Source organism: Cohnella nanjingensis (assembly GCF_014212125.1).
GTDB lineage: Bacteria > Bacillota > Bacilli > Paenibacillales > Paenibacillaceae > Cohnella > Cohnella nanjingensis.
In genome coordinates this window covers 1-55,937 of sequence record NZ_JACJVP010000042.1, presented here as the reverse complement: position 1 = coordinate 55,937, position 55,937 = coordinate 1, and the positions used below count along the sequence as shown (strand labels likewise).

At 61.7% G+C, this 55,937-nt stretch carries 56 protein-coding genes and 1 pseudogene (1 of these 57 running past the window's edge); 14 read left to right on the top strand and 43 right to left on the bottom strand.

The genetic code is table 11. From position 1 onward, the window contains the following. Window positions 1-1,442 carry the 3' portion of an oligoendopeptidase F gene (gene pepF / locus H7C19_RS24695; RefSeq protein WP_185671829.1) on the top strand. Its footprint begins 355 nt before the window's first position, so 1,442 of the gene's 1,797 nt are visible here — the last part of the coding sequence; its start codon lies off the left edge, out of view; its stop codon occupies window positions 1,440-1,442. Between the two features lie 190 nt (window positions 1,443-1,632). Beyond that, a complete protein-coding gene (locus H7C19_RS24690; RefSeq protein WP_246469750.1) occupies window positions 1,633-2,748 on the top strand; it encodes an HD domain-containing phosphohydrolase in 1,116 nt (371 codons plus the stop codon). A 229-nt stretch (window positions 2,749-2,977) separates the two neighbouring features. Here H7C19_RS24690 and H7C19_RS24685 read toward each other — a convergent pair whose 3' ends face one another. The 4 genes from H7C19_RS24685 to H7C19_RS24670 all read right to left on the bottom strand — a co-directional run bounded on the left by H7C19_RS24685 (window position 2,978) and on the right by H7C19_RS24670 (window position 6,974). Continuing rightward, entirely contained in the window at window positions 2,978-3,523 is a 546-nt protein-coding gene (locus tag H7C19_RS24685) for a DNA-deoxyinosine glycosylase (protein WP_185671745.1), read from the bottom strand. A gap of 210 nt (window positions 3,524-3,733) precedes the next feature. After that, window positions 3,734-4,564, bottom strand: a complete 831-nt coding sequence (locus tag H7C19_RS24680) for a carbohydrate ABC transporter permease (protein ID WP_185671744.1) — start codon at window positions 4,562-4,564, stop codon at window positions 3,734-3,736. Then, the gene (locus H7C19_RS24675; RefSeq protein ID WP_185671743.1) at window positions 4,564-5,445 is read right to left on the bottom strand and encodes a carbohydrate ABC transporter permease; all 882 of its coding nucleotides are present in this window, start codon (window positions 5,443-5,445) and stop codon (window positions 4,564-4,566) included. The genes H7C19_RS24680 and H7C19_RS24675 overlap by 1 nt, the downstream gene beginning before the upstream one ends. Window positions 5,446-5,534: 89 nt before the next feature. Continuing rightward, the gene (locus tag H7C19_RS24670; protein ID WP_185671742.1) at window positions 5,535-6,974 is read right to left on the bottom strand and encodes an extracellular solute-binding protein; all 1,440 of its coding nucleotides are present in this window, start codon (window positions 6,972-6,974) and stop codon (window positions 5,535-5,537) included. A 204-nt stretch (window positions 6,975-7,178) separates the two neighbouring features. Between H7C19_RS24670 and H7C19_RS24665 the strand changes: the two genes are divergently transcribed. After that, a complete protein-coding gene (locus H7C19_RS24665; protein WP_185671741.1) occupies window positions 7,179-7,928 on the top strand; it encodes an S-layer homology domain-containing protein in 750 nt (249 codons plus the stop codon). Window positions 7,929-8,062: 134 nt separating this feature from the next. Here the strand turns inward: H7C19_RS24665 and H7C19_RS24660 are convergent, their stop codons facing one another. From H7C19_RS24660 to H7C19_RS24630, 7 genes are all read right to left on the bottom strand, one after another. After that, window positions 8,063-8,698 (bottom strand): fumarylacetoacetate hydrolase family protein, encoded by a 636-nt coding sequence (locus H7C19_RS24660; RefSeq protein WP_185671740.1) that lies wholly within the window; start codon window positions 8,696-8,698, stop codon window positions 8,063-8,065. Next, window positions 8,695-9,456 (bottom strand): glycerophosphodiester phosphodiesterase, encoded by a 762-nt coding sequence (locus H7C19_RS24655; RefSeq protein WP_185671739.1) that lies wholly within the window; start codon window positions 9,454-9,456, stop codon window positions 8,695-8,697. Before H7C19_RS24655 ends, H7C19_RS24660 begins: the two co-directional genes overlap by 4 nt. A 40-nt stretch (window positions 9,457-9,496) precedes the next feature. Next, window positions 9,497-10,681 carry a CapA family protein gene (locus tag H7C19_RS24650; RefSeq protein ID WP_246469747.1) on the bottom strand — a complete coding sequence of 395 codons (1,185 nt, stop codon included), beginning with the start codon at window positions 10,679-10,681 and terminating at the stop codon, window positions 9,497-9,499. A 572-nt stretch (window positions 10,682-11,253) separates the two neighbouring features. After that, window positions 11,254-12,843: a beta-N-acetylhexosaminidase gene (gene nagZ / locus H7C19_RS24645; protein WP_185671737.1), complete on the bottom strand. Its 1,590-nt coding sequence runs from the start codon at window positions 12,841-12,843 to the stop codon at window positions 11,254-11,256. Continuing rightward, a complete protein-coding gene (locus H7C19_RS24640) occupies window positions 12,840-14,480 on the bottom strand; it encodes a response regulator (protein WP_185671736.1) in 1,641 nt (546 codons plus the stop codon). The genes nagZ and H7C19_RS24640 overlap by 4 nt, the downstream gene beginning before the upstream one ends. Next, on the bottom strand, window positions 14,452-16,317 hold the full coding sequence (locus H7C19_RS24635) for a cache domain-containing sensor histidine kinase (protein WP_185671735.1): 1,866 nt from the start codon (window positions 16,315-16,317) through the stop codon (window positions 14,452-14,454). The genes H7C19_RS24640 and H7C19_RS24635 overlap by 29 nt, the downstream gene beginning before the upstream one ends. 439 nt (window positions 16,318-16,756) lie before the next feature. Beyond that, entirely contained in the window at window positions 16,757-18,232 is a 1,476-nt protein-coding gene (locus H7C19_RS24630; RefSeq protein ID WP_185671734.1) for an MDR family MFS transporter, read from the bottom strand. Window positions 18,233-18,395: 163 nt separating this feature from the next. Between H7C19_RS24630 and H7C19_RS24625 the strand changes: the two genes are divergently transcribed. Continuing rightward, entirely contained in the window at window positions 18,396-19,085 is a 690-nt protein-coding gene (locus H7C19_RS24625; RefSeq protein ID WP_185671733.1) for a TetR/AcrR family transcriptional regulator, read from the top strand. A 111-nt stretch (window positions 19,086-19,196) separates the two neighbouring features. On the opposite strand, the gene H7C19_RS34445 is transcribed toward H7C19_RS24625, so the two are convergent. The 4 genes from H7C19_RS34445 to hemE form a co-directional block, all read right to left on the bottom strand. After that, window positions 19,197-19,364 carry a hypothetical protein gene (locus tag H7C19_RS34445; protein ID WP_221469461.1) on the bottom strand — a complete coding sequence of 56 codons (168 nt, stop codon included), beginning with the start codon at window positions 19,362-19,364 and terminating at the stop codon, window positions 19,197-19,199. 125 nt (window positions 19,365-19,489) lie between these two features. Then, window positions 19,490-21,115, bottom strand: a complete 1,626-nt coding sequence (gene hemG / locus H7C19_RS34985) for a protoporphyrinogen oxidase (RefSeq protein ID WP_246469745.1) — start codon at window positions 21,113-21,115, stop codon at window positions 19,490-19,492. Then, a complete protein-coding gene (gene hemH / locus H7C19_RS24615; RefSeq protein WP_185671732.1) occupies window positions 21,112-22,080 on the bottom strand; it encodes a ferrochelatase in 969 nt (322 codons plus the stop codon). Before hemH ends, hemG begins: the two co-directional genes overlap by 4 nt. After that, entirely contained in the window at window positions 22,077-23,129 is a 1,053-nt protein-coding gene (hemE, locus tag H7C19_RS24610; protein WP_185671731.1) for a uroporphyrinogen decarboxylase, read from the bottom strand. Before hemE ends, hemH begins: the two co-directional genes overlap by 4 nt. A gap of 223 nt (window positions 23,130-23,352) precedes the next feature. Between hemE and H7C19_RS24605 the strand changes: the two genes are divergently transcribed. Continuing rightward, complete coding sequence (locus H7C19_RS24605) at window positions 23,353-24,567, top strand: MFS transporter (protein ID WP_185671730.1); 1,215 nt, start codon at window positions 23,353-23,355, stop codon at window positions 24,565-24,567. Between the two features lie 104 nt (window positions 24,568-24,671). Here the strand turns inward: H7C19_RS24605 and H7C19_RS24600 are convergent, their stop codons facing one another. After that, window positions 24,672-25,304: an O-methyltransferase gene (locus H7C19_RS24600; protein WP_185671826.1), complete on the bottom strand. Its 633-nt coding sequence runs from the start codon at window positions 25,302-25,304 to the stop codon at window positions 24,672-24,674. A gap of 447 nt (window positions 25,305-25,751) precedes the next feature. Between H7C19_RS24600 and H7C19_RS24595 the strand changes: the two genes are divergently transcribed. Next, window positions 25,752-27,749 (top strand): LTA synthase family protein, encoded by a 1,998-nt coding sequence (locus H7C19_RS24595; protein ID WP_185671729.1) that lies wholly within the window; start codon window positions 25,752-25,754, stop codon window positions 27,747-27,749. Window positions 27,750-27,804: 55 nt separating this feature from the next. Here H7C19_RS24595 and H7C19_RS24590 read toward each other — a convergent pair whose 3' ends face one another. From H7C19_RS24590 to H7C19_RS24560, 7 genes are all read right to left on the bottom strand, one after another. Next, window positions 27,805-28,074 carry a YuzB family protein gene (locus tag H7C19_RS24590; protein ID WP_185671728.1) on the bottom strand — a complete coding sequence of 90 codons (270 nt, stop codon included), beginning with the start codon at window positions 28,072-28,074 and terminating at the stop codon, window positions 27,805-27,807. Further along, complete coding sequence (locus H7C19_RS24585) at window positions 28,061-28,363, bottom strand: iron-sulfur cluster assembly accessory protein (RefSeq protein WP_185671727.1); 303 nt, start codon at window positions 28,361-28,363, stop codon at window positions 28,061-28,063. Before H7C19_RS24585 ends, H7C19_RS24590 begins: the two co-directional genes overlap by 14 nt. Window positions 28,364-28,511: 148 nt before the next feature. Continuing rightward, window positions 28,512-28,760: a hypothetical protein gene (locus H7C19_RS24580; protein ID WP_185671726.1), complete on the bottom strand. Its 249-nt coding sequence runs from the start codon at window positions 28,758-28,760 to the stop codon at window positions 28,512-28,514. Between the two features lie 59 nt (window positions 28,761-28,819). Further along, the gene (locus H7C19_RS24575; RefSeq protein WP_313731998.1) at window positions 28,820-30,031 is read right to left on the bottom strand and encodes a M14 family zinc carboxypeptidase; all 1,212 of its coding nucleotides are present in this window, start codon (window positions 30,029-30,031) and stop codon (window positions 28,820-28,822) included. Window positions 30,032-30,193: 162 nt separating this feature from the next. Next, window positions 30,194-31,006: a glutamate racemase gene (gene racE / locus H7C19_RS24570; RefSeq protein ID WP_185671725.1), complete on the bottom strand. Its 813-nt coding sequence runs from the start codon at window positions 31,004-31,006 to the stop codon at window positions 30,194-30,196. Between the two features lie 558 nt (window positions 31,007-31,564). Continuing rightward, entirely contained in the window at window positions 31,565-31,873 is a 309-nt protein-coding gene (locus H7C19_RS24565; RefSeq protein WP_185671724.1) for a YtxH domain-containing protein, read from the bottom strand. 69 nt (window positions 31,874-31,942) lie between these two features. Next, window positions 31,943-32,440 carry a hypothetical protein gene (locus H7C19_RS24560; protein WP_185671723.1) on the bottom strand — a complete coding sequence of 166 codons (498 nt, stop codon included), beginning with the start codon at window positions 32,438-32,440 and terminating at the stop codon, window positions 31,943-31,945. 860 nt (window positions 32,441-33,300) lie between these two features. Between H7C19_RS24560 and H7C19_RS34440 the strand changes: the two genes are divergently transcribed. Next, the gene (locus H7C19_RS34440) at window positions 33,301-33,468 is read left to right on the top strand and encodes a hypothetical protein (protein WP_221469471.1); all 168 of its coding nucleotides are present in this window, start codon (window positions 33,301-33,303) and stop codon (window positions 33,466-33,468) included. A gap of 64 nt (window positions 33,469-33,532) precedes the next feature. Here the strand turns inward: H7C19_RS34440 and H7C19_RS24555 are convergent, their stop codons facing one another. From H7C19_RS24555 to H7C19_RS24545, 4 genes are all read right to left on the bottom strand, one after another. Continuing rightward, window positions 33,533-34,240 (bottom strand): helix-turn-helix transcriptional regulator, encoded by a 708-nt coding sequence (locus H7C19_RS24555; RefSeq protein ID WP_246469743.1) that lies wholly within the window; start codon window positions 34,238-34,240, stop codon window positions 33,533-33,535. Between the two features lie 77 nt (window positions 34,241-34,317). Next, window positions 34,318-34,758, bottom strand: coding sequence for a DUF86 domain-containing protein (locus tag H7C19_RS24550; RefSeq protein ID WP_185671722.1), 441 nt, complete (start codon window positions 34,756-34,758; stop codon window positions 34,318-34,320). A gap of 4 nt (window positions 34,759-34,762) precedes the next feature. Further along, on the bottom strand, window positions 34,763-34,894 hold the full coding sequence (locus tag H7C19_RS35330; RefSeq protein ID WP_281384949.1) for a hypothetical protein: 132 nt from the start codon (window positions 34,892-34,894) through the stop codon (window positions 34,763-34,765). 13 nt (window positions 34,895-34,907) lie between these two features. After that, window positions 34,908-35,195, bottom strand: coding sequence for a Dabb family protein (locus H7C19_RS24545; protein ID WP_185671721.1), 288 nt, complete (start codon window positions 35,193-35,195; stop codon window positions 34,908-34,910). Between the two features lie 122 nt (window positions 35,196-35,317). Between H7C19_RS24545 and H7C19_RS24540 the strand changes: the two genes are divergently transcribed. After that, a complete protein-coding gene (locus H7C19_RS24540; protein ID WP_185671720.1) occupies window positions 35,318-35,569 on the top strand; it encodes a hypothetical protein in 252 nt (83 codons plus the stop codon). A gap of 216 nt (window positions 35,570-35,785) precedes the next feature. On the opposite strand, the gene H7C19_RS24535 is transcribed toward H7C19_RS24540, so the two are convergent. The 4 genes and pseudogenes from H7C19_RS24535 to H7C19_RS35775 all read right to left on the bottom strand — a co-directional run. Further along, window positions 35,786-36,181: a cupredoxin domain-containing protein gene (locus H7C19_RS24535; RefSeq protein WP_185671719.1), complete on the bottom strand. Its 396-nt coding sequence runs from the start codon at window positions 36,179-36,181 to the stop codon at window positions 35,786-35,788. A 182-nt stretch (window positions 36,182-36,363) separates the two neighbouring features. Continuing rightward, entirely contained in the window at window positions 36,364-36,783 is a 420-nt protein-coding gene (locus tag H7C19_RS24530) for a phage holin family protein (RefSeq protein WP_376775416.1), read from the bottom strand. After that, entirely contained in the window at window positions 36,702-37,184 is a 483-nt protein-coding gene (locus H7C19_RS35780) for a type 1 glutamine amidotransferase (RefSeq protein WP_376775415.1), read from the bottom strand. The genes H7C19_RS24530 and H7C19_RS35780 overlap by 82 nt, the downstream gene beginning before the upstream one ends. A 94-nt stretch (window positions 37,185-37,278) precedes the next feature. Further along, window positions 37,279-37,416 (bottom strand): annotated as a pseudogene (locus H7C19_RS35775) (glutamine amidotransferase-related protein); the annotation flags it as partial. A 184-nt stretch (window positions 37,417-37,600) separates the two neighbouring features. Here H7C19_RS35775 and H7C19_RS24520 point away from each other — a divergent pair. From H7C19_RS24520 to H7C19_RS24510, 3 genes are read left to right on the top strand one after another with little or no spacing between them, the layout of a single operon-like run. Beyond that, on the top strand, window positions 37,601-37,879 hold the full coding sequence (locus H7C19_RS24520; protein ID WP_185671717.1) for a hypothetical protein: 279 nt from the start codon (window positions 37,601-37,603) through the stop codon (window positions 37,877-37,879). Continuing rightward, window positions 37,879-38,856, top strand: a complete 978-nt coding sequence (locus H7C19_RS24515) for an FAD:protein FMN transferase (RefSeq protein ID WP_185671716.1) — start codon at window positions 37,879-37,881, stop codon at window positions 38,854-38,856. Before H7C19_RS24520 ends, H7C19_RS24515 begins: the two co-directional genes overlap by 1 nt. Then, window positions 38,840-39,412: a ferric reductase-like transmembrane domain-containing protein gene (locus H7C19_RS24510; RefSeq protein WP_185671715.1), complete on the top strand. Its 573-nt coding sequence runs from the start codon at window positions 38,840-38,842 to the stop codon at window positions 39,410-39,412. Before H7C19_RS24515 ends, H7C19_RS24510 begins: the two co-directional genes overlap by 17 nt. A 67-nt stretch (window positions 39,413-39,479) precedes the next feature. On the opposite strand, the gene phoU is transcribed toward H7C19_RS24510, so the two are convergent. From phoU to H7C19_RS24480, 6 genes are all read right to left on the bottom strand, one after another. Beyond that, window positions 39,480-40,139, bottom strand: a complete 660-nt coding sequence (phoU, locus tag H7C19_RS24505) for a phosphate signaling complex protein PhoU (protein ID WP_185671714.1) — start codon at window positions 40,137-40,139, stop codon at window positions 39,480-39,482. Between the two features lie 41 nt (window positions 40,140-40,180). Beyond that, on the bottom strand, window positions 40,181-40,936 hold the full coding sequence (gene pstB, locus H7C19_RS24500) for a phosphate ABC transporter ATP-binding protein PstB (RefSeq protein WP_185671713.1): 756 nt from the start codon (window positions 40,934-40,936) through the stop codon (window positions 40,181-40,183). A gap of 45 nt (window positions 40,937-40,981) precedes the next feature. Beyond that, a complete protein-coding gene (gene pstA, locus H7C19_RS24495) occupies window positions 40,982-41,881 on the bottom strand; it encodes a phosphate ABC transporter permease PstA (protein WP_185671712.1) in 900 nt (299 codons plus the stop codon). Next, entirely contained in the window at window positions 41,878-42,840 is a 963-nt protein-coding gene (gene pstC, locus H7C19_RS24490; protein WP_185671711.1) for a phosphate ABC transporter permease subunit PstC, read from the bottom strand. Before pstC ends, pstA begins: the two co-directional genes overlap by 4 nt. A gap of 100 nt (window positions 42,841-42,940) precedes the next feature. After that, window positions 42,941-43,798 (bottom strand): phosphate ABC transporter substrate-binding protein, encoded by an 858-nt coding sequence (locus tag H7C19_RS24485; protein ID WP_185671710.1) that lies wholly within the window; start codon window positions 43,796-43,798, stop codon window positions 42,941-42,943. 83 nt (window positions 43,799-43,881) lie between these two features. Beyond that, a complete protein-coding gene (locus H7C19_RS24480; protein WP_246469739.1) occupies window positions 43,882-45,270 on the bottom strand; it encodes a stalk domain-containing protein in 1,389 nt (462 codons plus the stop codon). 550 nt (window positions 45,271-45,820) lie between these two features. Between H7C19_RS24480 and lepB the strand changes: the two genes are divergently transcribed. Next, window positions 45,821-46,564: a signal peptidase I gene (gene lepB / locus H7C19_RS24475; protein WP_185671709.1), complete on the top strand. Its 744-nt coding sequence runs from the start codon at window positions 45,821-45,823 to the stop codon at window positions 46,562-46,564. Window positions 46,565-46,718: 154 nt separating this feature from the next. Here the strand turns inward: lepB and H7C19_RS24470 are convergent, their stop codons facing one another. The 3 genes from H7C19_RS24470 to H7C19_RS24460 form a co-directional block, all read right to left on the bottom strand. Continuing rightward, window positions 46,719-47,519, bottom strand: coding sequence for an alpha/beta hydrolase (locus H7C19_RS24470; protein WP_185671708.1), 801 nt, complete (start codon window positions 47,517-47,519; stop codon window positions 46,719-46,721). A gap of 26 nt (window positions 47,520-47,545) precedes the next feature. Beyond that, the gene (locus H7C19_RS24465) at window positions 47,546-48,406 is read right to left on the bottom strand and encodes an AraC family transcriptional regulator (RefSeq protein ID WP_185671707.1); all 861 of its coding nucleotides are present in this window, start codon (window positions 48,404-48,406) and stop codon (window positions 47,546-47,548) included. 335 nt (window positions 48,407-48,741) lie between these two features. Continuing rightward, complete coding sequence (locus H7C19_RS24460; protein ID WP_185671706.1) at window positions 48,742-49,569, bottom strand: SDR family NAD(P)-dependent oxidoreductase; 828 nt, start codon at window positions 49,567-49,569, stop codon at window positions 48,742-48,744. A 416-nt stretch (window positions 49,570-49,985) separates the two neighbouring features. Between H7C19_RS24460 and H7C19_RS24455 the strand changes: the two genes are divergently transcribed. Then, complete coding sequence (locus H7C19_RS24455) at window positions 49,986-51,485, top strand: IMP dehydrogenase (RefSeq protein ID WP_185671705.1); 1,500 nt, start codon at window positions 49,986-49,988, stop codon at window positions 51,483-51,485. Window positions 51,486-51,579: 94 nt separating this feature from the next. Continuing rightward, complete coding sequence (locus H7C19_RS24450) at window positions 51,580-52,032, top strand: DUF4871 domain-containing protein (RefSeq protein WP_313731997.1); 453 nt, start codon at window positions 51,580-51,582, stop codon at window positions 52,030-52,032. A gap of 84 nt (window positions 52,033-52,116) precedes the next feature. Here H7C19_RS24450 and H7C19_RS24445 read toward each other — a convergent pair whose 3' ends face one another. The 3 genes from H7C19_RS24445 to H7C19_RS24435 form a co-directional block, all read right to left on the bottom strand. Further along, window positions 52,117-52,836 (bottom strand): glycoside hydrolase family 2 protein, encoded by a 720-nt coding sequence (locus H7C19_RS24445; RefSeq protein ID WP_185671704.1) that lies wholly within the window; start codon window positions 52,834-52,836, stop codon window positions 52,117-52,119. A gap of 3 nt (window positions 52,837-52,839) precedes the next feature. Continuing rightward, the gene (locus H7C19_RS24440) at window positions 52,840-54,558 is read right to left on the bottom strand and encodes a glycoside hydrolase family 2 protein (RefSeq protein ID WP_185671703.1); all 1,719 of its coding nucleotides are present in this window, start codon (window positions 54,556-54,558) and stop codon (window positions 52,840-52,842) included. A 281-nt stretch (window positions 54,559-54,839) separates the two neighbouring features. Further along, on the bottom strand, window positions 54,840-55,649 hold the full coding sequence (locus H7C19_RS24435; RefSeq protein ID WP_185671702.1) for a phytanoyl-CoA dioxygenase family protein: 810 nt from the start codon (window positions 55,647-55,649) through the stop codon (window positions 54,840-54,842). Between the last annotated feature and the right edge of the window lie 288 nt (window positions 55,650-55,937).

The window sequence follows — 55,937 nt, the reverse complement described above, 5'->3', positions numbered from 1 at the left end:
AGGACGAACTGAAGGGCCTCATCCAAGCGCCCTCTCTCAAGCCTACATACAGACGCACCCTGGAAGAGATGCTCCGCCAGAAGCCGCACGTGCTATCCAAGAACGAAGAGTCGCTGCTCGCGCAGGTCGGCAACCTATCCCAGGCGCCGAACACGATCTTCGGCATGCTGAACAACGCCGACATGAAGTTCCCGAAGGTCAAGAACGAAAAAGGCGAGGAAGTCGAGCTGACGCACGGCCGGTATATCCAGTTCCTGGAGAGCCGCAACCGCGACGTTCGCCGGGAAGCGTTCAAGGCCGTCTACGATACTTACGGCAAATGGCGCAACACGCTGGCCGCGACGCTGAACGCCAACGTCACCAAGAACCTGTTCTACGCCAACGCCCGTCATTATCCGTCCGCGCTGGAGATGTCGTTGTTCGGGGACAACATCCCGCAGAGCGTCTACGACAACCTGATCGGCACGATTCACAAGCATCTGCCGCTGATGCACCGCTACATGGCGCTGCGCAAGAAGCTGTTGAAGGTCGACGAGCTGCATATGTACGACTTGTTCGCGCCGCTCGTGGACGAATTCGACATGAACATCACCTATGACGAAGCCAAGAAGATCGTTTTCGACAGCCTGGCGCCGCTCGGCGACGATTATCGCCACGCGCTGCAGGACGGCTTCGACAAGGGCTGGATCGACATCTACGAGAACGAAGGCAAGCGCAGCGGCGCCTATAGCTGGGGCGCGTTCGGCACCCATCCTTACGTGCTGCTGAACCACAAGGACAACCTGAACAGCATGTTCACGCTGGCGCACGAGATGGGCCATGCGCTCCACTCGTACTATTCGGACGACAACAACCCGTACCGCGATGCGCAGTACACGATCTTCCTCGCGGAAGTCGCCTCCACGCTGAACGAGGCGCTGCTGATGGACTATCTGCTCGCCAAGTCGACCGAAGCCAAGGAGAAAATGTACCTGCTGACGTATTACGCCGATCAATTCCGGACGACCGTGTTCCGCCAGACGATGTTCGCCGAGTTCGAGAAGGTCGTTCACGCGAAGGCCGAGGCCGGCGAATCGCTGACGCCGCAGGAGCTGTCCGAGATCTATTACGACTTGAACGTCAAGTATTACGGGGACGGCATGGTGGTCGACAAGGACATCGAGATGGAGTGGGCGCGCATCCCCCATTTCTATACCAGCTTCTATGTCTACAAATACGCAACCGGCTTCTCCGCCGCCACGAGCTTCTCGAAACAGATCCTCGACGAAGGCAAGCCTGCCGTCGACCGCTATCTCGGCTTCCTGAAGAGCGGCGGCAGCGACTACTCGATCAACATTCTGAAGAAAGCCGGCGTCGACATGTCCACGCCGGAGCCGATCGAACAGGCGATGAGCGTGTTCGAGAGTCTCATCGAGCAGATGGAGCAGTTGACGTCCAAGTAAAACCGGCTTTGCCGTCTTCTCGCAGCCCGATCGCTGCAAAGGGCACCGCGTTCTCGCGGTGCCCTTTTCTCATGGCCGCAGAGACGGGGGAATCGGCTGGGCGATTGGAATATTCGTCCTCCTCCGGCAGGATTCGACCTTCCCTAGCGCGAATTAGATCACGTTAAGGTCCCGAAGGAGTGAAGTCCCGTTGAACCGAACCGAACTGACGTCCGAACAATTGCTCTCCGTGATCTTCGATTATATGGCCAAAATCTCGAGCGAGTCGCAGCTGTCGAACGTACTCGTGCTGATGGCGGATATGGGCAGGGAAATGATCGTCGCCGACCGCTGTACGGTATGGCTGATCGACGAGGCGAACGAAGAGCTGTACACGACGGTCGCGCACGGCGTGAAGATGATCAGAATCCCGTACGGGACGGGACTCGTCGGACACGCGATCGCCACCGGCGAAGCGATCGTCATCGAGGACGCGTACGACGATCCTCGCCACCATGCGGAGAACGACCGCAAGACCGGCTACGTCACCAAGTCCGTCGTCACGATCCCTTTCCGCAATCACGAAGGCCGCACCATCGGCGCCTACCAGGCCGTCAACAAGATGACGGAAGCCGGGAAATTCACCTCGAAGGATCTCGAGCTCCTCTCGCTAGCCGCTTCCTACGCGGGAAAGTCGCTGGAGTCCGTCATGCTGCATCAGGAGATCGTCGACACGCAGCGCGAGATCATCTCCGCGATGGGCGAGATCGGCGAGATCCGCTCGAAGGAGATGGCCAACCACGTGCGCCGCGTGGCCGAATACTCGTACGTGCTCGCCCTGCGCCTCGGCCTCTCCCCGCGCGAAGCGGATTTGCTCCGGACCGCGTCTCCGATGCACGACATCGGCAAAGTCGCCATCCCCGACGCCGTCCTGAACAAGCCCGGCAAGCTGACGGAAGAAGAGTACGAGCTCATCAAATCCCATACGCGGGTCGGCCACCAGCTGCTCAAGGGCTCCCGGCGGGAGCTGCTGAGCGCGGCCGCGATCGTCGCCGGGCAGCATCACGAGAAGTGGGATGGAAGCGGCTATCCGCACGGCCTGAGCGGCGCGGATATCCATATCTACGGGCGGATCACGGCCGTCGCCGATGTATTCGACGCGCTCAGCGCGGAGCGCGTATACAAGTCCGCTTGGCCGATCGAACGCATCGAGAAGCTGTTCGAGGAAGAGCGCGGGCGCCACTTCGATCCGGCCGTCGTCGATGCGTTCTTCGCCGAGCTGCCTCGCTTGATCGAGATTCGGGACAGCTTGGCGGACGAATCTTAAGCGTTCCCGCAGCTCTTGCAGGCCGGGGCGGCAGAGATGCGTTCGCTTGCCGTCCCGGAACGATGACGCGCCGCACTTCCCCCGTTCGCTTTGTCCCCTTCGTTCCCTTTACTGGTCCCGTCCCCTTTGCTGGTCCCGTCCCCATTGTTCAACCTGTCTCTCCAATTTCTCCCGTTTCTCCCGTCGCTCCCTTCCCGCCCGCTTCTTCTATCAACTTAGTTGGATCTCTCTAATCGTTTCTTGAATCCTGCCGCGTCGTCAAGTAAGGCTCCAGCATCTCCCGCCAGACGGAGAGCCGGTCTTCCAGCCCGCGGAACTTCGGCGTCGGGATCGGACTCGTCGACGGCAGACGCAGCACGGCTCTGGCCCTCACCTCGGGCGTCCCGCCGAAGTGCCGCAGCAATTCCCCGTGCGACTTGGCGCCGTTGCAGGCGATCACCCGGATGGCCGGATACGCGCGCAGCAATCCGGGAATATCGTTCGGTTGAAGCTCTCGGATGTTGCTGTCGAGACTCCCTTCCCGCACGCAGGAAGCGATCGTATCCCACAAGGCGAAGCCTTGCGCGCGCGCGAACGAAAGCCGATCCTCGTACCGCTCGTCCGGTCCGGGGAGACCGTGGAGCGCGTAGAGGATCGGCCAGAGATAATTGCGGGCGTTGCCGTAATATTGATGTAGCTGAAGCGAGGCGACGCCGGGCATGCTGCCCAGAATGAGGCATTGCGACCGCTCGTCGACGACGGGCGGGAACGAATGCACCCGAATGGCCGAATCCATGGCTGTGAGCCCCTTCCGCGATTTTGGCCCTATTGTCTCATTCGGACGCGCGGAAGGCAAATCGGTTCGGTCGCCGACGGCCGGCGTCGGGAGTCCTTGGCAAACCTTTCGGCCTTCCGGTTCGGATGGGATCGACGACGAGGAAAGGGACGATCGCGAAGCGCGGAAACAACGGCGGCTGTTAGCCTATGCGTGCCTATCGGCCGCTCGTCATCCCTTCACGCTGCCCGCAGTCAAGCCTTCGATGATCTGACGCTGCAGGAACGTGTAGAGGATCAAGACCGGCAGCACGCTGAACACGATGCCGGTACAGATCAGGGCGTAGTTCATCTGGAACGCGTCGCGGAAACCGACCATCCCGGTAGGCAGCGTACGAAGCGAATCTTTGCTGATGAAGAAGTTCGACAGCAGGTACTCGTTCCAGTTGCCCAGGAAGTTGATGATAAAGACGGTGACGAGCGAAGGGATCGACAGCGGCAGGATGATCTTCGTGAACATCCGGATGGCGCCCATGCCGTCGACGGTTCCCGCTTCCTCCAGCTCATGCGGGATCGCCCGCATGAACGCCGCCAACAGCAGGACGCTGAACGGAAGCGCGCCCGCCGTATACGGCAGGAAAAGCGCCCAGTGCGTATCCAGGATGTGCAGATCGCGCACGAGGAAGTATTGGGCGATGAACAGCACGTTGCCCGGAATGAGCATGCCGATCAGGACGAATTGGTAGATCCATTGGCTCGATTTCTCCAGCTTCATCCGCGTGATGGCGAAGGCGGTAGCCGCGGCGAGCAAGACGCCGACGACGGCCGCGCTGAATGCCAGGTACAAGCTGTTGAAGAAGTAGACGCTGATCTTCGCTTTTACCCAAGTCTCCTTGTAGTTATCGAAAGAGAAATGCTTCGGGAAAGCGAACGGATGCTGCGTAATCTCGTTGTTGTCCAGTTTGAACGAAGAGAAGAGAACGAACAGGAACGGAACGAGAATGACGACAACGTAGGCGATCATGAAAAGGTGCGGGATAACTTTTTTGGCGGTTGCCGGCATCAGTACTCAATCCTTTCCTGTCTTCTCGCGATCAGCAGTTGATACAAGGCGGTCAGAATGAGCGCGATGGCGAAGATAATGATCGACAGCGCCGAGCCGTATCCGTAATCCCCGAACTTGATCGCTTTGTTGACCATGTAGGAAGCCATGACGTCCGTGCTGCCCGCGGGACCGCCGCCCGTCATGACCAGGACGATATCGACTACGCGCAAGGCGCCCGCGATCGACAGCATGATGACGACGTTGATGATCGGCTTGATGAGCGGAACGGTGAGGTACCAGGCCCGTTGCACGCCGGTCGCCCCGTCGATCATCGCCGCTTCGTCGATATCCTTCGGAATAGCCAGGATCGCCGCGAGAATCAAGACGATATAGAAGCCCATCCATTGCCAAGCGTTCGTCACGAGAATGGAGAACATCGCCAACTTCGGTTCGGCCAGCCAGTAGATCGTTTCCACGCCGAAGTTTTTCAAGATGCTGTTAAGCAGTCCCACGTCCGGATTGTAGATATACCCCCACAGAATCCCGATGATCGACGTCGAGAGGATAGAAGGCATAAAGACCGTCGTCTTGTAGAAGCCTTGGAACCGCTTGACACTGCTGATGAGGAGCGCGAACACCACGATCAGCGGGACTTGAATGCAGGACGAGAACAGCAAGATGATCAGGTTGTTCCAGATCGAGCTGCGGAACTCCGCGTCCTTGAAGGCGTTGACGAAGTTGTCCAATCCGATGAACGCTTTGTGATTCAGGCCATCCCAGTTCGTGAATCCGTAGACGAAGGACGTAATAGTCGGATAGATGAAGAACATACAATAGAGAATAATCGTGGGCAGAACAAAGAGCAGATAGACATAGGGATTTCTCAGCGTGCTTTTCATAGTTCCTCCCCCGGCTTCGTCAGAATCCAGAAAAAGTCTCCGCCCACGCGGGGCGGGCGGAGACTTCTCTGCGCTTCTGCGAGGCGATCTTACTTCGCCGCGGCGTTCTCGGCGTCTTGTACTTTTTGGATGGCGTCGCCGACTTGTTGTGCCGTAGCTTTGCCAGCGATCAGCTTTTGAAGCTGGGTTTCGGTTTCGGAGTAGACCTTCGATTGCACGATTTGGTCGAAGTGCGGGAACGTCTTGCTGGAATTTTTTAGCGCGTCCAGGACTTCCTTCAGCAGCGGGCTCGTTACTTTGCCCAGCGCTTCGTCGGACAGCTTCATCGAAGGCAGCACGCCGTCTTCGAGCAAGCCGCGAAGCTGCATTTCGTCGGAGAACAGGTTCTTGACGAACGATTTGACGACCGCTTTTTCGTTGTCGTTCAGGTCGGCGGAGAAGCCGTAGCCTTCTGCGTAGTTCGCGTTCATCGCGGTTTGGTCGCCCTTGCCGTTCGGTACGGGCGCCAGCGCGATGTAGGAGACTTTGCCGGCCAGCTTCGCGCCGATTGCCGGTTTGCCGGCGGCGTCCAGTTGATCCGTAAACGCCGAGTTCCGCCAGGAGCCGTCGAACATCATGCCCGCTTTGCCGGCGATGAAGTCGTTCAGCATGTCGTCGTATGTCTTGCCGAGCTCGCCCTTCGTGAAGTATCCTTTCTTCTCGAAGTCGGCGTATTGTTGGTAAGCGGCGACCACGTCGGGAGAGTTCCACTTGGTCTCGCCCGTGATGAAGCCGGCGTTGGCGTTCTCGCCCGCGATGCGGCCGATCAGCGTATTGACGAACATGTTCGGCACCCAGCCCGCTTTCGAGCCGACGGCGATCGGCGCGATGCCGTTCTGCTTGAAGGTGTCGGCGGCTTTGATCAGCGCGTCCCAAGTCGTCGGAGCTTCCAGGTTGTACTTCGCGAACAGCTCTTTGTTATAGAAGACGCCTTCCGTGTTGCCGCCGATCGGCAGGCCGTATACTTTGCCGTCTACGGACCATGGATCGAGCACGTTCAGGAACTTGTCTTTTAGACCCAACTCGTCGATGATCGGCGTCAGGTCGAGCAGACGTCCGGCCTTCGCGTACTTCTGCGCGTCGCCAGCGCCGGCGAAGAGGGAGAAGATCTTCGGAGGGTTGCCGGCCGCCATCTCGGCAGGCAGCTTGGTGAAGCGGTTGACGCTGTCTTCGACGCCGTCGAGCTCGAACGATACTTCCGGCACGTCTTTCTTGACGTTGTCGAGGACGCTGTTCAGGATCGCGAGGCGGAACTTGCGCGGCTCGCCGATCTGAATGTGGCGCACCGTCATGGAGAACGGCTCGACCTTAGGGGCCGCCGATTCGCTCGGAGACGGGGAAGCCGATTCGCTGGCGCTCGGGCTTGGGCTCGCGCTCTCGCTTGCGGATGGAGATGCCGCGTTTTTGCCGTCGTTGCCGCCGCCACAAGCCGCCAGGAACGCGGACATGGCCATCGATACTGCCAATACGGAAGTCAGTTTCTTTTTCACTCTTAAGACCCTCCCAAGGTTTGGTTTGCTTCACACCCTTATTGTAAGGGCTAAACCGGACGAAGTAAGGACGTTAATTCCCTAAAGGAGGGATACAATCGTCTTGTGATTTTATCCCCTACCCCATTGTCGGGGTAGATCCGAAGTCATATACCGGAAGGTGAGTCTATGTACCCGGTTCGGACAAAAAGATCGATAAGACTCTTGCTGACGGCCATCGCTGCGGCTTCGCTGCTGGCGTCGCCGCTATCCGCGCGCGCGGAAGGCGGCGATGGCGCTGCGCCCTATCTCGCGCCGGCGCCGCCCGCTTCCCTGCCGGATGCAGCAGGCGCCGGCGCGGCCGGCGCGGCAGCCGATCCCGAGCAGGCGGTGGCGTCCGCCAGCGCTTGGGCGCAGCCGGAACTGCTGCAAGCGATCCGCGCCGGGATCGCGACCGACGCTTCGCTCGACCTGTTCGCGCAGCCGATCTCCCGGGAGCGCTTCGCCGGCCTCGCCGTCCGTCTCTACGAAGCGCTCGGAGGCGCGCCCTCGGATCCCCCCGCGTCGCCCGAAGCCGGACCGTTCGCGGACACGAACAGCCCGGAGGTGCTGCGCGCCTACCGGCTCGGCATTGTAAGCGGCATTACTACGGACGCCTTCGCCCCGAATGCCGCCATCACCCGGGAGGAGCTGGCCGTCATGCTGCTGCGCGCGGTGAAGGCGGCTCGTCCCGACGCCGCAGTCGGCAACCGGGAGCCGGTACCGGCTTTTGCGGACGAGGACGAGATCGGAGCTTGGGCGAAGGACGCCCTCCGCTTCGCCGTCCGGCTGGGGGTGCTGAAGGGCGTCGGGGACAACCGGTTCGATCCGCAGGGCTTCACGACCCACGAGCAAGCCATCGCGGCGGCTTATCGGACCTTCGCGGCGCTGCGGGACGCGACGGGTGCAGCGGCTTCGGACGAGGCGCCGCATTAGCGCCGGACCGCCTCGCGGCTAGCGGGTCCGGGCTTCAAACAAAGAGGGTTGACGTTCGGCTCCCGCGAGCCGCGCGTCAACCCTCTTTGTCGGTGCAGTCCTGCCGTGCGCCATCAGGCGCGCTGGCCGCTTGCCTAGATCCGGAACGCGCCTGCGCCGACGGCTTGTTCCAGCCAGAAGAGCTCGGCCCGATCTCCATCCCGCAGCGCGCCGACACCGGCCGGCGTGCCCGTGAACAGCAAGTCGCCCGGCCCGATGCCGTAACGTTCGCCGACGTGGTCCGTCAGCTCGCGAAGCCCGAAGACCATGTCACGGACGTTGCCGCGCTGCACTTCCGCTCCGTTCAGCCGAAAGCTGAAGTCGCCCTCCGTCAAGTCCGTTCCGGCTTCGAACGGGAGCCAGCGCCCGATCGGAGCGGCATGGCGGAAGCCCTTGGCGGCAAGCCACGGATAGCCTTTGGCCTTCAAGCCGTCTTGCACGTCGCGCAGCGTCAGATCGAGCCCGACGGCGAAGTGCGCGTACAGCTCGTGCAGGGCGATGCCCGGCTCGTAAGGCCGGTCCGCGAGGAAGACCAACTCCGCTTCGTAGTGGATCGCGCCCTGTCCGGCAGGCAACGCGATCGCCGAGCCGTCCAGCGGCACGGCGGCATGCGAAGGCTTGGAGAAAATCATCGGCGATTCGGGAACCGCGTTCCCGAGCTCCGCGGCGTGCAGCCGGTAGTTGCGTCCGACGCAGAAGAGATTGCGATAGTCCGTCCGGGGTGTCGTCATGGCGTGAAGGATCCTTTCTGAACGGCCGCTAACCAGCGATCCGGGTAGTTGGTACAGATCTGGAACGGCTGCGGCATGGCCGCCAATCGGGCCAGATCGCGGGGATGATTCGGCGTCCAAGCCATCACTTGGATGCGCGCGGCCTCCGTCTCCTTCAGGAGCGAAGGTCCAACGTGGCCGAACGCAATCGAGAGCACGCTCGCTTCGAGCGACTTCAGCGTCGCGATCAGGCTCGTCGGCCGCTTGTCGGTGATGAGTCCCGTGCGGATCTCGGGCGCGTGGCGCTTGACCGCCTTTAAGTATAGAGGCTCGAACGAGGTGATGACCGTGTCGTGCTCGCGGCGGTACGCCCGCAAGAGCGAAGCGACCCGATGGGCAAACCGGTCCGCATCCGGCGTGCCTTCCTTCATCTCGATGTTGAGCCGGCAGCGGCCGGCGGTCAGATAGAGCACCTGCTCCAGCGTAGGCACGGGCTCGCCGGCGTAGACTTGGTGGAACCAACTGCCGGCATCGAGCTTCGCCAGCTCGGCTGCGGTCAAGTCCCGCACCCTGCCCTTCGCGTTCGTCGTCCGGTTCAGCGTGCCGTCATGAATGACGACGGGCACCTCGTCCCGCGAGAGATGGACGTCCAGCTCGATCCAATACACGGCCGGCTCAGTCATCGCCAGCTTGAAGGCCGCGAGCGTGTTCTCCGGCGCTCCGCCGGACCAGCCGCGGTGCGCCACGCACGGATGCAGCTCCGCAGGGGAAGTTGTCATGTCTCGATCCCTCCGTTACCCTTGGCGGGTTTCTCTGTCGTTATCGCAAGGCGGTGATGACGCCGTTCTCGTCTACCTTGGCGCCATAAGACAACTTGGACAGCCGGGCCAGCAGCAGCTGCGCGCTCGTCGGTTCCATCGGTCCCGGCTGCGAATCGGTCGCGTACATCGGATCGAACTTCAGCCCGCACTCGCCTTTGGCGTTGCACTTCGCGGTCAGCACGCCGGTCTCCTGCGTCAGGGACGGCTTGACGGGCGTCGTGAACACGAAGTTGCCCAGGCTGTATGCGATCCATTTCCCTTTGTACGCCTCAAAGCCTTGCAGCACGTGGGGATGGCTCCCGATGACGAGATCGGCCCCCGCGTCGATGAGCGTGTGCCCGACGTTCGTCTGAACGTCGATCGGGCGGTCCATGCGTTCTTTGCCCCAGTGGACCATCACGACGACGAGATCCGCCACTTCCTTCGCGGACCGAATCGCGGCTACCGTACGCGTCGTATCGTAGGTCTCGGCGACGCCCGGATGGTTGCGGTCCGCCTTCCAGGAGATGTCGGGCACGACGTTCGATACGCCGATGTAGGCGACGCGGATCCCGCCACGCTCCAGAATCGCGGGCGTGAATGCCTCCTTGTCGTCGGCGCCGGAGCCCATATGCTGCAGCCCGGCGTCGTCCAGCGCGTCCATCGTGTCCCGGAGTCCTATCCAGCCTTGGTCTAGCGTATGATTGTTTGCGAGGCTTAGCACGTCGAAACCTGCATTTTTCAAGCCGGCAAGATATTCGGGCTTGCCCTTGAACACGAATTGCTTGTTCTCGGCGGGCATACCGCGCTTCGTGATGGGGGCCTCCAGATTGCCCGCCGTGATGTCCGCTCCCTGCAGCGCGTCCTTCGCGAGCGCGAAGGGGTAATCGACGCCCCTCCGCTCGATGAGTTCGCCGACGCGCGACGCGGGCAGAATATCGCCGACGAAGGCCAGCGATACGGTCGTGCCTTCCGGCGCCGGGGTCGCTTCGCCGTTCCCGTCCTCCGAAGGAGACGGATCGGGCGGAGACGACTCGGAGGCGGACGGCGCCGGCTCGGACGGCGAGCCGAGGTCCGACGGCTGCGCGCCGCCGCCCGGGCTGGCCGCGGGCTTCGGTCCGACGCCGTCCGGCTTCAGCGCGTGCACCGCGTACGCCCCGCCCGCGACCAGCACCGCGAGGAACAGAATCAAGTTGACGTACATCCATCTTCGGGCGCGTTTGCGCGTCTTCTGCCGCGACCGAGTGCGGGAATAAGGCATGAATTCGAGTCCCTCCGTATCCACTTCATGCCGGTAATTATACCATAACCGGGGGGATCTAAAAGGTTACTTTTTCCTACAATTGGGTTCCTCCAGCCCAAACAAGGCGGCAGTGAGGTAGATTTTTCTGCACATCGGCGTAATTGCCGAAGATCAGCTGCATGTGAGGTAGTTTTTACTGCACATCGGCGCGTTTGCCGAAGTTCAGCTGTAAGTGAGGTAGATTTTTCTGCACATCGGCTCGTTTGTCGAAGTTCAGCTGCATGTGAGGTAGTTTTTACTGCACATCGGCGCGTTTGCCGAAGTTCAACTGCAGGTGAGGTAGTTTTTACTGCACATCGGCGCGTTTGCCGAAGATCAGCTGCAGGTGAGGTAGTTTTTACTGCACATCGGCGCGTTTGCTCGGGTTGGTTGTCTCCAACCAACCTATAGAACCCCCGCCCCGCGACAGCGTCGTGGGGCGGGGGTTCCCGTGCCCGATCTGGGCCTACTCGCAGGCGTGCTCGAATTTGATATTAGCCTTTGCGGGGAAACTCGCCGATCGTGACGGGCTGCCGGCCTTGCGCCGCCAAGCGTCCGGACAGGACGCCCGCCGCCGCGGTCATCATCGTCGGCTTGTTCTCGTACGTGCATAGGTAGACGGGGACGGCCGTCGTCTCCAGCAGATCGTACGGCGTCCGGGTCGCGACCAGCGCGACCGTCTTGCCTTCGAGGTCGCCCAGCGCGCGGATGAGCTGCACCTGACGCGCGCAGAATGCGGCGTCGTAGGCGGCGAATACGATCGTATCCGCGCTCGCCGCGGCGGCCAGCACGTCGTCAGACTCTTCCGGCGTCGGGTCCAGACCGACGCGCTTCTCGGTCACGGCGTACCCTTCGGCCGCGAGCGCCGCGCCGAGCGTCCAAGCCTGCCGGATGACCTCGATGACCTCCGTGCCGCGGCGCGCTTCCGCCCAGACGACGAGCGTCTGTCCGTCCCGCTTCAGCGGCAGCCGTTCGCCGCCCTTGACGACGGTCACGGCTTTCTCGCTCAGCCCCCGGGACACTTCGCCCGCGCGCTCGCGGTTCGGCGCGACCGGCAGCGCATCCGCGAACAGGCCGCGCTTCTCCTTCAGCTCCCATACCCGGCGCACGGCGTCGTCGATCCGCGATGCCGGGATCTCGCCCGTCAGCACCGCCTCGTAGACCGCTTCGAGCGCGGCGATCTGGCGCTCCAGCCGGTGGCTGACGAGGATCAGGTCCGCGCCTCCCTTGACGGCTTCGACCGCCCCCCGCGCGACCCCGATCGTCTCGGAGACGGCGTTCATCTCCAAGCAATCGGTCACGATGACGCCTTCATAGCCCAGCTGCTCCCGCAGGAGGCCGGTCAGGATGCGGCGCGACAGCGTCGCCGGCACCTTGTCCGGCTCGTAGGCCGGGAAGACGACGTGCGCGGTCATGATCGCATCTACCCCTACGGCGATGGCGGCGCGGAACGGCAGCAGCTCGACCGCGTCCAGCCGGTCCCGCCCGTGCGGCACGACCGGCAGCTCGTAGTGGGAGTCCGACGCCGTGTCGCCATGCCCCGGGAAGTGCTTCGCGACCGCCGCGACGCCGCTCTCCTGGTAGCCGCGAATCTGAGCTTCGCCGAGCACCGCCACGGCCTGCGGATCTTCGCCGTACGAACGGACGCCGATGACCGGATTGCGCGGATTGTTGTTCACGTCGAGGCAGGGCGCGAAGTTCACGTTCACCCCGATCTCGCGCAGCTCCGCGCCCGCCCACTTGGCCCCCTCGTAGGCGAGCTCCGCGTCCGCCGCGGCGCCGACCGCCATGTTGCCGGGCATGACCGTGACGCCTTCTTCCAGCCGGACGACCATGCCCCCTTCCTGGTCGACGGACGTGAAAAGCGGCACCTCGGCACGGGACTGCAGCGAAGCGGACAGCGCCGCCACCTGCCGCGCGTCCTTCAGATTGCGGCGGAAGTAGACGATCCCTCCCAAGCCGTATTCCTCGATCAGCTTCACGATACCCTCGGTCGGCTCATACCCGTCGAATCCGCAGAGAAAGAGCTGTCCGATCTTGCGCTTCAGATCTAATTGCGTCCAGTCCGCCGCTTTGTTCGTCATGTGCGAATCTCCTTCTCCATCCATTCGGTTAATATCGTTTGATCCGTCAGGCTTTGGGCTTGTTCGCGATATTCGGACGGGAGCAGCCCGGTGTACTTGCTGAACACCCGGGTGAAGTACCGCCGCTCGACATAGCCGACCATCTGGCCGATCGCCGTGATGCTCTTGTCGCTGATGGCGAGCAGCGACTTGGCCATCTCCATCCGCTGCTTCGTCACGTACTCTACGAACGTCTCGCTGAAATGCTGCTTGAAGAGCAGGCTGAAATAACTACCGCTGATGCCGAGATAGTCGGCCAGCGTATCGATGCAGAGATCGGAAGACAGATTCCGTTCGATGTAGTCTTTGGCGGACAGCATCAGGACGTCGCTCGTCTTTTTCTTCATGACGCTCTCGATCGAGCGGTCGACGAGCCGGTTGATGACCGCGAGCGTCTCCCGGATGCCCGGATTCCGGTCGAGCTGGCTCCAGAACGCAGCCTCGTCCTCCGGTCCGATCACGTCCATGGCCCGCATCTCGCGCAGCAGATGGAGGCACAGATAGTGCAAGATCGGCTGCACTCGCTCATAAGAAGCGTCCGGCAGCTGGCGGAAGCTCTCGTTCAGCTCCCGCAGCGAGGCCTCGGTCTTGCGGCGGTCGCACCGCTTCAGCCCCGTCACCATCTCCTCGATCCGGTCCCATAGGCGCTGCGAGGCGTCCTGCTGTCCTTTCGCTTTCTCGGGGACGATGATCGCCTCTTCCTGCCCTGCGTTCAGGCTGAGCGAACGCTGCAGGTGCTTGTAGATGCGGGCGAGCCGCTCGAGCGATACCGGGGCCGGATGGAGCGCCACGCGGATATTCAGCTTCAGGAATCGCGCCACCGCTTCCCGGAGCCGGGTTCCCCAGCCCTCGCATTCGTCGCGGTCGAACGATTCGGGCGGAATCCGTTCGATCAGCACGCACCACTCCCCGCTGCGGACCTGCAGCACGGAGTAGGGAATCTCGAGCAGCGCGAGATTCTCCTGTAGGATGTTATGGACGGCGAAATTCCACAGCTTGCGCTCCTTTTCGTCCCAATTACGTTCTTTCTTCGAGTAATCCGCCACGTCGACCAGCATCATGGCGAACGTCAAGTCCTCGCCGGAGAGCTCGTGCAGCTTGAGGAACGGCTTCGCCGAGCTCCCGCCGATGTCGATGAGCAAGTCGTAGAGCACCTTCTCGTAAGCCAGGTGGAACACCTGCCGCCACTCGCGCTGGATCGTCTGCTGCTCCGCCTTGCGCTCGCGGATGCCTTCGGCCAGCCGGCTGATCGTCTGCGCCAGTTCGTCGTAGTCGATCGGCTTCAGGATGTAGTCCCGGACTTCGTAACGGATGACCGAGCGCACGTAGCTGAAGTCCTGATAGCCCGTCATCATGATGACCTCGGCGTCGGAGTGCATGTCGCGCAGCGCGCCCAGGAATTCGATGCCGTCCATGACCGGCATGCGGATGTCGCACAGGATCAGCTCCGGCCGGTGCGTACGGACGGCTTCGATGGCCTGCTCGCCGTTGCGGGCGGCGCCGACGATCTCGACGTCCAGCTCTTCCCAAGGCACGACCGCCTGCAGGTTCTTCAGAATGTTGATCTCGTCATCCACCAATAGCGCCTTTAGCTTCATCTGTCTCACTCCCCGCTGTCATCGGTATGACGCACTTGATCACCGTGCCTTGTCCGGGCGAGCTGCATAGGAACAAGCCGTAACCCGGTCCATAGTGAATGCGCAGCCGGTCGGATACGTTGCCCACGCCGAGTCCGCGCCGCTCGCCCGTCTCCGGGGACTCCTCGTACATCTGCTCGAGAGACGTCACGCCGCTCAAGGCGAACTTCGCGAGCTGCTCCTCCGGAATGCCGATGCCGTTGTCCTCCACGTAGAAGGCGATATCCCCGTCCTCTTCGCGCGCGCTTACCGTGATCCGGCCCAGGTAGTCGATCCCTTCGAAGCCGTGCTGAATGCTGTTCTCCACGAGCGGCTGCAGCGTGAGCTTCAAGATCGGATAGTGCAGCAGATGGGCGGGCACGTCGATCGCGTAGTCGAACAGCTCCTCGAAGCGGAATTTCTGAATCTCCAGGTAGCTGCGCAGATGCTCCAGCTCCTGCTCGATGCGGATCTCTTCCTTCTGCTGGATGCTGATCCGGAAAATGTTGCCGAGCCGCTGCACCATCTTGCTCACCTTGCGCCCCTCGTTCTGCACGGCCAGGATGTTGATCGACTCTAGCGCGTTGAACAGGAAGTGCGGTTTGATCTGCGCCTGCAGCAGCATCATCTCGGCCTTGCGCTTGCGCCGCTGCTCCTTCGTCACGTCGTCGAGGAGTTCGGACACCCGCCCGACGAGGCTGTTGAAGCCTTTGGCGAGGATGACCGTCTCGTCGTTGCCCTCGACCGGCACGCGCGTCGTCAAGTCGCCGCGCTCCACCCGGCGCATCGCATTCGCTACGCGGACGAAGAAGTTCACGGTCCGGCGGATGAACATCAGGTTGAATACGAGCGCGCAAGCGAGACAGGCCGCCGTGATCAGGACGACCCAACGGAGCATCATCGCCATATCGCCGGACAGGTACTTCCAGTTGGTCACGGTGACGAGCGTCCAATCGCCGGTGCCCAGCCGCTTGATATCTCCCAGATTGTGCACGGAAACGAGGCTCTTCTGGCCGTCGATCGACATCGTCCGCGTCTGGAAGTTGCGCTGCAAGTCCAATTTGCCTTCGTGGTCCAATTCGGTGCGGAAAAGCTGGCCCTCCAGCGTCTTCTTGCTGTCATAGACGACCGTGCCTCCCCGGCCGACGATCAGGTAGCGCCGGTCTTCCCGGCCTTCCGTGTTGTAGAATTCGAAGGTGCGGGCCAGTTCGCTCATCTGGAACCGGATAACCAGAATACCTTGCGATTGCAAGGTGTTAATATCGAGCACCACCCGGATCTGCGTGAACAGATTGTTGATGCCCGTCAGCTCCCGGTCTTCGTTCGGCCCGATCCAGACCGGCGCCCCGTTCTTCTTCAGCACCTCTTGGTAGATCGGGTTGGTCTGCAGATCGCGGATCGGAATCGGCTGATCCTGCACGAAGTCCACGCTGACGACCCGGCCGTTGTTGCGGTACATGGTCACGGACTTGATGCCCGGATACGTGAGCAGCACCCGCCGGGTCAGCTTCTGCTTCTCGACCAGTTCGTCATAGTACATATTGTCCCCGCCGGTCGACTTGCCCCTGTCCGGCACGATGGACTGCTTGACGCTCTCCACGCTGTCCTCCGTCGTCACCCAGAAGTCGGAGAAGTAGTTGGCCTCCTTGATCATGTTGTTCAGGTTGCGGCCGATGGCGTTCATGGACAGCTCCATCTGCTCCGTATACTTCTGTTCGGTTATATGTTGGAAGACCAGATAGGAGACGGTGCCGAGCACGAACAGCGGCAGGATGATGAAGACGAAAAAGGCGGTGAACATGCGTTTGCCCAAGCTCATTGGCGTTGCTTCCTTCCTCTCCTTGTGACTGACTGGCACCAACGATTATAACAGGAAGATTGCCCCGCCATATATTTATTATAAAGAAGTCCCCGGGCGCGGATAAGAACTCATTCGCACAGTCAAGGGATAAAAACGTCTAGTACCTCGGAGCGTAACGGGCCGTTAACGTCAGCATGCCCTAGACAAACGAACAAGCCCCGGGAGAACCCGGGGCTTGGGGGAGAAGCGACTGCAGCGAAAGTCGACGAGGGATACCGGTCAAAGCGAGAGCATGCGATGCGGACGACGAGGGAATCCCGCCGATATTCGGCGAACAAGGCGCGTGCGTGCCATGCTGCAGCGGGCATGATGCTATAGGATTGATGAGACAGACGTTGAGCAGCATCCGACGGCCGGCGTCGCGTCGCGCAGGAAGCCGGGCCCTCTCGCGAACCGTTTAGGCGGTCTGCTCCCGTCCGACCTCCTGCATGCGGCCCTGCGGGCGGTCGTCCCGTTTCTTGCGGACCAGGAAGCCGAACGGGATCGCGAGCAAGGCGATGAGCGTAGCCGCCATGAAGACGTCGTTTACGCCCATCGTGTAGGCGAGCAATTGGATCGGCTGCGCTTGCTGGCCCGCGGCGGCCAGATGCGCGGCATGGTCCGTCGCGTGCGACACGAGCAGCGAGGTGAAGAGCGCGATGGCAAACGAGCCGCCGACGTTGCGCACCCAGTTCGTGACGGACGAGGCGTGTCCCGAGAGCGCCGGCTTGATGTCTTCCATGCCGGCCGTGCTGGTCGCCGAAGCCGCGAACGAGACGCCGATGTTGCGTACGGTCATCCAGAGAATAATGTACGCGTGGGATGCGCCTACGCTGAGTTGGGTCAGCGCGTAGCTGCCGATCAGGATCAGCGCGAGGCCGCCGACCGTCGGCCAAAGCGGTCCGAGACGCGCGTACAGCTTGCCCGCGAGCGGCATGGTAAGCGCCATGACGAGCGACGCCGGGAGCATGATGATCCCCGTATCCAGCGGGGTGATGTGCTGCACGTTCTGCAGGAACAACGGAACGAGCAGCGTCCCCGAGTAGAGGCTGATCGTGATGATCGTGCTCGACACGAGCGTAAAAGTGAACCGCCGGCTGCGCAGCACCCGAAGATTAAGCAGCGGTTCCTTCGCGCGCAGTTCCCGGACGACAAACAAGATTAGCGTCAGCAAACCGAGCGCCAACAAACCAAGCGTTTTCCAGGACGTCCAGCCCCATTGGCGGCCTTCGCTTAGCGCGACGAGCAGGGACGCGCTGCTGATCACGACTGCGGCGAGTCCCGATTTGTCCAGCGATTTGCCGCCGGCCCCGACCCGATAGTCGGGAATCATCCACAGGATGAATACGATGGCGATGACGCCGATGGGCAGATTCATATAGAACAGCCATTTCCAACTGAAGTTCTGGATCAGCCAGCCGCTGATCGTCGGACCGAACGCGGGCGCCAGCATGGCCGACAGCATCCAGATGCTGACGGCAAACGCTTGCTTCTCCCGCGGCATGATCTGGAAGATGATCGTCATCGTCGCGGGGAGCACCAGGCCGCTGAACGCGCCTTGCGCGATTCGGAAGGCGATGAGCGACGCGTCGCTCCAAGCGAGCGCGCAGAGCAGCGATGTCGCCGTGAAGCCGATCATCGCGAACAAATAGACTTTCTTATAACCGAAACGATCTCCCAGCCAGCCCGTCAGCGGAGCGACGACGCCGAGAGAGAGCATGAATCCCGTCAGCACCCACTGGATCGTATTCAAGCTCGCATGGAAGTCATCCATGAGCAAAGGCAGGGCGATGTTGATCGTGCTAATGCCAAGTATGCTTAGGAACGAACCGAAGAAGATGGCTGCCATGATCGGCCAGAAGCGCACTTGCCTGTTCTCATTCGTCGTACTCATGATTCTCTCCCTCATCCTTACGGATCTCTATTTGGTGAAACGATCATACAACAGAATTTGAACAATGTAAACTACTTTAGTCAATATCAGTATAGTTCGTACAAATCGTTTACCTTTCCGGTCGATTTGTTTATACTGAAGGGAAGAAGGAGTGTGCGACGTCATGAAAAGCGAAGATCAAGCGAACGCGAGTTGGCGGTATACCGATCCGGCCTGCAAACGCAAGCTCGCAGCCAAGCTGCTTCATCCGATGAAGTCGGTCGGGTTCCAACAACTGCGGATGGACGACTTCGCCAAGCATATGGACATCTCCAAAGCGACTTTATATAAATACTTCAGCTCCAAGGACGAGATCATCGAGATGCTCGTGCAGATGTTCATCGATCTGGTCATCGAGAAGGACCAAGCGGAGCTCCCGGACGACAAGGTGTCCTACGCCGACCGGTTCCAGCAATCGTTCGCCCGCACGCTGCACATCGCCAACTACGGCAACGACCCGTTCATGAACGACCTCCGGGAAGGGTATCCAGCGTTCTATGCGATGTTGAACGCGTCGATCGGCAGCCGGAACGAGCGGCTTCGGACGTTCTACGAGAACGGGATGGACGACGGGGTGTTCAACCGGTTGAACGCGAATCTGATCATTCTGCAGGACGAGATGATGTTCCGCCATCTGATCGATCCGTCCTATCTCATGAAGCACCATCTAACGCTGTCCGCCGCTTTATCGGACTATTATCAGATCAAGAAGCTGCAGCTGTTCCGTCCGGAAGCCTTCGCGCAGGTGAACGACGAGCCGATGAACGAGAAGCTGGCCTATCTGGTGCAGAAGATTACGTACGGCGTGGCTTGAGCGGTTGGGGAACGCGTTCTAGATGGAGAAGTCACTTCGGGTTTGCTTGTGGACGCGCGTAGGTGAAAAAGCTAGATAGTTGTTGTTGGCGGTTGGCCGGATTTTAGACGGTTAAAAGGGCCTATTCGGCGCCATGACGCGTGGTTCGCGGGAATAAGACGGTTTTTCCGGATTATACAGTGCCATGACGTGTGGTTCGCGGAAATAAGTCGGTTTCTCCGGCTTAAACTGCGCCATGACGTCTGGTTCGCGGGAATAAGACGGTTTCTCCGGCTTCATTCGCAGAAACGCGACTGGATCGCGGATGACCGCTTTTGCGGCTCAACACCCGCAATCACAAAAAAAAGGAGCAATGCCTCAAAGGCATTGCTCCTTTTTTTTGAAGCAACGTCACCGGCTGCCGCTCATGCGCGCAGCGCCAGCAGCTGCTCGGCCGCCTCGCGGCCCTGCTCCACGCAGTCCGGCAGGCCGACGCCGCCGAAGGCGTGGCCGGTGGCGAGCACGCCGGGCAAACGCTCGGCCAAACCCGCGCGGAACGCCGCGATCCGGTCGACGTGCCCGACCGGATACTGCGGCATCGAGTGACGGAGGCGCGTAATCTCGACGAACGCGGGCTCGGCGGCAAGCCCCATCAGCTCGCGGAGATCCCGCTTGACCGCGGCTGACATCTCCTCGTCCGTCAGCTCGACGCCCGACTCGTCGCCGGCCCAGCCCACGTAGCAGCGGATGAGCCGCTTGCCTTCGGGCGCCGTGTGCTTCCACTTGGAAGAGGTCCAAGTGCTGGCCGTAATGGTCCGGCCTTCCGAATGCGGCACCAGGAAGCCTGAGCCGTCCAGCTTGTGGTTGAACTTGCGCTCGTCCTCATAGGCGAATACCACGTTCGCGACGGAGACGTAGCGGATCGCCTCCAGCGCGCCAACGTCGCTATGCGGCGCCAGCAGCGGCGCCGTCGCGAAGGCCGGCAGCGCGAACAGCACCGCGTCGGCGTCTAATGTCGCGCCGTCCGCCAAGCGCAGGCGATATGCGCCTTCCGCTCCCCGAACCCCTGCCGGGCCGATCGCTCCCGCCCCGCCGGACAAGCCGGCTGTTCCGGCTTCGCTAGATGTGCCAGTCGTTCGGGATCCGTCAGCCAACCCTGCCGTACCGGTTCCGGATACGGTTTCTACAGGCCTCCTCGCATCCGGCGACGCGACGGCAAGCCGCTCCAGCTCCTTGACCCGCGCACTCAGCCGGATCTCCGTGCCATCGTCGCGAAGGCTGGCCTCCAGCGTCTCGATGAGCGTGGACAGGCCGTTCCGGAACGTCAGGAACGCCGTCGGCGGCACGCTCGCGCCGCCTACCGCCTCGGACCGGGCGGCCGCGGCCTTGGCGCCGGCTGCCGGAGCCGACAGCCGCGCCTCCATCATGCCGCGGATGACGCTGCCGTACCGGCGCTCCATGTCCGCGAATTGCGGGAAGGTCGCCGCCAAACTCAGCGTATAGAGATCGCCGGCATGGATGCCCGCCAGCAGCGGCTCTGCGATCCGCTCGACCATCTCCTTGCCAAGTCGGCGTTCCAGGAACGCGCCGACCGACTCGTCCCCGCCATCCGCGCGGGGCGGAATGCGGAGCTCGTCGAGCGCCCGCAGCTTGCCGCGCGGCGATACGACGCTCGTGCGCGCGAAGGCCCCCAGCTCGTTGGGGATGCCGAGGTTCATGCCCTTCGGCATCGGCACCAGCTTGCCGCCATGGCCGAGATAGGTCTTCACGGCGGCCGGGTTCGTGCCGACCAGCTCGCCGAGCAGCCCGAGATCGCGCGCCAGATGCAGCATCGGCAGCTTCCTGCCGAGGAAAGAGTCCGGTCCGCGCTCGATGACGAAGCCGTCCCGGCGCAGCGTATTCACCTTGCCTCCGAGCCGATCCGACGCTTCGAGCACCGTCACCCGGACGTCACGCCCGAGCTGCCCGCCCAGCCGGTTCAAATAAAAAGCGGCGCTGAGGCCGGTGAGCCCGCCGCCGACAATCGCGACACGCAGCCCGTTCCCGCTCATACGCCGCCCTCCTTTTCGCCCGCTGCGGAACCCGCCATGTCGTTCGCCGCCATGACCGTTTCCGCCAGCGCTTGCATGTACCGTCCGTCGTCGTTCAGCATGTCGATCCGCTCGAGGCGGATGCCCAGCTCCTCCGCCCGGCGCTTCGCCTCCAGATCGATATCGTAGAGCACCTCGAGATGATCCGACACGAAGCCGACGGGCGTCACGAGCACCGCGCGCACGCCTTCTTTGGCGAGCGTCTCCAGCGTCTCGAGAATATCCGGTCCGAGCCAGGGCTGTCCCGTCTGGCCCGCGCTCTGCCAAGTGAACTGCCAGCGCTTCACGCCGGCCGCCTCCGCCACCGCGCGCGACGTCTCCAGCAATTGATCCTGGTAAGGATCGTTCATCTCCAGAATTCGCGCCGGCAGGCTGTGCGCGCTGAACAGCACGAGCGCTTCCTCCCGCTCGCCGCCCAGTTTCGCCAGACCGTCCTTTACCCGCTGCTCCAGCGCCGAGATGAGCGCAGGGTGCAGGTGGTAGCTCTCGATCGCGGCGAACGAGATGCCGCGTTTGTCCGCCTCTTCCTTCGCACGCTTCATGTAGCCGCCAACGCTCATGGAGGAATATTGCGGCGTCAGCACGATGCCGATCGCTTGCGCGATGCCGTCCTCCGCCATCGCCGCGATGCCGTCCTCGATGAACGGTGCGGCATGCTTCAGCCCTTGGTAGCAGACGTACTTGCCTGCGCCCGCCGTCTCGTCCAGCGTCCGCTGCAGGGCGTCCGCTTGACGGTTCGTATTCTCGCGGAGCGGGAAGACGCCGCCCACGATGGCGCGATAGCGCGAAGTCAGATCTTCGAGCTGCTCGGCCGTCGGCGGATGCCCCCGGCGAATATGCGTATAGTAAGCTTCTACGCCGTCCAGACTCTCCGGCGTTCCGTAGGACATGACAAGCACGCCAATAGCGCGATTCGTTCCGCTCACAACGACACCTCCGGGGATGATAGCTTCTGCTGCGAGTATTCGTGCACGTAAGCGGTCAGCTCCCGGAGCTTGTCCAGGGAAGCTTCCGGATACAATCCGTGGCCCAGGTTAAAAATGAAACCGGGCTCCCGCACGCCTTCGTCGATCAGACGGCGCGCACGCTCCTGGATGACATTCGTCGGCGCGGTCAAGACGTACGGGTCAAGGTTGCCCTGTACGGCGAACCGTCCGCCTGTGCGGCGGCGGCCTTCCGCGAGCGGCACGCGCCAGTCGAGGCCGACGACGTCGGCCCGGAGGTCGGATAGCAGCGGCAGCAGCTCGCCGGAGCTGACGCCCGGGAAGTAGATCTTCGGCAGGTCCAGATCCGCGATCCGGGCGAAGATGCTCTCCACGTGAGGCTGCACGAACTCGGCGAAATCATGCGGCGCCAGCGCCCCGACCCAGCTGTCGAACAGCTGGACGGCCTTCGCGCCCGACGCGGCATGCGCTCGCAAGTAAGTCGCGGCCATGTCGGCGAGTTTGCCCATCAGCTTGTGCCAGGTGTCCGGTTCGCCGTACATGAGCGCCTTCGTGTTCATATACGACTTGGAAGGGCGCCCTTCCACGATGTAGCTGGCGAGCGTGAACGGCGCGCCCGCGAAGGTGATCAGCGGCACGTCGAGCTCCCGGTCCAGGATGCGGATCGTCTCCAGCACGTGCCCGAGGTCGCCTTCCGCGTCGATCGGCTTCAACCGGTCGACGTCGGCGGCCGAACGGACGGGATTGTGGATGACGGGACCGATATCTTTGACGATGTCGAAGTCGATGCCGATCGAGGCGACCGGATTCATGATGTCGGAATATAGAATCGCCGCGTCGACGCCCAGCTTCCGCACGGGCATCATCGTCACTTCCGCGGCGAGCTCCGGCTGCCGGCAGATTTCGAGCAGCGAATATTTCTCTTTGATTTTCCGGTAGTCGGGGTCGTACCGTCCTGCCTGGCGCATATACCAGACGGGCACCCGGTCGACGGGCTCGCGGCGGCAAGCGCGCAAGAAGCGGTCGTTCATCGTGCAGCGTCCCCTTTATGTCGTAGATTAACGAGATCCGATACGATCGTTCTGTCTCATTATGCCCTTTTTGGTTGGCACCCACAACCTTCCATGCCCCGCGGAGTATGACAATCCTATGACAAACGGCGCATCCATGGGACCGAAGACGTTCGGGCCTTCGCGCTGCGTATGCTATACTGTTACCGTTTGGGCAATTCTGGAACCAAGGAGGACCACGCGCATGCAACGTTGGAAAGTGAACCTGGCCGTGCTGTGGTTCGGCAACTTCCTGGTCATGGCCGGCATGACGATGATTACGCCGTTCCTATCGCTCTATCTCCAGCAAGATCTCGGCGTCAAGGGCGAACACGAGATCGGCGTCTGGGCGGGCTTCATCTTCGCGGCGAACTTCGTGACCTCCTTTTTCTTTCAACCGTTGTGGGGCAAGCTGTCGGACCGCTACGGCCGGAAAGTGATGCTGCTCCGCTCGGGCTTCGGGATGTCGATCGTCATGGTGCTGATGGGCTTCGCCTCGACGCCGCTGCACCTCTTGCTCCTCCGGATGTTGAACGGCGTCATCTCCGGCTTCTCGCCCGCAGCCGTCTCGCTCGTCTCCGCGACGACGCCGAAGGAGAAGATGGGCTTCGCCATGGGCACGCTCCAATCCGGCGGTACGGCGGGCGCCATCCTCGGACCGCTGATCGGCGGTTTGATGGCCGATACGTTCGGCTACCGGCCGATCTTCTACATTACCGGCACGCTGTTGTTCCTCGCGTCCACCGTCTCCTGGATGCTGGTCAAGGAGAACTTCGACCGCGCCGCCGCGCGGACCGCGCCGAACGTCAGCTTGGCCGCCGGACTGAGAGCCCTCACGAAGATTCCGCAGCTTCCCGCGCTCTTCACGGTGACGTTCCTCATCCAGTTCGCCATGCTGAGCCCGATGACGCTGATCCCGATCTACGTCCATCATCTGCACGGCACGACGGAGAATCTGGCTTTCTGGTCCGGCTTCGTCGGATCCGTGACGGGATTCTCCAACATGGTGTGCGCGCCCATCCTCGGCCGCTTCAGCGACCGGTACGGCGCGCCCAAGATTCTGATCTTCTCCCTGCTGGGAGCGGGGATCATGTTCATCCCGCAAGCGTTCGTCGGCAGCGTCGGCCAACTGCTCGTCAGCCGGTTCTTCCTCGGCTGCTTCGTCGGCGGGCTGATCCCGACGGTGAACGCGCTCATCCGGCGGTACGCGCCGGACAGCAAGGTGAGCATGGCGTTCGGCTTCAACAGCAGCTCGCTCGCGCTCGGCAACATGGTCGGGCCGGTCGTCGGCGGCGCCCTGTCGGGCTTCATCGGCATCCAGGGGTTGTTCCTCGTTTCGGCCGCCGCGCTTCTCGCGACCGCCGCCTGGACGACGCTGACGCTGCAGCGCCGTCCGGCCGGCATGTCGTCCGGCGGATAGTCGCCGCGCTCGAAACGGGGCAGCCGCCCTGCGTACGCGAGACCGGCCCGTCGGCTGCCTGTGCGAACGCTGGCCGTCGCCCGATGCGTGCCCGGAGCTGGCCCCTAGCGCACCATGGCGAGCGCAAGACCGTCGTAGGCGGGCAGATGGGTGCTTAAGAGCCGCGGATCGGTCGCGATGACGCGATTGAATTCGCGGACCGCGAGCACCGCCGGCCCCTGCTTGTCCGGGTTCAGCGTCCGGCCGCGCAGCAGCGTGTTGTCGGCCGCGATGATCGCGCCGGGGTTCGCGAGGCGGATCGACCGCTCCAGGTAGTTCAAGTAGTTCTCCTTGTCCGCGTCGATGAAGAACAGATCGAAGCGGCGCCCCTCTTCCTCCAGCCGCGTCAGACTCTCGAGCGCGGCGCCCACGATCATCTCGGCGCGGTCGCCGTAACCGGCCGCAGTCACGTTCGCGAGCGCGAGCGCCGCGTAGTCCGGCCGCAGCTCCAGCGAAGTGATCCGCCCGTCCGCCGGCAGTCCCCGGGCGAGGCAGATGCCGCTGTAGCCGGCGAGCGCTCCGATCTCCAGCGCCCGCTTCGCGCCGGTCGCGGCCGCCAGCATCGTGAGCAGCCTCCCGTAGCCGGGCGCGACGGAGATCTCCGGCATCCCCCGGGCCCGTATCGCCTCATTCACCCTCGCTAGATCCGGGTCGGGCGGGAATAAGCTTTCAAGATAAGCATCCGGCGTCATATCCATGTTCATCGACAACTCCTTCGTTCCGATCGCTAACGGCCGATCGGATCCATGCTTCCATTTTACCGAATCTCCGGCCAAGTCCCAACCTCCATCCTCCCGCCTTCGCTCGTTTTTTACGCTATCAACCTTTCCTCTATCCGCCCTATGGATGCCGCCGTTTCCGACGCCCATCTTCAACGTTTACGCCCCCAAGCTTCATTTATTACTTAATCTTACGCGATGCTCCGGGACGATAGATAGAGGATGCACCGCCGTACATGGGACTTCAACGGAATTTATCCCTATTTTGGAGGATTCGCCCTCGCCCCTTTTCCATTTCCTTCAATGGTTTGAAAAAAACCGCCCATTCGCGATATACTAAAATTTGTTTTATGTTTTTACATTGCGTTTACCGTTTCCTGCAACTCCCTTAACACCCGAGGAAACGGTGGAAAGGATGCGTTCGCCATGATCACGCAATTGCAGACCGCGGCGCGCCGCGGCGTTCGCCTGTCAGCGGCCGGTCTGGGTTTGTGGCCTTACTGGGGCGCGATGCTGCTCATCGCGTCGATGCTATACAAACTGAACTGGCTCGACGCCCAATTGGACGTCGGCGGCATGAACCATTGGAAGCGCACGGTGAACCTGGGCGCGATGGTGCTGATTACGTTCTGGACCGTGTGGCTGGGCCGTCGGACTCGCGCCGTCGTACTGACGATACTGGACCTGGTGCTATCCGTCGCCGTGTTCGCCGATCTCGTCTACTTCCGTTATTTCAAAGACTTCCTCTCGGTCCCCGTCCTGCTTCAAGCCGGTCAGGTCAGCTCGCTGGAAGACAGTATCTGGAGCCTCATCCATAAGGGCGACTTCATCTTGTTCGCCGACCTGCCGGTGGCGATCGCCCTGGCCGTATTCGTCCTGTGGCGCTTCCGGCCTTCCCGGGTCCGCGTCCGCGCATACGGCGGCGGATACGAATCCGGGGGCCGGAGATCGCGGGTCGGACTGCTCCTGCGGCTGGCGCTCGGCGCCGCGCTCCTCGCCAGCGGCATCATGATGATCGCTGTTCCCGTGAACACGCAGAAGAACGGCTGGGCGCGAGGACTGTTCGACGGCAACTGGTGGAATATCCCGATCTACAACGTGACCGGCTTGTTCGGCTTCCACGGCTACGACACGTACCGGTACGCCAAGGAGCACTGGCTTGGCGGAGGCGTAACCGAAGCGGAGATCCAGGAAGCGCGCGCTTGGTTCGACGGCCGCAAGCAGCTCCAGACGCAAGCGGAGGCCGAGCCGCTCTTCGGCGCGGCCAAGGGCAAGAACGTCCTGATGATCCAGGCCGAGGCTTTCCAATCGTTCGTCATCGGCCAGTCCGTGAACGGCGTGCCGATCACGCCGAACTTGAACGAATTGATCGGCAAGAGCGCCTACTTCCCGAACTTCTACCACCAGACAAGCCAAGGGCGAACGTCGGACGCCGACTTCCTGACCAGCTGCTCGCTGCATCCGATGCCTTCCGGGTCGGTGTTCATCCGTTTCGCGGACCACGCGTTCGACTGCCTGCCTTCCGTCCTGAACGAACAGGGCTACGATACGACCGTGCACCATGCGTACGACGGCAGCTTCTGGAACCGGAACAACATGTACCACAACATGGATTACGCCAAGTTCTACAACATCAAGGACTTCGACATCGACGAACCGATCGGATGGTCGCTCGGGGACAAATCGTTCCTGCAGCAGACGGTCGATCAGATCAAGGATCGCGGCAAGTCGCCCTTCTACGCTTTCGCGATTACGATTTCCAGTCATCATCCTTTCAACTTGCCGTCTACGGCAACCCAGTTCGATGCGGGCGAATTCTCGGGCACGACGTTCGGGAGCTACCTGCAGGCGGCGCACTACGTGGACGAAGCGGTCGGCGAGCTGGTGGACCGCCTCAAGGAAGAAGGATTGTGGGAGGATACCGTACTCCTGTTCTACGGGGATCACGACAACTCGCTATACGACCTGAAGCCGTACGAGAAGCTGCTCGGGCGCAGCTTGAGCGAGGTCGAGCAGGACGCCAACGTCCGCAAGGTGCCGTTCTTCATTCACTTCCCGAACGATGCGAACGCGGGCGTGAACGAGAAGGCCGTGGGCCAGCTGGATACGACGCCTACGATTATGCAACTGCTCGGCATTCCGATCGGGGACCGCAAGATGATGGGCGTGAGCATGCTGTCGGCGGCCGCGAAGCCGGTCGTGTTCCGCAACGGCGGCTATACCGACGGGGCGAGCTACTACGTCCCCGGCAGCGACGGCGTGCCGGAGCATGGCGCCTGCTACTCGCTCCCCGACGGCAAGGCGACGGATCCCGCCGCATGCCAAGCGGGCCGAGAGGCCGCAAACCTGGAGCTCGCCGTCTCGGACCGCGTCGTCGAGCACAATCTGCTCCCGGACATGCGGTTGGAGAATGCCTCGGAATAAACAAAAAAGATCGCCAGCGAAGGGACGTTCTTGTCCGCGCTGCGCGATCTTTCTTTTATTTTTTCTTCTTGACGTGCTGGCGCGCCTTCTCCACGGCTTCGTCTTCGGACGGCGCGGTGACGTATCTTCCGTTGATGAAGACGAACGCCCGCTTGGCGCACGGTCCGCAATACGACTTGCAGCCGACCCGGATCGTGGCTTCCGGATCGAGCTTCTGCAGCTTGGGCAGCAGCGTCTTCATGCGAACGTGGTTACACTTGTCGCAGATGCGGATATCGTTCAAGCCGCTGACGGGCAGTACCCCTTGTTCCTCAGTGGTCGCCATGATTGCCTTTGCTCGGATTCGTGATGACGAAGCCCTCTTGCGGGAAATACAAGTAATCGATCTTGACGCCGTCGAGCAGCTCTTCGCCTTTGGCCAGCAGCACGTCGATATCTTTATCCGTCGAGACGATCTCGTCGTTCTCCGTCGGTTTGGTCAGATCCAAGCCGTAGTGCGCGTGATCGCCGTGGCTGTGCGTGATCAGCACGCGCAGCTTCAGGTCGGCATTCTCCGGCTTGTCCAGCTCGAGCCGTAGCACCTTCGCGGCATTGCGGGTAATTTTACATTGCATGTCTTCTCACTCCAGTTCTCGAGATCCGATCGGTCGCAGAGACGCATTCGGAAGCATTACATCTATTGTAAAGGCATGCGGCCTGCCGCGCAAGACCGGCAGACCTTGGGGACATCGCCGCGACACGGCGGATCTCCTCTTCGCGGGTTCAGCGCTTCGGCAGACGTTCGAGCGCGTACTTCCTTTCCATCCGGCCGGCGAACCATTGCGCGGCGAATAGCGTTACCGCGATGTCGTCGATCGGCATGAAAGGCATGAAATCGGGCAAGACCCAGTAGAGACCGACAGGCACGAGAAACCAGAGCTTGTCGGCCGTCGGCACTCTCGGCGATCGGAGGATGGTCCATACGCGGGACGGAAGGTGGGTCCACAAGCGTCCCCAGGATCGTTTGCCCATACCTGACTCCCCCTTCGTCATCGAATGACGAAAGTGTTCCCGGAAGCCGGGCATCGCACTCAGGAGGGTAAATCCAGCGCCTCCGTCATCAGCCGGAGCCATTCGTCATACACGTCGTCGAACGACTCGGGCGCCAACGGATTGTGACCGAAGCCGGCTTCGACCGTAAAGCCCGGACGCCGATATCGCTCGATGAACCAATCCTTGAAGCCGGCGTCGCTGCCGGTGAGCTCGACGGGACGATAGCCGGATGCGTGCCCGAGACGGTCCGCCCAGTGCCGCGCCTCCGGCGGCTCGCAGCCGCGGTAGTTCCAGTAGATCTCTTCCCCCTGGGTATGCAGGGCAAGCACCGCATGGAAGTCCATCATCTCCGTGAAGTCCGCGATCGCCCGCGCCTCGGGTTCCGTGAGCGGAGCGCTGCCGCCGTAGTCGCGGGGACCGGGCTCGTGAATCCGCCGCCGCTGCCGCTCTTCTTCCCAATGGGCCGGGAATTGGTCGTTCAGATCGACCCCGCGGACGTTCGCCTTCCAGCGGCGGTAGGAGGCCGATCCGCGGTTCCAAGCGTTCAGCTCCCGATAGAACGGATGGGACGGCGGCGCGCCTTCCTGCACGAGCTCCACGCCGTCCGGATTGAGCATGGGCACGGCCCAAAGCGTGCATTTGCGGAACAGGGCGGCGGCATCCTTGCCCCCGATCGCGCCTCTGCGGCGGCAAGCCCGGCCATAATCCTCGAGGAACCGCATGAGCAGCGCCGACGTGATCCATTCATTGGCATGGCAGGCGGCGTTCACTTGCCAGCGGAAGGCGCCCTCCCCGATCCGAGCGGCATAGATCGGCTTGCCCATGACGCTGCGTCCGATCGTGGTCACCGTGATGAAGGGGAATGCCCGCTTCAGCCGCTGCAAATCCGCCGCCGTTTGGGCCGGCCCGTATTCCGCCTCGACTTGTACGATCCGGTCGGCATGCGGACCGGGGACCTCGAGCACCTGGCCGGCCTCCGGCTGACCTTCCGTCAGGCATGCGTTCAATTCGCGGAGGCGCGCTTCTCCGCAGCCCAGCTTCGCCGCCAGGCTCTCCGTCGTATCGCCCTGCTGTACGACATAGCGCCTCGGCAGCCGGACCGGAATATGGACAAGCTCGCCCTGCACGAGCGGCTCGGATTCGCCGCGCTGCGGATTGACTGCAACGAGGGCGGCGTGCGCCACCCCGTATTGCAAAGCGATGCGGCGGAGCGTGTCCCCGCGCTGCGCCATATGCGATATCGTATTCACCCTTTTTCCTCCCGTTCTCGCCTGTCGTTGTATTCGTTGCCGGGTCCTATTGATCTATGCATGCCGGCAGGCGGATATGAATGCCGAACGGGATCGGGCGTTGTCCGCAGCTGGATGGAAGCCAAAGACCGCCCCGCCCTCCGGAGAGGACGAGGCGGCCGATTAGGCGCCGATATTCGGAGCTTGCCAGACGACGGGGGTGAGCCGGATCTGCTCGCCCAGCCAAGCTTGGGCAATCTCCTGGAACTTCTTCGGATCGCCGCTGCAGAAGAACTGGTGAATCGGTAATTCGTCGTTCCCCGCCAGCTGGTTGTGGCCTTGAAGAATGGTGCTGATCTCGCGGGCCGTCTCGTCGGCGGAGCTGATCAGCGTCACGTTCGGCCCCATCGCCTCCGAGATCGTCTCGGCCAGGAACGGGTAATGGGTACAGCCGAGGATCAGGCTGTCGATCGAGCTGCCGCGCAGCGCGCTGAGCGACTCGAAGACGATCTGCTCGGTCTGGCGGGAACGGAAGTTGCCGTCTTCCACCAACGGTACGAATTGGGGACAAGCCTGGCTGACGACTTCGATATGCGGCGACAGCCGCCGCAAGGCTTGCACGTATGCGCCGCTGCGGATCGTGCCTTCGGTGCCGATGACGCCGACGACGTTCGTCTTGGTCCGGCCGAGCGCTGCGCGCGCCCCGGGATTGATGACGCCGACGACAGGGATGTCCACCCGGCTGGTGATATCGTCCAGCGCGACTGCCGTAGCCGTATTGCAGGCGATCACGATCATTTTAGGTTGAAATTGAGCGAGATAATCCACGATCTCTCGTGTGAATTGCGTGACTTGTTCCGCAGACCGCGAGCCGTATGGCGTACGCGCAGTGTCGCCGAAATACAAGATCTTCTCGCGGGGCAACTGACGCATCACTTCTTTGACGACGGTCAGTCCGCCCACTCCGGAGTCGAGGACTGCGATCGCTTGCTGCACGAGAACACCGCTTTCTGGTTAGGAGATGACAGAACATGATACCTTATGAGCGTCCTGCTCAAAAGGTACCTACATCTTAGCTCATATTCGGACGAGGTTCAAGGCAAGCGGAACGCCGCCCGGCGGGAGCGGGGCGGCGTTCCGATGCGATATTTTCCGTCAGAAAGGGCGGTTTGCGGCGTACGTTTGACGCGAAGCGGAATCCGATATTAAGGCTGCGGCGGACGTTTAAAAGCGCTTCGAAGGGCTTGATTAGCGAGCGGCGGAAGCTTAAGGGCGCTTCGGAGGGCTTGATCAGCTAACGACGGAATCCGATTCGGCGGCTGCGGCGGAAGCTTAAGGGCGCCTCGAAGGGCTCGATCAGCTAACGACGGAATCCGATTCGGCGGCTGCGGCGGAAGCTTAAGGGCGCTTCGAAGGGCTTGATCGGCTAACGACGGAATCCGATTCGGCGGCTTCGGCGATAGCTTAAGGGCGCTTCGAAGGGCTCGATCAGCTAACGACGGAATCCGATTCGGCGGCTTCGGCGGAAGCTTAAGGGCGCTTCGAAGGGGTCGGTTAGCGGGCGGCGGAATCCGACTCAACGATCTCGGCGGACGTTTCTTCTTCCGCCTGGCCGCGCTTGTTCAGCTTGGCGCGCACGTCGGAAGCCCAGTTCGACGTCTTCCTCGCGATGGATTGTGCGGCCGACCCCGCGGAGCGGCCCAGATCCGCCGTCTTCTCGCCGACGCGCTGCGCCGTATCCGAGATGTCCTTGCGCAGTTCCTTGCCCGACTTCGGAGCGAACAGCAGCGCGGTTACCGCGCCGGCGACGGCCCCCGTCAGCGCGCCGTACACGAACGATTTGACTACTTTCTTCTCAGCCATTGTCGTAATCTCCCTTCCTCTTTCCAAGAGGTCTCGTCGTTGGTGCGTCTGCATATCGCCTTCGCACCGCTAATGACGCGTTTCGCCCGATAGCGGGTCCACTGACGCGGTTGGTTCATCGGAGGCGGGAGCGGAAGCGGCCGCTGCCCGCCGGCGCCACGATTGCCACAGGTTCCAGCCGATCGCCTGCCAATCGGTTCCCGGCACCCCGTCCGCTTGCGGGCCGGTTTCGGACGCCAAGCGTCCGACGATGCGCTCGCGCCAAGCGTCTGCGACATCGGCCGCCGCCATGGCGGCTCTGCGAGCCGCTTCTCCGAGCGCCCGCCCCCCTTCCGCGAGTCCCTCGGCGCCGTCCAGGATGCGCCGGCATGCGCCAGTCGCCTCCCTCGCCTCTTCCGCGAGCTGCCGCCATTCGAGCAGCGCTGCCGCCGCCTCCCGGTCGAGCCGCTCTACGGACCGGCTCACCCGGCCCATGGCGCGCCGCACGGCGTTCGCGGCGATCCACGACGCGACGGCGATCGCCAGACACAGGACAGCTAAGGCATAAGCTGCGATATCCCAAGCCATCTCCCAGTCCCTCCTCCCTTGACTCCTTCCGCACCCGGTACAAACGCCCAGGCGGTTAATGACAGTATAGGAGCGATGGGCTTGACTTGACACAGCGGACGGGCTGAAACTTGAAGAGCATGGGAAATAGAGGTGCGTGGCCCGGATGGTCGAGGAAAGGTAATCACGGGTCGCAACCAGAACGTCCGCTACCGCAAGGATCGTTTGCGCCGATGAAGGAGACGGTAGATGACGAAAAGACGACCGATGATCGCCAGTCGGCAGATGATGAAATGACGGCGGACGGCGGGACAGATGAGGATAAGTCTACAGTCAGATGAGGTAGAACAATAGACAGTTTGGATAGGATAGCAGTTAGAAGAGGGTAGGACGCCAGACAAAAAAATGCAGGCGATAGACAGGAGAGGATAGAAAACCGAACTGATGACAGAAGCGATACGTTTTGTGACGGCAGCGAGTCATCCAAACCCTCAAGCTGCGAACGTACAAACTTTTTAAGTAAAGTGACCTCCATCTGAAGCGATAAGTTGCAAAAGTGCAACTTTTTTCCTGGGAATGGCGCCGATTGGAGCATGATGTTGTATTTGTACAACTTATTCGCCTGTTTTCCGCTTCTTTTCCGAATTCCTTCGGAATAAGTTGTACATTTGCAAGAAATGGTGCATTTTCCGCCACCGGTGGCCAAATAAGTGGTATGAATACAACTTTTCGAGCGCGAGCCCAACTGCGAGACACTCCGGTGGATAAAGTTCCGTGTCGAACCTCTGCTGCTGAATGGAGGCGGCGCTGATGGGTAAATCAATGCGAGACACACCGGTGGATAAAGTTCCGTGTCATACCTCTGCTGCTGAATGGGTACGTTGACCAAACGGGAAGAGAACATGCTGAGGCGGCGGTTCGGGTTGGATGACGGACGGACGCGGACGCTGGAGGTGGGCAAGGCGTTCGGCGAGGCGCTGAAGGGAAAAGCCATTTTTCCCATCTGCGCTTCGAGACGGGCAGGGGCCAAAAACCGTCTTCATCCATAAAAAGAGGCCCCGCGCCCGACATCTCTGCCGGTGGGGGACCTCTTTTTCTCGCGCTTGCGCCCGATTAGGACTTGCCTTGCTCCGTCGCGCCGTTCGCGCTTCGCTCCGCGCGACGGATCGCGTACGTGCAGCGCTGGCCGCCGTCCGCGATGCACTCGGTGCGCTCGACCTTCGCGTCCAGCAGCTCCTCGAACAAGCGCTGTTCGCAATGGCAGGCTTGGCGGTACCGGCCCGCCACTTGGGCGATGGGGCAATTATATTCATGGAGCAGGAACGAATCGTCGGTCTCCCGCTCCCAATCGGACATATATCCGCCCGCATGCTGGATGGCGGTCAACTCCGCTACCCGATCCTCCAGCGACGCATGCGCGAGCCGTTCCCGGTACCGGGAAGCCAGCTTCTCGCGCCGGCCTTCGAACAGGCGGTCGATGACTTGCGCGCCGCCATGCTGCTCTTCCAGCTCTTCGAGCAGATCGAGCGCCAATTGCGGGTAATTCTTCGGGAACAAGTCGTCCGCGCGTTCGGTCAGCGAGTACCAATAAGACGGTCGTCCCATGGCCTGGCGAACCAATGCGGAACGCACGAGCCCGTCCCGCTCCAGCGTCTGAACGTGTCTGCGGACCGCCATCTCCGTGATGGCCAGCTCCTTCGACAATTCGCCGATGCTGCTATTCCCGCGCGTCTTCAGCAATTGAAGCAGCTGTTCCCGCGTCGAGCCCTCTTCCTGCGGCAGCATAAGCATCCCTCCCGGCTCGGCGATGGTCTGAGCCATTCGCTCGCTTATGCTCCTATTGTAACGGAAGATCAACGCAACGTAAATTTATTTTTGATACCAAAAAGTATACAAAGTCAGCGCGGCGTCTCCCAGGGATCGAGCTCCCGCTTCAGAAACGCGTTCACGTCCGCTTCGAAAGCCAGGAGCAGGTCCGGCAGTTCGGCCGTCAAGCGGTGCGGCTCGCGTCGCGGCCAGTTGTCGTAGTCCTGCACGAGCGGCTTGCGCAGCGCGACCAGCCGGCGCAGCGTCTCCGCCCGATCCGCGGGAACGACGCCTTCGCCCGCGATGACTTCCACGATGTCTTCATAGCTGCTCGCATCCCGCATCATGAACCCGTCGATCAGGAAGCTGCCGACATCCGTTACGATCTCCAAGGCTAGGTGCAGGCAACGCTCCTGCGCGAGACCTTCGAGCAAGGAGCCCGTCCATTCGCCGGATACCGCGCCCGCCGCTTCGGCGATGTCGGGAATGCAGCGGAGGCGGCGTTCGATTCCTTCCCGGTTTACGTAATACATGCGATCACCCTTTGCCGTTCTTGCGCTTGTTTTTGCGTTTGAGCCAGACGACCATAACCACCGCGCTGATGATGATCACCAGCAGGTAAGTCAGCATCTCGTACAGATCGCCTGCACCCGAATCCGTCGTATTCACCGATCTCTTCCCCTCAGCTCTCGTAGTCGACGACGGCTTGCGCTTCGCGCGCGACCGACATGTGCTCGATGACTTTTTTGTGGACCGGGTGGACCTGGTAAGCCTGCATCGCTTCGAGCGATGCGAACTTGGTCACGAGCGATACGTCGTACGAACGCTCCGAGTGCACCACGTCCGTCCCCACCTCGATGGACAGGAGCTCGTCGATCTTGCCTTCCATATCGCGCAGCACTTGCGCCGTCGCGGCGACGCTCTCCGGGCTGCGGTCTTTGAGCTTAAACAGGACAATATGCGTAATCATGAGTGAATGGTCTCCTTTCGGAAAATGGTCTCGGGCCGGCTTGCCGTTAAGTTCGCATGAGGCGCTCTCCGGCCGCGCATACTACGTCTAATCCGGATTATATCAGCGGAAGGGAGAACGCCATGCGCTATACCTTTACTTGGGTGCTTGCGCTGATCGGTCTTGCGCTATGCCTGTTCAACGCGACCGGTTACGATCCGCACAATTTGTTCTTGTTCATGTTCAGCGTCCCGATCTGGTTCGTCGAGCTGTTCGGCGACATCCATCAGGTGAGCGTCGCTTGGATGTACGTCCTCACCGTCGCCAGCTGGGCGCTGATCGGCTATCTGGCCGATCGGACCGTGGCGGCGTCGCGCGCGCGCAGAAGGGCTTAACGCTTGTAAAAAAAGGAGCCGGTTCCGGCTCCTTTTTTTTCGTGTCGGGCGAGGTCGGCAACTGCCTCCCTCCCCGCTTCGCCTCCATCCATCCGCGGCTTCGCTTCGCTCTCCTCCGCGCGCAGCGAAGCCGTGAATAGCCGAACGCGTCCGATTCGAGGCGGCATCCGACCCTCCCGGCCGGGAGGCGATACCCGCTCGGTTCCGCGGAACGCGTTAGTCGACGATAATCTTGGAAGCCATCGTAGCATGGCCTTGTCCGCACATGATCGAGCACTTCAGCTCGAAGGTCTTGCCTTTGTCGCTCTCCGGGAAAGTATATTCGACCGTCGGATTGTTCTCGTTCAAGTCGATGTTGGCGCCTTCGATGTGCGCGCCGTGCTTGCCCGATTTGTTGGAGAATTTGATTTTGTAGTTGGTGCCCGCCTTGACGTGGTATTCGGCCTGGTCGAACTTGTAGTCCGTCGTGGTCGCCACGATCTTCAGCAGCTCTTGGCCTTCGGCCAAACCAGACGCTTCATCCTTCGGCTTCGCGGGAAGGTCGGTCGCCAGCAAGTACACGCCAAATAAGCAAGCGACGACAAGCAAGACCGGCATGATCCATTTCAACATTGTTGCTCCCCCTGCTTCCTCAAATGTCTAATTCTTATATTACCTAAAATGGGCAATCGAACTCAAGATTTCGCGGGATGAAAACGTCAACTTTTTTTCACATTTGACAAAATGATGAACGGGGCGGTTTTTTTTCGCGCAAAAAAAAAGGAGTCGATCCGCAAGGAAGCGGTCTCCCCCCCTCAGCTCCGTCCGGGCGGCCGGCGGTCTTCGTCGTCGGCGCGATCGCGCAAGATCTTGACGGCCCGCCGCAGACGGTCCGGGATCGGCAATCCGATCCGGCCGGCGTTCTCCAGAACGGACAGCAGCTCGTTCGCCAGATAAAAGTAAATCGCTCCCCCCATGGCCATCTCCGTGCCGAAGAGGATATCGATCCGATGAGCTAGCAAAATGACCAAAAGCATGAGGCCCTTTCTCCAAAGTCCCCAGAAACCGACCTGGCTGCTGAGTCCCGAGCCTTCGCGTACCGCCGCCGTCACGCCGGTCAAATAATCGAGGGCCATGACGATCAGCAGCACCGTCAGCGTCTCCGGCCAATGTCCGTAAGCGAACATGAGCACGGCGCCGGCGGCGACGCAGAACGTTCCAGCTGCCCAATGCACGCCGCATCCCTCCCCCACAGCTCGTCACCTGCTGCCCTATAGCATATTCGGAGCGAAAGAGGATCGAAGCGGCGTATGCGGCCTGTCCTACGCGGATTCGAGACGGTCCAGGACGAGCCGCAGCATCCGTCCGGATTCGGCCGCCCGGCCTCGCCGGCGATCCGCGCGGCGCTCCGAATATGCGGCGCGTCGGTCAGCTCGCCGCGCCAGAGGTCCAGCATCGTCTCCATGCAGGCGGGCGTCGTCTCCAGATGGAACTGCAGGCCCAGCACCCGGTTGCCGCAAGCGAACGCCTGGACGTCGGTCGCATCCGACTCGGCGAGCCGCACGGCCCCCTCCGGCAGCGAGACGGCGTCTTTGTGCCAGTGGAACGAATGGAACTTCTCCGGCAGTCCTTCCAAGAGGCGGGTGGCGTTCCGCCGTCCGGCGCACCGGATGCCAGCCGATCTCCTTGTCCGCGTTGCGGAAGACGCGTCCGCCGAGCGTCTCGGCCAAGAACTGCGCGCCGAGGCAGATGCCCAGCACCCGGACGCCTTCGCGGACCGCGGATCGAATGAAGCGCTTCTCCTCGGCCAGCCAGTCGTACTTGCTTTCCAGATACACGCTCTGCGGACCGCCCAGAATCACGAGCATCCCGATATCGCGGATCTCGGGATAAGGCTCGCCGTCGGGCGGACTGTACGCCTCCTTTCAGAAAACGTTCAGCCCCGTTTCAGCCTGGCCTAAGCTGCGGTTCATCCCCTTTTCATCCGCCGCGCCTACAATGACATTCATCCCCCGTACCGCATCCGGCGGCACGATCGGAAGGAGCAGTTCAATGGCAAATCCAAAATGGGTCAAATGGGCGGTCGGCCTGTCGAGCGTAGCGGTATTCGCAGGCTTCGTCGGTTATATCTCGGCGGACGGCCCGCAGGCTGCGCAGGCCGGCTCCGCCTCGCAAGCGATCGCGAATCCCGGCGGGCCTTCGCAGGGCACGGGCTCCTCGTCAGACGGACAGGCCCTGGATGAGAATTCCGGCTTCGGCAGAACGTATGCCGACGGCGGCAGCGGCTCCGGCGGCGGCGGTTTCGGCCACATGCGGACGCGGGGGTCCTGATGGCCGCCGCGGATCGCAGCAGACATACGTTCGAAGCCATGAATACGACGATCGCCACGGCAGGGCTTGGCGCGTCCGGGCGCGAGCTTGCGGAAGCCTGGTTCGCGGACGCCGAACGGAACCTCAGCCGTTTCCGCCCGGACAGCGAGCTGTCCGCCTTGAACCGTTCGGCGGGCGCCGCCTTTCGGCCCTCGCCGCCGCTGCGGCAAGTCCTTCTGAAGGCGCATCGCTATCATCTGGAGACGGACGGCGTATTCAACCCCTTTCTGGGCGCCGTCTTGTCCGGATACGGCTATGCCGAGAGCTTTGAGCGGCTGGCCGATCGTCCGGCGGCGCCCTACAGGCCGCGCCGCGCGGAGACAGGCGTCGGGACGGCGCCCCCGGTCTCCATGACGCTCGCGGATCTGGAAGCCCCGGACGGTGGCGTGTCGCTCAGCCCCGGCGTCGCCATCGATCTCGGCGGCATCGCCAAAGGCTGGAGCGCCGCGCGGCTGGCTGCTCGGCTGCAAGCCGAAGGCGTGCCGACCGGCGCCGTGGACGCGGGCGGGGATATGGCGCTGTGGGGCGCGCCTCCGAACGGTTGGGAGATCGGTATAGCGCATCCTTACGACGCCGAAGCCGATCTCGTCGCGCTTCGCCTCCCCTTTGCCGCCGGCATCGCCACGAGCAGCGCGGCGAAGCGGCGGTGGCGCGACGCCGGCGGCCGCGAGCTGCATCATCTCCTCGACCCCTCGACCCTGACGCCGGCCCGGTCCGATCTCTTACAGGCGACCGTTTTCGCCCCGGACGCGACGGCCGCGGAGGTATACGCCAAATGTCTCCTCATTCTGGGCTCGCGGAAGGGCATTCCCTGGCTGAAGCGCAAACGCCCGGATTGCGCCTATATCGCGGTGGGGCGGGATCTCTCCGTCCTCGCCGATCCCGCGGTATCCGCCTGTGTGATAGAAGGAAGGGTTAGCTATGCGACACTTGAATGATTGGCTCACGGTATGGACGACGACCCGGGCAGCCGGGCTGACCGCCTACCTGCTCTTGTTCGTCTCTACCGTCGGCGGGATCCTGACGAGCATGCGTCTCGTCCGTCCCGAACGCCGCGCGGCTCTCCTGATGCTGCACCAATCCGCCGGCTGGTTCGGGCTCTTGTTCGGACTCTTGCACGGCTTGGTGCTGATCTACGACAGCTATGTCGGCTACAGCCTCTATGAATTGGCCGTTCCGTTCGCCGCCCGAGACCATCGGTTCCTCATCGGCATCGGGACGCTCGCATGCTATTCCTCGCTGCTGCTCGTCCTAAGCTCGGATCTGGCGAAGCGGATCGGCAAGAGAGCGTGGCGGGCCATTCACTATCTGGCTTTCCCCGGCTACTTTCTCGCGCTCCTCCACGGCTTCGCCCTCGGGACGGATACCCGCGACGGCTGGGTGCAGGGAATGTATGTCGCCACGGGTCTCGCGACGCTCGTCCTGTGCGGCTACCGCTTCGCCGCGCGCAGCGCGGCAGACAAGCGGTCGGCTGCCCGGCAGCTGCCCCACTAATTACCCGCTCCCCCCGACATAAACGCCAAGAGCAGCCCCTGCGGGGCTGCTCTTGGCGTTGCGTCGCTTAGGCGTTCAAGTCCGGGCGCGATCCGGTCACCAGATAAACGGTGCTCTCACCGATGTTCGTCGCATGGTCCGCGATCCGCTCGATATAGCGGCCGACGAAGCTGAGCAGCGTCGCCTGCGAGATCGTCTTCGGATCCTCGACCATAATGGTCAGCAGCTCGCGGATGATCTGGCTGTAGAGCGCGTCGACCAGGTCGTCGTCCTTCGCCATCTTGTAGGCGAGATCGACGTTCTCCTGGACGAACGACTGTACCGCGTCGCCGATCATGACGCGCACGATCTCGCCCATCCGCGGCAGGTCGATCAACGGCTTGATGAGCGTCTGCCCCTCCAGCCGCAGTACCACCTTGGCGATATCGACGGCGAGGTCTCCCATCCGTTCGAGATCCGATGCGATCTTGAACGCGGCGAGGATGCGGCGCAGGTCCTTCGCGACCGGCTGCTGCGTCGCGAGCAGCTTCGCGCCCAGATCGGTGACGCGCTCTTCCAGCCGGTTCAGCTCGAGATCGGCCTTCACGATCTTGCGGGCTTTGATCGCGTTGAGGCTCTCCAACGCGTCCATCGCCTCGGCCAGCGCCCGCTCCACCCGATCGCCCATCTCCGCGAGGAGCGTCTGCATCTCTCCCAGTCCGCGGTCGAACTCTTTTCTCACGGTCATGGCTTCATCCCCCTGCTCTCATCGTCCGCTGGACGTTCGGATCAACCGAAGCGTCCGCTGATGTAATCTTCCGTGCGCTGGTCCGACGGATCGGAGAACAGCTTCTCCGTATCCGAATATTCGACGACCTCTCCGTTCAGGAAAAAGACGGTCTGGTGCGACACGCGCGCGGCCTGGTGCATGTTGTGCGTCACCATGACGATCGTGTATTTGTCCTTGAGCTCCTGCGCGAGCTCCTCGATCTTGAGCGTCGAGATCGGATCGAGCGCCGACGTCGCTTCGTCCATGAGCAGGATGTCGGGGCCTACCGCCAGCGCGCGGGCGATGCACATCCGCTGCTGCTGGCCGCCGGACAGGCTGAGGGCGGAACGCTTGAGATAATCCTTCACTTCGTCCCACAGCGCGGCCGAACGCAAGCTCGATTCGACGATCTCGTCGAGCTCCTGCTTCTTGCGGATGCCGTGCAGGCGGGGACCGTATGCGACGTTGTCATAGATCGACTTCGGGAACGGGTTCGGCTGCTGGAAGACCATGCCGACCTTCTTGCGGAGGGTCTCCACGTGCACGTCGTTCGAATAGATATCCGCGCCGCCGATCTCGATCTTCCCTTCGATTCTCGTCCCTTGGATCATGTCGTTCATCCGGTTCAGCGTGCGCAGCAGCGTCGACTTGCCGCACCCGGACGGTCCGATGAAGGCGGTGATCGCCCGCTCGGGAACCTCCATCGACACATTCTTAAGCGCTTGGAACGCCCCGTAGAACAGATTTAGCTTCTCAATCTCGATGATCGCTTGCATGAGATTTCCTCCCGTATCGTATAGGCCGCGCTGGGCGCGTGCCGGCTACAGCTTGGTCTTGCGTCCGTTCAGCCAGAGCGGCACGCGGAAGACGACGTTGATGAGCAGGACGAAGAAGATCAGGACGGCGGTCGCCTTCTGGGCGATCTCCTGCGCGTCCGGCACGATCGCCTCGGACTGGACGTACCAGAGATGGACGGCCAGCGTCTCGCCCGGGGAGAACAGGTTGAAGTCCCACATCGATCCGGACGTCGTCACGCCTGCGGTCAGGATGATGACGGCGCTCTCGCCGAACGCCCGGCCGGCCACGAGGCAGATGCCGGTGATGATCCCGTTCAGCGCGACGGGGATGAGCACGCGTCGAATCGTCTGCAGATGCGTGGAGCCGAGCGCGAACGAAGCGTTCTTCATCTCGACCGGCACGGCCCGGATCGACTCCTCCGTCACGCGCGTCAGCACGGGCAGATTCAGGAAGGCGAGGCTCACCGCGCCGCCCAGGATCGTGAGGCCCACCTGGAACATCTCGACGAAGATCGCGATGCCGAACAGACCGAAGATGATCGAAGGGACCGAGGATAGCCCTTCGACGCAGATGCGGACGAGGCCGATCCACTTGTTGTCCGGCGCGAACTCCGCCAGGTAGATGCCGGCCGCCAGGCCGAGCGGAATGGAGATCGCGAGCGACAGGAACAGCACGTAGAACGAATTGAACAGCGCGGGTCCGATGCCCCCGCCCTCTTCGATCTCGCTGGGCAGTCCGTATAGGAAGTCCCAGGTCAGTTTGGGCAGTCCTTTCTGCAGGAGCAGGAACAAGAGGCCCAGGATAAAGAGAATGACGCAGATCCCGACGAACCAGACGAATCCGGTGAACAGCCGGTTGTAGATCGCGGAGGCGCCGCTCCGCTTGCCGAACGCGCTAGGCGCGGATGCCGACCGGTCGGTCATGCGTTCTTCCCTCCTCGTTGCTGCAGGAACCGCATGACGACGATCATCAGGAGCGAGATCACGAGCAGCAGGAAGCCCATCATGTACAGCGCGTGGTTCCAGGTGGAGTCGAACTCGACGCTCGAGATCTGCATGACGATGTTGCTCGTCAGGACGGCGGTCGGCTTGAACAAGCTGTCCGCGATCTGAGCGGTATTGCCGATGACCATGACGACGGCCATCGTCTCGCCGATGGCGCGCGCCATCCCGAGGATGACGGCGTACAGGATGCCGCGGCTGGCCGCCGGGATCACGACGCGGACGATCGTCTGGAAGCGGTTGGAGCCCAGCGCATAGGACGCGTCGCGATACTTCTTCGGAACGGCGGTGATCGCGTCGTCGCTGATCCGGCTGATCGTAGGCAACACCATGATGGTCAGCACGATCGAGGCGGCGAGCAAGCCGTCGGCCAGCTCATGTCCGGTAAGGTCCCGCAGCATCGGCACGAGCAGCGTCATGCCCAGGAAGCCGTAGACGACGGACGGAATGCCGACCAGCAGGTCGAGCACCGGACGGAGCAGATTGCGCAGCCAGGCCGGCGTCATCTCCGCGAGGAAGATGGCGATGATGACGGAGAACGGCACGGAGAACAGCAGCGTCAAGGCGGTCAAAGCGAACGTGCCGAAGATGAAGAGGAGCGCGCCGTAGCTCTCGTTCTCGGGATCCCAGTTCGTCGAGAAGAAGAATTCGCTGAACGAGACGTCGCGGAACGTCAAGATGCCGGTGCGGAACATGAAGAACAAGATACAGAGCAGAATCAGGCAGACGAACCCGGCGGCCGCGATGCAGGCGATCTTGAAGGCGGAGTTGAACAGCCGCAGCCGCGCCTTGCGATCGAACGACGGACCGGAGCCGGCCCGCAGGCTCGTGCCGAGCTCGGCGGAGGCCGAAGCTTGGCCGGTTGGATGAAGGTCTAGCATGTGCAGGGTCTCCTTTTACGAAGAGAAGCCAGCTCGGCGCCATGACGCTGAAGCTGGCTGGCTCTTCGATATATTCATAGGGAGCGATTCGAGACGCGGATTACTTCTTGACGGCGGACAGCGGGATGAACTTCAGCTTCTTCAGCGAGCCTTGTTGGAACTTCTCGCTTTGGATGTACTCGATGAACGCCTTGGTCGCGCCCGACGGTTGGCCCTTCGTCATGAAGTAGCCGATGCCCCAGACCTTGTACGTGCCGTTCAGGACGTTCGCTTCGTTCGGCGCGACGTTGTTGATCTTGACGGCCTTCATCTTGCTCGTCACGTACGGCAGGTCGATATAGCCGATCGCGTTCGGGGTCGATTCGACGGCCGTCTTCATCTCGCCGCTGGAGCCCGTTTCCTTGTAGTTGTCGCCTTTGCTCATGAATTCTTTGCCTTCGAGCGCCTTCATCTGGAAGTTGACGCGCGTGCCGGAACCGAACTTGCGGTTGACCACCACGATGTTCGCGTCGTCGCCGCCTACGTCCTTCCAGTTGGTGATCTTGCCGGAGAAGATGTCTTGCAGCTGCTTCGTCGTCAAGCTGTCCACCTTCACGTCCTTGTGGACGATCGCGGCGAATACGGTGACGGCGACCGGGTTGGCCACTTGGCCGTCGAACTTCTTGAAGCCGGGCACGTCGAGGGAAGCGTCCCAGTCGACCGCGCCGATGTCGGCGATGCCTTTGCGGACCGATTGCGGGCCCGTGATGGAGCCGGCGGCGGACGCGGAGATCTTCACCTTCGGGTTCAGCTTCTGGAATTCGTTCTTCGCTTGCAGGGTCAGCGGCAGCAGGGCCGAAGATCCGTTGATGACGACGCTGCCTTTGAGGCTGCTTGCCGCGCCGGCGGCGGATGCGCCGACCGCGGTCAGGGAGACCGCCAGGGCGATCGTCGTAAGGCTCTTGAACCATTTTTTCATGGGATAAGGGCTCCTCTCAGTTCTTGCATGATGAATGGTTAGGTTGATTCCTTGGTCTTGCGGGCGTTGTTAGACTTTTCGCCTTACTTGGTGATCGGCTTCCATTGGTCGCCGATGCGGGCGTACACTTGGCCGCCGTTCTCTACCGCGATCTCGGAACCGTTCGCGATGAAGCCCGAGACGTCGCCGGACAGATCGTACAGCTTCGTCTTGGCGCCGGACGCCGGATCGACTTCGTAGACGGCCGTCGCGCTGTCGCTGACTTGCGTCAGGACGTAGAGCTTGCCGCCGGACAGGGCGATCTCCAGGACGTCGCCTTCGCCGAAGAGCGCGGAGGCTTTGGCGTCTTTGTCGACGGCGACGACGCTCGCGTTGCCGTCGCCTTCCGGAACGCTGACGTAGTAGGCGGCGCTGCCGTCCGCGGATTGCAGGAACAGCTTGTCGTCGGACGTCGTCGTCAGCTTCACGGCAGCCGGCTTCTCGACCGATACGTCAACGAGGTAGACTTGGCCGCCCGTGCCCGCGAAGTCGATCGATACTTTGTCTTCGTCAACGTTGGTCGCGTCGCTCGTGACTTTGCCGAGCGCGGTGACGACGTAGGTGAACTTCTTGCCGTCCGGGGAGACGTTCAGGCTCGACTTGTAGTCGACCTTGTCGTCCAGGATCGTCTTGATCGTGCCGTTGGCCGGGTCAAGCTGCGCGATGACCGTGCCCTTGTCTCCTTGAAGGAAGTACAGCAGGCTGCTGTCCGCCGCCCATACCAGCTCGGCCTTGATGCTCGTATCCGCGCTGACTTGCGCGCTTTGCTTGGTAGCCAGGTCGATGACGTATACCGCGCCGGTCGAATCCGTGTATGCTGCCTTGGCGCCGTTCGGCGCGACGATCAGATCGGAAGCGTCCGTCGTCTTCAGCAGCTCGCTCGACTTGCCGGTCTTCGCGTCGATCAGGTATTCCGTGCGGGATTCGCCTGCAGGGACGGAGACGAGGATCTGTCCGGCGCGGACGAAGCGCGGATTCTCGGCGCCCGCGAGCAGCTTGATCGTGTTGATCGCGATCTGGCCGCCCGACGTGGCCAGCGTGCCGCCCAGTCCTTGCACGAGCGGACGAACCGCGATGAATGCCGTTCCGTTTACGCTTTTGACCGGTTGGCTCAGGTTGACCGCATTGCCGTCGACCGTGATCTTCTTGTCGCCTGCCTTCAGATCGACCGTATGGCCGTCCAGCGCAACCGTCGTGATGCCGTTATGTACGGACAGCTTCGCGTTCAGCGCCGCTGCGATATCCCGTACGGCTACCAGCGTCTCGCCGCTTTGCTTCACGGTGCGGATCGTCGAAGCCTGGTAGTTGATCGCGAAGGTGGATTGCTGCACTTGAACCGCTGCGGCCTTCGTAGTCGTTGCGGCGGACGCCGCGCTTACGAGCGATGTGCTGACGGCTGCTGCCAGAAGCGTTACCCCGATTGCTTTTTTCATGGACATTGGCATCTAGTCACCCTTCTTTTATCATTCTTTGGTCACGATACCGAGCGGCCTAAGCCTCGCTTGCGCCTCTCTGCATCGTCTTAGCTCAAACCGTGTCGCCTTGCTTCGCGTTTTTCTCGAATCCGTGCTTTGCTTGCTGCATCCGTTCCCGTTCAATCTTGCGACCCAACCCGTTCCGCGAGTCTCGATCCCTCCGAATCTCTCGTTGGTAGATTGTAAAATCGGCTCTTTACAAAGGTAATTATAAGGAGGAATTGTAAAGCGGGATTGATGCCTATATTTTCTAAATGTAAATTTTTCCTGCCGTTTGCAATCGGATTGGGTCCGGGGTCGGTTGAATCCGTCGATTCGCGGGACGAAGCGCCCGGGCAGAAAGTTCCTTTTCGGCGGAAACGCCTTGCGATCCGGGTCCTTCCCGGCGGCAGGGTCCCGGGTTTGAGCCCCTCGGAAGAGGGATTCTCGGCGAGACTGCGAGCGGATGGAAACTTTTGGGCGGAAGCTGCGTCCATATAGGAAATCAGGATGGCGGTGGTGAACGAACATGGCGATGCGGAAGCCAACGGCGCAGCCTTTTCCGTCCGTTCGGTTGACGGCCGTCTGCGCGGTCTTGCTCCTCGGCGTCCTCTGGTGGATGTGGCTGGGACCCGCGAGCGGGAGCCCGCCTCCAATCAGGGATACGCATACGCCATTGAAGCTCGCTCAGGTAGAGCCGAGACCGGGGCTCCTGCCGGCGGCGCATTTCGATGACAACATGTGGGGGCTGCAGAGCTCCTATTCATCGGACTTGGTCGGTCCGCTCGTCATCCATCCGATGACCTACCCGGATCGCGTACCGCAGCGCGGAGACGTCGTCTACTTCTCGCTGCCCGAGACCGTCCGCTCCTCGCCGGAAGCCCAGGCGGGCCTCCCCGATGCGGAGATCGCCCGCGTCATCGCCCTGCCCGGCGAGACCGTGCGGATCAAGGACGGTCAGATCTATATCGACGGTCGGCAGCTGGATGCGTTCTACGGACGTCTTCGAATAGGGGGACAAACGGAAAGGGAGTACTTCCGCACGATCAATCGGCCGGGCACGGGCGAATGCGGCGAAGCCTGCCAACGGACGGCGAAATCGATCTTCCATATGAACGCGGCTGAGCGAAAAATACCGGAGGATGCCTACTTCGTCCTGGGAGACACGGCGATGCGCGGCAACGACAGCCTCGTCTTTGGCCCGCTGGCCGCCGACCGGGTGATCGGCCGGGTCGTGGGTTCGACGGGGAAAGCGGACGGAGCGCAAAGATAGTCGTCGATAAAACGGGGATGCGACGGATCGGAAGATCGTCGAGGCGTGAAACTTATAGATGAAACTTGACGCAAAAAAAGCCGCGCCGCGGACGAAAGCTCGCTCTGGAGACTTTCGCCGCGGACGCGGCCTTTTGCTCGTATGGATCGATCGGTCAAGGCGCGAATCCGACCATCCGGAGCCAGGAAGCGCAAGTCGCCGGCCAGCCGTTCACGTGCGCGTCCGCCTCGGCCAAGCCGAGACCGTGCCGGCCGTGCGCGTAGACGTGCAGGTCGAACGGCACCTGATGCTTGCTGAGCGCCGCCGCGAACAACAAGCTGTTCTCCACGGGCACGCCCGCATCATCAGCCGTATGCCAGAGGAATGTGGGCGGCGTGTCGGCCGTTACCTGCAGCTCGTTGCTGAGCAGCTCCGTAAGCGCGGCGTCCGGCTCGGGGCCGAGCAGGTTGAGGCGCGACCCTTCGTGGGTGTGCGGGTCCTGCAGCGTCACGACCGGATAGCAGGCGATCAAGAGATCGGGGCGGCTGGATACCCGCTCGATCGGATCCTCGGCGTCTTGCCGGCCCGCATCGTAGCGGGTGGCCGCCGTCGTGACGAGATGGCCGCCCGCGGAGAAGCCGAGAATGCCGATCCGCGACGGATCGACGCCGAATTCCTCCGCCCGGCTCCGAACGGTGCGGATCGCCCGCTGAAGATCCAGCAGCGGGCTGGGGTGACGGTAAGGAGCCACCCGGTAGCGCAGGACGAAGGCGGAGACGCCGATCCCGTTCAGCCATTCGGCGATCGGCCCGCCCTCGTGCCCGGCCCGCATGCCGTAGCCCCCGCCTGGCGCGACGATGACCGCGGCGTTGCTCGTTCCGTCCAGCAGATAAGGGGTCAATGCCGGGCGATCCTCATCGGTCTCTCCCGTCGCGTAGGGCGCCCCCTGTTCCCACAGCAACCATTCTTTCTCCATTTGATATCCCCTTCCTCTCTTTTCGATTAATCGTACTCGTGCGATTGCGTTTGTCCGAACACCCTCCGATAGTCGGCGGGCGTCAAGCCCTCCGCTTTGCGGAACGACCGGATGAAATAACTGACCTGCGCAAATCCGCATTCGTCCGCGACCGCCTTGACCGGCAGCCGGGTGGAGGCCAGCAGACTTTTCGCCCGAACGATCCGGCACGCCTGCAGATAGCGGTTCGGGGTCTGTCCGAGCACCTCGGTGAACAACCGGTGAAAATGATAAGCGCTATACCCCGACAGCGCGGCCATCCTGTCCAGCGACCACGGCAGCTGGCAGCGGCCGCGGACCGAATCGGCCACGGCGCGAATCGCCGCCTGCTGCTCTCTGGGCAGCGCGGCTCCGGCATCCCGCTTCGACCGGGGCAGCACTTCGGCAAGCAAGGCGTACAGCAGCGCGGACATCTCCGGTTCGCTGCGCGTCTCGAACGCGGTCCCCAAGTCGTACATCCGGTCCGTCAGCCGCTCGACCCGCTCCCGATCGTCGTAGGACAGCAGCCAAACCTCGCCCGGATCGGCTCCGTCCAGCATGGCGAGCGGCACGGGCATATCGAAGTGCGCCCAGCGGATGTCCCAGGGCTCGGACGCGGACGAGCCGTATTCCTGTCGGACATGCTTGGGGTACAGGAATCCTTCGCCCGCCTGCAGTTCGATCCGCTCGCCGCCCCGAACGAGATACCCTTGGCCCCCGCATACGAGATGGAGATTGTAATACGGGAACACGCCCTCTTCGCGCACGGCGACATGCCGGGGATCCCCGCTATAGCGGCCGACCGACTCGGGATAGCAAGCATACCGGGCATACGTCGGGGCCGGCAGTTGGTAATGCGCTTTCATCATCGGCCATGCCTCCAAGCCTTGCAGGGTCATTCGACGGCCTTCCGCCTGGCGGATGCTCAGGCTCCGAGCGGAGGAGCGCGGACGGGGAAAGGCACATTCTCATTCTCTACTAAAATAACTTCGCATGCCGCGCATGGCAAGCCCCAATGCCGAAGACTCCGGCAGATCGGCGGCGTACAGCGGCGGTCGTGGACGAAAAAATGTAGTCCTGGACTGCCGCTGTTATATCGAAGCACCGTTTCCCTTTAGCCGCTCAAGCTTTTTAAATATTGATCTGTTGAAAGTATGCGCGTATCGCAATCAGCTCGGTTCGTGACGCGGAAGCGCATCGGTTGTTATTTCGCATCAAGTTCCAGCAGCTCTGCCGTCATTTCCGCGAGACGAGCCGCCGACTGGGGTGAGAACAGATGGTTTCGAACACTCAATTCCGTGTACATATTGAACGCGCTGAGCGGTTCCTTGGGCGGTTCGTCAAGAAGCCGGATAATCGGAGGTGCGACATCGGCGGCAGGTTTCGCACGCGCCTTCTGCAGTTCAATATACGCCGCCGTCGGAGCATCGAACTCACCGGCGAAGCTCGTCGATGTCGTTCCCGGATGGAACAGCACATACCTAACCGGGCTCTCGGCATGTCGCTCAGCGAAGGTGACCCCGAGCAGATCGTTGAACCGTCCGGTTACGAACATCGCATTCACGCCATCGTATTGCTTGGCACTCTGCAGATCTTCCCAATCGATCGGCGTATCGTGGCCTGGCCCGGCCACGTTGACGATGACGGGGCTATCCGATCTCTCGAGAGCGCCGAGCAGCCCGTAGCTAAACAGAACACGACTCAGGTAGAAGAGCGCAAAGTTGTCTTCGAATCCTTCGGAGGTGACCGACCGATGCGTGCGGAAGTAACGCGCGCACAGGACAAGGCCATCAATTCGGGGATAAGCCTTGATCACGTCACGGACAGTACGCTCGGTACTCGACATCAGACTGAGGTCTGCCTGGACGAAAGCCACGCTTCCTGACGCGTTGGCGGACTCTCGAATGAGCCGATCCCCCTTCTTCGGATCCGTTCCGATCACGACGACATGGTCTCCCCTTGAAAATAGCGCGCGCGCGACAGCTGCACCAATTCCATCCGTGCCGCCTGTAATCACGAATGTCTTTGTCATGACCCATCTCTCCTCTACGCCATTTTGATCCTTTGAACGCTCATACGGATAACCCAAGCACCTTTTTTGAATGATAATTAAAATATTCAGCAAAAAAAAAGGACGGTCTTTCTATCGAATATCAAAAAGTGCCATCATAACCATGCAGCCAGAAGAAATCCATCACTTTGACAAGAACCGCAGCCGTATCGCACTCCTTGTGCCCGGCCAAGACAATCCCTCCTTAGATGGGAAGTTTAGCATTTCTTTAACCAACGTTCAAGAAAGATTTACCACGAGAGCTTCCTCCTTTGGCCCAACCGCTTCGCGGCGTCTCTCCTCTCTGCAAAAATATTCGTTGCCAACCCGGGTCCCAAATGATACTATTGAAAAAATTTACCTTGCGACGAATACCTATTCCAGGGAGGACGATACCATTGGCCAAGTATTACACGGAGCCCTCGCGGACGTTCAGCGAATTCCTGCTCATCCCGAACTTGACGGAACGCGAACACACGCCCGACCGAGTGAACCTCGCGACCCCGATCGCCAAGTACAAGCGCGGCGAGACGCCGAAGCTCTCCCTCCACATCCCCTTCTCCTCCGCGGTCATGCAGGCCGTCTCCGATCACAACATGGCCGTCGCCCTCGCGCGCAGCGGCGGCGTCTCCTTCATCTTCGGTTCCCAATCGATCGAAGACCAAGCCGACATGGTCCGCAAGGTCAAATCGTTCAAAGCCGGCTTCGTCGTCAGCCGCTCTAATCTGACGCCGGACCACACGCTCGCGGACGTCCAGGCGCTGAAGCGCCAGACCGGCCACTCCACCGTCGCCATCACGGACGACGGCACGCCGAACGGCGAGCTGCTCGGCATCGTCACGAGCCGCGACTACCGCGAGAGCCGCGACGCGCCGGACAAACCGATCCACAGCTTCATGACGCCGTTCGCCTCGCTCGTCTGCGGCCGTTCCGGCATGACGCTGCCCGAGGCCAACGATCTGATCTGGGAGCGCAAGCTGAACTGTCTGCCCATCGTCGACGACAACCAGCATCTCGAGCACCTGGTCTTCCGCAAAGACTACGACGGCCACAAGGAGTATCCGCTCCAGCTGCTGGACGCGAACAAGAGCTACATCGCAGGCGCGGGCATCAACAGCCGCGACTACGCGGAACGGGTGCCGGCGCTCGTCGAAGCCGGGGCTGACATCCTCGTGATCGACGCGTCGGACGGCTACAGCGAGTGGCAGCGCGATACGATCGCCTTCGTCAAAGCGAACTTCGACATTCCGATCGGCGCGGGCAACGTCGTCGACCGGGAGGGCTTCCTCTACCTCGTGGAAGCGGGCGCGGACTTCGTGAAGGTCGGCATCGGCGGCGGCTCCATCTGCATCACGCGCGAGCAGAAGGGGATCGGCCGCGGCCAGGCGTCGGCGCTGATCGAGGTGGCCGAAGCGCGGGACGCTTACTTCGAAGAGACCGGCGTCTACGTTCCGATCTGCTCGGACGGCGGGATCGTGCACGACTACCACATCACCCTCGCGCTCGCGATGGGGGCCGACTTCGTCATGATGGGCCGCTACTTCGCCCGCTTCGACGAGAGCCCGACGCGCAAGCTGAAGGTCGGCAACAACTTCGTCAAGGAGTTCTGGGGCGAAGGCTCGAACCGGGCGCGCAACTGGCAGCGGTACGACAGCGGCGGCAAGGAGAACCTGCTGTTCGAGGAGGGCGTCGACTCCTACGTTCCCTACGCAGGCAGCCTGCAGGAGAACCTGGACAAGACGCTCGGCAAGATCAAATCGACGATGTGCAACTGCGGCGCCACGAGCATCGAGGAGCTGCAGCGCAAAGCGCGCATCACGCTCGTCTCGGCCACGAGCCTCGTCGAAGGCGGCGCGCATGACGTCATGATCAAGGACACCGGCTTGTCCGGCGAATGAACGCCGCACGCGAAGCAGCGCCCCCCAATCCGCTCGTTGAGGTGATCGAATGAGAAGTCGAATGGCGGCCCTTCTACTTTTATTTTGCATTTCCGTGCTCACGACGTCTTGCCTCGCCAAAGACAAGAAAGCCATCCTCTTGCCCGAAGGCATCCCGAGCTTCGTCCACGAACAGGACTTCGAGACGATCGATTGGGAGAAAAAAGCGGTTCGGCTGGGCGACAGCAACCTCATCGGCAACGAGAACCGTTCGGCCGTCATCGGCGCGGATAGGCCCAGTCTGGACGGCCAAAAGTGGATGTGGCATCTGTGGGGCGCAGGGCAAGGAACGGAGCTGACCGTCGCAGGTTTCCACAAGGCCTCGAGAACGGTTCATCCCATTCTCGTGTCGACGGATGACTGGACGATCAAGCTCGGCGGACCCCACAACGGCGCGGATGCCCATCTCCCCTCGACGGTCCGAATCCCGACTGCGGGCGAATGGGCGATCAATCTCTATGCCGACGATAAGCTGTTCGATACGCTGATCTACGAGATCGACAGCTGATTCGCGATTCTGCCTCCGTCACGCAAAAAACCAGGAAGCTCCGCCGTGCAGGCGGAATTCCTGGTTTTTTTGCCGCGTATTCGTTTAGACGTAGCCGATCGTCTTCACTTGATTCCAGCATACCGGCTTCACGGCGGCGCCTTCCGGCAGCGCGCCCTTCAGCACGATCGTCTTCGACTCGCCCGCGCGAAGATCGAAGTAATTGTCCGACAGCGCGCCAGGCAGATCCGCAAGACCCGCGTCCTTCGCGAACGTATCGGCCGTCAGCGTGAACCGGGTATCCCCGTTCGCGAGCGTCTCCTGCGTCACGCTGACCGTTGCCGGCTTCAACCGGAGCTGGTGCGGCTTGCCGAGCAAGTAGGTATTGCTGGCGACGAGCTCGTCCCCTATCAACAGGTTCACGTACACGATCGTCGCCGCCGGGTCGAATCCCTCCGAAGAGAAGGTTCCGGCAGGCGTCGAGCGGCAGCCTTGCCCGCGAACTTCGCGCGTCTCCGACTTCACGACGCGGTCCGTCGCGAGGTCGTAGAACGCCACCTCGATCTTGCCTTCGAAGTCGCCGCGGTCATGGATGAGGTACAGCTCGGCCTCGGTAACGCCAGGCGTGATCTTGGCGTAGGCGTTCGGCGACTGGAAGCTTCGCTTCATATAGAAGTAAGAAGGCTTGTGCACCTTGCCGTAGTCGACGAGCGCCCAACTGATCGACGGCCACAGGTCGCTCCACTGCCAGATGAGCGCGCCGGACGTGTCCGGCATCCGGGATACCCAGTGCTCGACGCCGAAGCGCAGCGCGTTCGCCTGCATCAGCTAGTTGGCGTAGACGAAGTCCTCCTTCGCCGCCGGCAACCGGTAATCCCCTACCGTGTAATAGAACAACCGCTGAATGCCGTTCGGCGCCTTCTGCATGGCGTCGAACTTCGGATCGCGCAGATCCGCGTCCGGATCGACTTGGTTCAGCACGTAGTTCGACGGGTAGGACTGCATCCCGAACTCGGACAGGAACCGGCCGTTCACCTCGCGGTACTCCTCGTAAGGATGCACTTGGCCCCAGACGTACCAAGAATGCAGGTCGCCGTAGTTGCCCTCCAGCTTGGTGTGATCGAACGTCAGCGAATACGGGCTCGAAGGCCAGTACGGCCGCAGCGTATCGACGGCGCAGGCGTCCGCGAGCACCTCGAAATACAGTTTCTCGCCGTAACCGTGCTTGCGGTGCGCGCGGCTGCGCTCGACGAACACCTGATTCTCGTTGTTGCCGCACCAGAGCACGATGCTCGGATGGGCGCCGAATTCCGCGATCACGTAGTCGGCTTCCTGCCGCACGAGCGCGCTGAACGCGTCGTCGTCCGGATAGTCGCCGCAGGCGAACATGAAGTCCTGCCACACCATGACGCCGAGGCGGTCGCAGGCCTCGAAGAAGTCGTGGTTCTCGTACGTGCCGCCGCCCCAGACCCGGATCATGTTCATGTTGGCGGCGACGATGCTCTCGATCTCCGTATCGTACGCTTCGGCCGTATCGAGATTCGGGAACAGCTTCAGCGGAATCCAATTGATGCCTTTGCACAGCACCGGCACGCCGTTCACCTCGATGATGAACTTGCGGCCCTGCTCGTCATAAGGCATGACGATCTTGATCTCGCGAAGGCCGACGGTGCACGAAGCCGCGATCGGCTGCGCCCCTGCCGCATCGACCGTCACTTCCAGCCGGTACAGCGGCTGCTCGCCGTGCCCCGCCGGGTACCAACGCTTCGGCTCCGCGATCTCGAGCGACGCCTCGTACTTGCCTTCGCCCGGCATCAGCGCCGCCTGCTCGCTCCGCTCCGCCGCGACGCGGTCGCCGTCGTAGAGTCGGTAGGTCAAGGCCGCCGCGACAGCCGCGCCGGTCGCGTTCTCCACGCTCAGCGCAGCGTTGACGATCGCCTTGCGGTCGGACAAATGCGTGATGCTGTAGCCCAGTCGTCCGCACCGGCAGACGTCGAAGGCTTCAACCCGGATCGGCTTGTGGATGCCGACCGTCGCCACGCGCGCGCCCCAGTCCCAGCCGTAGCCGTATTGCGCCTTGCGGCCGAACAGCCGCGGCGAGATGCCGTTCCACAGGTTCAGCTGCGCGCCGAACGCCTTTTCCTTCTTCTTCATCGTCTCCGTCGGGGAAGCGATGCGCACGACCAGCACGTTCTGCGCTTTGGCCGCGCCCTTGATATCGAAGCGATAGCCGATGAACATGTTCTCCGTATGGCCGACGACGACGCCGTTCACCGAGATCTCCGCGTAAGTGTCCACGCCCGACACGACCAGCTCGATCGCCTCGCGCGCGAGCATGGACGCATCCAGCGCGAAGGTGCGGCTGTAGGTCCACTCGTCGTATTCGACCCACTCGATCTTCGGTTCGAACAACGTGTCGTATTCGTTCGGCAGGACGCCTTGCGCCATCAGGTCCTTCTGGACGAATCCGGGCACGTTGGCTTCGTATCGATCCCCCGTGCGGCCGTTGGCGAGGTCCCATACGCCATTCAACAACAGGCTTTGCATCCTCTAAGCACCTACTCTATATTCCTTGACGGAATTTGTTTTAGCCTTGCGTCAAGCACCATTGTAACCGATTCGGCCGCATTTGTGTTAGGTATTTTATCGATTTCGTTTGATTTTGTTGATGCGATTTCAGTTTACATATGAATTGTTAGCACTTCGTTAGGCAGTCGCATCCGCCCCCGCTATCCCTATCATCGCCCAAAATAAAGAAAAAACCGCCACCGGCGGTTTTCGCAAGGAATCAAGGAAACGTTGAAGCGACAAAGGCGGTTCGAACGCCGTCAATGCGGATAGTTCAACGGAAATTCCATGCCGCAAGGGCCGCCGTCCGGATTGTCCGCGAGATCCACCTCCGTGCCGTCTTCCCGGTAGAGCGGCTTGTAGTACTGGGAGATATGCGTCGCCGACTCGTTCGCATAATGGCAAATGAACGCCCGGCGAAAGCGGTCTTTGGTCTTGTTGCGGTAGGAGCCGTGGATGAGGTTGCCGTTGAAAAACAGCACGTCGCCCCGGTCCATCGCGGCGGGGACGATGTTCTTGTCCTTCGGCGGCTTCACGTAATGCGTCGTAAACGATTCGTTCGCGTCCGCGAGCTCCGGGCAGGCGATGTCATAGCCGCTCGTCTTGGGGACGACCAGCAACCCGCCGTTGTCTTCGTCCGCCGCGTCGATCGCCGTCCATGCGGCGATGCAGTTGCCCGGCTCCACCTTCAGATAGAAGTTGTCCTGGTGCAGCGCCTGTCCGCGCGAGCCCGGCGGCTTGAAATAGAACATGCTCTGGGCCGCCAACGGGGGTTCGCCGTACAGATCCGTCAGCACCTCCAGAACCGGCCGGTGCAGCATGTACCGCTTGGCCGTCTCGTCGAAGCGATGCGGGTGCATGACGCGGGGGTATCGCTTTAACGGATCCGACAGGCCCGCATTCAGATCCGGTTCGAAGTGGCCGGGCACGATCCGGTTGCCGATCTCCTCGAAAGCGCGGTCGATGGCTGCCAGATCCTCCTCGTTGAACAAGCCTTTGACGATCAGATACCCCTCGGTATCGAAATGCCGCTTTTGCTCTTCCGTTATTTTCCGGTTTGCGGTTGTCATGTTCCGTTCCCCTTCCGGCAGTGGTTGGATTTCGTTGCTCTTGCTCTTATCTTAAGGGCATTCTCCTTGCGGATGAAGTAAGCGGACTGCTATTTTAGTCCAGGAATCCTGCTATCTTGTTCCGCCCGCCGCCGGCCGTTCCGAGGTTCGTCACATTTTCTTTATCTCCCTATCACGTACCGCTAAGCTTCCCTTAAGGTTGCGCCGGCATAATGAACTCACTCCCCTTTCATGTTTGACATAGATGCAAGGCCAGCCCGCCTCCGAGGGGGCCACTGAAAAAGTCCG

Coding starts and splice junctions, on each gene's coding strand:
- H7C19_RS24685 (WP_185671745.1), bottom strand. CDS start 3,523: ATGGATTCGGCCATTCGGGTGCATTCGTTCCCGCCCGTCGTCGACGAG.
- H7C19_RS24680 (WP_185671744.1), bottom strand. CDS start 4,564: ATGCCGGCAACCGCCAAAAAAGTTATCCCGCACCTTTTCATGATCGCC.
- H7C19_RS24675 (WP_185671743.1), bottom strand. CDS start 5,445: ATGAAAAGCACGCTGAGAAATCCCTATGTCTATCTGCTCTTTGTTCTG.
- H7C19_RS24660 (WP_185671740.1), bottom strand. CDS start 8,698: ATGACGACACCCCGGACGGACTATCGCAATCTCTTCTGCGTCGGACGC.
- H7C19_RS24655 (WP_185671739.1), bottom strand. CDS start 9,456: ATGACAACTTCCCCTGCGGAGCTGCATCCGTGCGTGGCGCACCGCGGC.
- H7C19_RS24650 (WP_246469747.1), bottom strand. CDS start 10,681: ATGTACGTCAACTTGATTCTGTTCCTCGCGGTGCTGGTCGCGGGCGGG.
- nagZ (WP_185671737.1), bottom strand. CDS start 12,843: ATGACGAACAAAGCGGCGGACTGGACGCAATTAGATCTGAAGCGCAAG.
- H7C19_RS24640 (WP_185671736.1), bottom strand. CDS start 14,480: ATGAAGCTAAAGGCGCTATTGGTGGATGACGAGATCAACATTCTGAAG.
- H7C19_RS24635 (WP_185671735.1), bottom strand. CDS start 16,317: ATGAGCTTGGGCAAACGCATGTTCACCGCCTTTTTCGTCTTCATCATC.
- H7C19_RS24630 (WP_185671734.1), bottom strand. CDS start 18,232: ATGAGTACGACGAATGAGAACAGGCAAGTGCGCTTCTGGCCGATCATG.
- H7C19_RS24625 (WP_185671733.1), top strand. CDS start 18,396: ATGAAAAGCGAAGATCAAGCGAACGCGAGTTGGCGGTATACCGATCCG.
- H7C19_RS34445 (WP_221469461.1), bottom strand. CDS start 19,364: ATGAAGCCGGAGAAACCGTCTTATTCCCGCGAACCAGACGTCATGGCG.
- hemG (WP_246469745.1), bottom strand. CDS start 21,115: ATGAGCGGGAACGGGCTGCGTGTCGCGATTGTCGGCGGCGGGCTCACC.
- hemE (WP_185671731.1), bottom strand. CDS start 23,129: ATGAACGACCGCTTCTTGCGCGCTTGCCGCCGCGAGCCCGTCGACCGG.
- H7C19_RS24605 (WP_185671730.1), top strand. CDS start 23,353: ATGCAACGTTGGAAAGTGAACCTGGCCGTGCTGTGGTTCGGCAACTTC.
- H7C19_RS24600 (WP_185671826.1), bottom strand. CDS start 25,304: ATGGATATGACGCCGGATGCTTATCTTGAAAGCTTATTCCCGCCCGAC.
- H7C19_RS24595 (WP_185671729.1), top strand. CDS start 25,752: ATGATCACGCAATTGCAGACCGCGGCGCGCCGCGGCGTTCGCCTGTCA.
- H7C19_RS24590 (WP_185671728.1), bottom strand. CDS start 28,074: ATGGCGACCACTGAGGAACAAGGGGTACTGCCCGTCAGCGGCTTGAAC.
- H7C19_RS24585 (WP_185671727.1), bottom strand. CDS start 28,363: ATGCAATGTAAAATTACCCGCAATGCCGCGAAGGTGCTACGGCTCGAG.
- H7C19_RS24580 (WP_185671726.1), bottom strand. CDS start 28,760: ATGGGCAAACGATCCTGGGGACGCTTGTGGACCCACCTTCCGTCCCGC.
- H7C19_RS24565 (WP_185671724.1), bottom strand. CDS start 31,873: ATGGCTGAGAAGAAAGTAGTCAAATCGTTCGTGTACGGCGCGCTGACG.
- H7C19_RS24560 (WP_185671723.1), bottom strand. CDS start 32,440: ATGGCTTGGGATATCGCAGCTTATGCCTTAGCTGTCCTGTGTCTGGCG.
- H7C19_RS24555 (WP_246469743.1), bottom strand. CDS start 34,240: ATGGCTCAGACCATCGCCGAGCCGGGAGGGATGCTTATGCTGCCGCAG.
- H7C19_RS24550 (WP_185671722.1), bottom strand. CDS start 34,758: ATGTATTACGTAAACCGGGAAGGAATCGAACGCCGCCTCCGCTGCATT.
- H7C19_RS24545 (WP_185671721.1), bottom strand. CDS start 35,195: ATGATTACGCATATTGTCCTGTTTAAGCTCAAAGACCGCAGCCCGGAG.
- H7C19_RS24540 (WP_185671720.1), top strand. CDS start 35,318: ATGCGCTATACCTTTACTTGGGTGCTTGCGCTGATCGGTCTTGCGCTA.
- H7C19_RS24535 (WP_185671719.1), bottom strand. CDS start 36,181: ATGTTGAAATGGATCATGCCGGTCTTGCTTGTCGTCGCTTGCTTATTT.
- H7C19_RS24520 (WP_185671717.1), top strand. CDS start 37,601: ATGGCAAATCCAAAATGGGTCAAATGGGCGGTCGGCCTGTCGAGCGTA.
- H7C19_RS24515 (WP_185671716.1), top strand. CDS start 37,879: ATGGCCGCCGCGGATCGCAGCAGACATACGTTCGAAGCCATGAATACG.
- H7C19_RS24510 (WP_185671715.1), top strand. CDS start 38,840: ATGCGACACTTGAATGATTGGCTCACGGTATGGACGACGACCCGGGCA.
- phoU (WP_185671714.1), bottom strand. CDS start 40,139: ATGACCGTGAGAAAAGAGTTCGACCGCGGACTGGGAGAGATGCAGACG.
- pstB (WP_185671713.1), bottom strand. CDS start 40,936: ATGCAAGCGATCATCGAGATTGAGAAGCTAAATCTGTTCTACGGGGCG.
- pstA (WP_185671712.1), bottom strand. CDS start 41,881: ATGACCGACCGGTCGGCATCCGCGCCTAGCGCGTTCGGCAAGCGGAGC.
- pstC (WP_185671711.1), bottom strand. CDS start 42,840: ATGCTAGACCTTCATCCAACCGGCCAAGCTTCGGCCTCCGCCGAGCTC.
- H7C19_RS24485 (WP_185671710.1), bottom strand. CDS start 43,798: ATGAAAAAATGGTTCAAGAGCCTTACGACGATCGCCCTGGCGGTCTCC.
- H7C19_RS24480 (WP_246469739.1), bottom strand. CDS start 45,270: ATGAAAAAAGCAATCGGGGTAACGCTTCTGGCAGCAGCCGTCAGCACA.
- lepB (WP_185671709.1), top strand. CDS start 45,821: ATGGCGATGCGGAAGCCAACGGCGCAGCCTTTTCCGTCCGTTCGGTTG.
- H7C19_RS24470 (WP_185671708.1), bottom strand. CDS start 47,519: ATGGAGAAAGAATGGTTGCTGTGGGAACAGGGGGCGCCCTACGCGACG.
- H7C19_RS24465 (WP_185671707.1), bottom strand. CDS start 48,406: ATGATGAAAGCGCATTACCAACTGCCGGCCCCGACGTATGCCCGGTAT.
- H7C19_RS24460 (WP_185671706.1), bottom strand. CDS start 49,569: ATGACAAAGACATTCGTGATTACAGGCGGCACGGATGGAATTGGTGCA.
- H7C19_RS24445 (WP_185671704.1), bottom strand. CDS start 52,836: ATGCAGGCGAACGCGCTGCGCTTCGGCGTCGAGCACTGGGTATCCCGG.
- H7C19_RS24440 (WP_185671703.1), bottom strand. CDS start 54,558: ATGCAAAGCCTGTTGTTGAATGGCGTATGGGACCTCGCCAACGGCCGC.
- H7C19_RS24435 (WP_185671702.1), bottom strand. CDS start 55,649: ATGACAACCGCAAACCGGAAAATAACGGAAGAGCAAAAGCGGCATTTC.